Below are 43,438 nucleotides of genomic sequence, written 5' to 3'. Positions count from 1 at the left end.
CCCTCTAAGTATACAGATGAAATAGAAAACTCATCTTGTACTTAGAGGGTATTTTTATATGGGAAGAAGATCAAAATTTTCACTCCAGCAAAAATTAAGTATTATCAATGAAACTAAAGCAGTGTCTGCCGAAAAAGTAGCTAAGAAATTTGGTATGGACGCTCACACCATCAGAAGATGGCAACGAATCTTTCAATATCAAGGAATTGGTGGGCTTGAAAATACCCATCATAATAAGAATTATTCTATCGAATTCAAACGACAATTGGTTGTCGAATTTGAGCAATCAATGGACTCTTTAGAAAATTTTGCCTTAAAACACGGTTTAAAATCTGATTGGCAACTATCAAGTTGGATTATCCAGTATAATGAATCAAAACTGAAGGCTTATACGCCAAGAAAGCGAGATTCAATTATGCCAGGACGGAAAACTACTTTTGAAGAACGATTATCGATAATTGAGGAACTGATTAAACATGATATTAACTATAACTGGGCAGTGGATAAATATCATGTTAGTTACCAACAGGTCTATGGTTGGTATCAAAAATACCGTAAAAGTGGTAACGACCCGCAATCACTTCGTGATCGGCGGGGTAAAGCCAAGCCGAAGGAAGCATGGACGGAAGTTGATCGACTAAAAGCCGAAAATCGATTATTAAAGGCCCAACTTCTTCGTAAAGAAATGGAAGATGCCTATTCAAAAAAAGTAATGGAAATACGCAATCGGGAGGTGAACGGTTCCTCAAACAACAAGCCATCAAAGAACTAAATCAAGAACATGACTGGCCAATTAGTACCTTGTGTCAGATCGCTGGTATAACTAGAGATGCCTATTACAAGTGGCTTTACAGAAAACCAAGTAACTATAAAGCCGAGCAGTCAGAGCTACTTAGGGCCATTTTAGAACTAGAAGAGAAACACAAATGGACACTGGGCTACCTAGCGATGACAACACAGTTAGTTTTCGAAAATAAGCTAAGTTTCAAGGCGGGACTAAAGCGGGTAACTAATTGTATGAGAAACCATGGAATCAGAGCTAATGTCCGGAAGAAGAAACATAATCACGTTAAGCGCCATGAAGAATATATCAATGACAATTTACTCAATGAACAATTCGATCGTCAGAGTAAGAACGAAGTTTGGGTAACCGATACTACAGAGGTTCTGTACGGGATAGATCAGGTAAAGAAGGCTCGCGTGCATGTGGTTTTGGACCTGTATGGACGTTATGCTTTGAGCTACAATATCTCACCCACAGAAACAGCAATGTCAGCAATTGAAGTATTTGAGCGTGCCTTCAAAGTGGAACCAGATGCCCATCCACTGATCCATACGGATCGCGGATCAGCATATTGTTCAATGGCTTTCAATAACTATTTAGCCGATCAAAACTGTATTCACAGCATGTCACACCCAGGCCATCCTTGGGAGAACTCGCCGATGGAACGCTGGTGGAATGATTTTAAGCTTATTTGGTTAGCCAAACGTTCGCGGCCTAAAACATTGACGGAATTAGAACAATCAGTAAAGGAAGCTATTAAATATTTCAACACTCAACGAGCTTATACATCCAAAAACGGCTTGACCGCGGAAAAATTCCGCGCTCAAGCCGCATAAACTATTTTTCTATTTAAACTGTATACTTGACAGGCACTAGTGCCAGCGCAAATTGCGCGGTCGTTTCCGCATTTTTTATTTCTGCTTTTTGAACCCGGTTAGGTAACGCCGGTTCAACTCATCAATGTTGGCCTTGGCAACCTCATCGAAGGGGATGTCAGCCCATTCCGCAATCTGCGACAGGTACCACAGAACATCTCCCATCTCATGGATCAGTTCCTGTTGATCCAATTGCTTGCTACGAAAGGTATAATTCTTCACCAAGTCGACCACCTGGCCCGCCTCACCGGCCAGACCCAGCGCACAATTGGTTAAAACCTGTTCGTTCCCGTAAAGGGTTCGCTTCGCCGCCTTTTGATAATCATTAAACTCCACTTAATTCATCCCCGTCTGTTTCTCAATCCATTGCCATACCTGATCCTTACCATGCTTGGTAGTCGCCGAGAAGAGGATGAGCGGATCATCGGCCGTCATTCCCAGACGTTTGCGAATCTGGCTCTCCTGACGATTCCAAACATTGGACTTAACCTTGTCACACTTAGTTGCGACCACTAGAGTTGGGATCCGGTAATAAGCTAGCCATTCATACATCGAAACGTCATCAGCCGTCGGCACATGGCGGGCATCGACCAGCTGAATAACCCCGCGCAGCTGGTCACGTTGGGTGAGGTACTGCTCAATCATCTGCCCGAATCGTTCCCGCTCTTTCTTGGAGACCTTGGCATAGCCATAACCCGGCACATCGACAAAGTAGAGCTGATCTTCGACATCATAAAAGTTCAGAGTCTGGGTCTTGCCCGGCTGACTGGAGGTATGGGCAAAGTTTCGCCGGTTGATCAGAACATTGGTCAGTGAAGACTTGCCAACGTTGGATCGACCTACCAGAGCGATTTCTGGGTAATCGGTCTTCGGGTACTGGTCAGCGGCCACCGCACTGATAGTCAGGTTAACATTATGAACTTCCATCTGACAGCCCTCACTTTGCCATCTTGGCCGACTTCATGACGTAGCGCGGTTCCTTATGGTTAGTAACACAACGCTTATCAATGACTACTTCAGCTACGTCCTCACGGCTTGGCAGGTCGAACATAACATCGCGCATGACCCCTTCAATGATGGAGCGCAGACCACGAGCCCCGGTATTGCGAGCAATCGCTTGTTGGGCCATTGCCTGCAGTGCGCCATCAGTAAATGTCAATTTGCTACCATCCAGACGAATCAGCTCCTGATACTGCTTAACCAGGGCGTTCTTTGGCTCGGTCAAGATCCGGACCAGGTCATGCTCATCTAGCTTCTCTAGGGCAGTCATAACAGGTAACCGACCGATGAATTCAGGGATCAATCCAAACTTAAGTAGATCCTCAGGAATGACATGCTGCAGGATATTCTTCTCGGTGATGTCATTGGCCTCATTGGAATCAGTCCCGAAGCCAATCGTCTTCTCGCCAAGTCGCTCCTTGACAATCGTCTCAATCCCGTCAAAGGCCCCACCGACAATAAACAAGATATTGCTGGTATCCACCTGGATGAATTCCTGTTGCGGATGTTTCCGGCCGCCCTGTGGTGGTACGTTGGCAATTGTCCCCTCCAGGATCTTCAACAGAGCCTGTTGGACCCCTTCACCGGAGACATCTCGGGTGATTGAGACGTTCTCCGCCTTTTTGGCAATTTTATCGATTTCATCGATGTAGATAATCCCCTTTTCAGCCCGCTCAACATCGAAGTTGGCAGCCTGCAGGAGCTTCAGGATGATATTTTCCACGTCTTCACCGACGTAACCGGCCTCAGTAAGGGTTGTGGCGTCAGCAATTGCAAACGGCACGTTTAAAATCCGCGCCAGTGACTGGGCCAGGTAGGTCTTCCCAGATCCGGTTGGCCCAATCACCGCGATGTTACTCTTCTGCAGCTCAGTGTCATTGTTGTCACCATTCATCATGGCATTGACCCGTTTGTAATGATTGTAGACAGCTACCGCCAGCGTCTTCTTGGCGTCGCTCTGGCCGATGACATAGTCGTCCAGTTCCTTGACAATCTCCTCCGGGGTTGGGACCCGGAATTCCGCGTCGGCCTGATCATCGGCCAGTTCTTGGTCAATAATCTGTTTGCAGAGGTCGACACATTCATTACAGATGTACACGCCTGGGCCGGCAACGATCTTCTTCACTTCGTTTTGGGACTTGCCACAAAACGAGCAGTGAATTGAGTCCATTCCACTGGTATCTTCAAACATTAAGAAACCTCCTCTAAAGTTCTGAAACAATCATAACAAAATTAGTCATTAATTTCGAATAAAGTGGTTCCCAGCCAAATAAAAAGTGTCCAATCAATCACGATTGATTGGACACTTCAGCTGTGACGCAAACCAAGAATTTACTTATCAGACTTCTTATCGTCCTTCTTGACCTGCTTTGCTGAATCAGCAACTAAGTCAACGGCCTTCTTAATCTTGATGTCATGAGAAAGCATGTCCTTGGACAGTGCCTTTTCAACGGCATCTTCCTTCATACCGTATTGCTTTGCCAAGTCGGCGATTTCTTTCTTGATCTCGTCGTCAGTGGCCTCCAGCTTTGCATCGTCAACGATGGCTTCCAGAACCAGGTTAGTCTTAACCCGTTGCTCAGCATCGTTAGCGAATTGCTTCTTCAAATCGTCTTCCTTGGTACCAGTGATTTGGAAGTACATTTGTGGACTGATCCCCTGTTGTTGCATACCAGCAAGGTATTGTTGCATCTGACGATTAGTATCATCATCCAGCATTGCCTGTGGAATAGCCTGGATTTCAGCATTAGCAACTGCCTTTTCGATCGCAGCATCTTCAATAGCCGCCTTAGCTTGATTATCCTTATCCTCTTGCAGCTGCTTCTTAGTCTTGTCCTTCAATTCGTCAAGGGTATCAACGTCTTCGTCAACGTCCTTGGCAAAGTCATCATCCAATTCTGGCAGTTGCTTTTCCTTGATTTCATGAATCTTAACCTTGAAGTCGGCGTCCTTACCAGCCAGGTTCTTAGCATGGTAATCCTCTGGGAAGGTAACCTTAACATCAACATCATCACCAGAATTATGGCCGATTAGTTGGTCTTCAAACCCAGGAATGAATGAACCGGAGCCCAATTCAAGGGAGTAATTATCAGCGGAGCCACCGTCGAACTTCTTGCCATCAACGCTACCTTCGTAGTCGATAACAACCGTGTCACCCTTTTCAGCTGGCTTGTCTTCTTTAAGAACCAGTTCAGCTTGTTGTTGACGCTTCTTTTCCAATTCTGAATCAACGTCAGCATCAGAAACCGTGGTGTCCTGTTCAGGAACTTCCATACCCTTGTAGTCACCCAGCTTTACTTCTGGCATTACGTCAACCGTTGCGGTCAGCGTCCAAGGTTGACCCTTTTCCATGCTCTTAATTTCGATCTGTGGTTGAGCAACCGGTTGGATCTTCGTTTCCTTAACTGCAGCGCTATATGCATCGGGCAGAACCTTGTTCAAGGCGTCTTGGTAGAGAGATTCTTCACCGTACATTTGGTTGAAGATTTGGCGTGGAACACGGCCCTTACGGAAACCGGGTACCGTGATCTTCTTCCGGGTTTCAACGAAGGCTTCGTCGATTCCCTTCTTAATAGTGTCGACATCGATATCAAATGTCAATGTACCTTTGCTGGCGTCGCTATCGCGTTCCCATTTTGCTGACATTTTATTTCCTCCAATAACAAATCAATTTAGGCCAAACCCATGCTAAATAGGCTGGTCTTTACATACTTTATTAGTTTACCGTAGCTATCACGCAATTGCAACCAATTGCCTGGTATCGTGGACGGTTTATCATTAATTTTTAAAGCAAAAAAGGAATCCGGCAAGCCGAATTCCTTTTGCTAAAGCCTAATTGAAAATTAGTCCAGCACTTCTGATACCACACCGGCACCAACAGTGTGTCCACCTTCACGAATAGTGAACTTCAGACCCTTTTCAAGGGCAACTGGCTTTTGCAGGTTAACAGTGAACGTTACGTTATCACCTGGCATAACCATTTCTACACCATCTGGCAATTCAATAGTACCAGTAACATCAGTAGTGTGGAAGTAGAATTGTGGACGGTAGTTGGAGAAGAATGGCGTGTGACGGCCCCCTTCTTCCTTGGTCATAACATAAACTTCACCCTTGAAGTTCTTGTGAGTTTGGATGGAACCTGGTTCTGCAAGAACTTGACCACGTTGTACTTGGTCATGAGAAATACCACGAAGCAAGATACCAACGTTATCCCCGGCTTCACCAAGGTCAAGCGTCTTGTGGAACATTTCCAAACCAGTAACCGTTGACTTCAGAACATCTTCAGTCAAACCAACGATTTCAACTTCGTCACCGATCTTAACAGTACCACGGTCGATACGACCAGAAGCAACAGTACCACGACCAGTAATAGTGAAGACGTCTTCGACAGGCATCATGAATGGCTTGTCAGTAGGACGCTTTGGAGTTGGGATGTAGTCATCGATAACGTCCATCAGGTGAAGGATAACCTTTTCTTGTTCTGGGTCACCTTCAAGGGCCTTCAGAGCGGAACCACGGATAACTGGAACATCATCACCAGGGAAATCGTATTCGTTCAGAAGGTCACGAACTTCCATTTCAACCAAGTCAACCAATTCATCATCGTCAACCAAGTCGGTCTTGTTAAGGAATACAACGATGTACTTAACACCAACCTGACGAGCAAGAAGAATGTGTTCACGAGTTTGTGGCATAGGACCATCGGTAGCAGCAACAACCAGGATAGCACCATCCATTTGTGCAGCACCAGTGATCATGTTCTTAACGTAGTCGGCGTGACCTGGCGCATCGATGTGTGCGTAGTGACGCTTTTCAGTTTCGTATTCAACGTGGGCAGTGTTGATAGTGATACCACGTTCCTTTTCTTCTGGAGCGGCATCGATATCAGCGTAGTCTTCTTCCTTTGCCAGACCCTTAGCTGCCAGTACCTTGGTGATAGCAGCAGTCAAAGTAGTCTTCCCATGGTCAACGTGGCCAATAGTACCAATGTTTACATGGGGCTTTGTACGTTCATAATGTTCTTTTTCAGCCATTAATGAAAACCTCCTGTTAATTTACAAGTATAATGTCAGTTATTTCAGAAAAACAACTGACACACCCTTGGGAATATTGTACTACTTCTTTTCGCCAATTGAAAGCTTTATATCAAAGGCTTGAAGAAGAATTCTTAAATATAATATCAACTATCCCCTCGTTTGTAAATAAATTTACCGATGTTTTTCTTTTAAATTAGAAAAACTTTACCGCTCATTTTGTGTCAGGGTCGCAATCTGCGTCATCAGGCAACGCTGCCACTTTTCTGTGGGGGTTGAATCCCCTAGCTGCTGACCATCAAGGGTTGCCATCAGAACCCTTGCCCACTTGTCTGGATCGGTGATCACCTGCCCAGCCCGTGGGTATAGAAACATCAACTGCAGATCCAACTGCTGATTAGCCATCTGATAACGGATCGCGTCAGTGTCGCCCAGTTGTTCTGTAATTGCTTGTCGAACCGCTTTGATCGCCGTTAACTCATCCTGATCCACCAGTTTGGCCGGGTTAACCTGGTATTCCTGGTTATCGATCCAAAGGTAACTCAACTGGACGTCAGCCTCAATTCGGCGCAGACTTTCGATGATGTCAGCCTTAATCAGGTAATGAGCGAAAGGATCACGGAGAACAAAACGGGTCCCCAAAAGGAAGCTGGTCAATGGGAGGTCATATGCCTCCATCAGACGCTGCCGCTGTTCCATCAAACTGCCATCACCGAGATGGTAGAAATCCTTCAGTCGCTGGTGAATAGTCTGATGATACTTAATTTGCGCTGTGTGTTCACCATCCACAACAATTACCATCAGATCTGATTGCCATTCTGCTGAACAGTCGGCGATAAAGAGTCGGGCCAACATGAAGCGCTGGTTCTGAACCAACAACCGCACCGCCAGTTTGGCACTTTCCACGTCGTTGCCAAAACGGTCGGGTGCCTCCAGAACATTGCTCAGGGCCTGCACGTACTGATGATCCGCAGCAAGAGCCCGAACCAATTGACGGGCTACCGCCGGATCTGCGGTCTCCTCAGCTAGGGCATTTAAAACTTCAGCCGCCGCTCCCCACTTCTCCTGCCTTATCAGTTCCATAGCTTGGCGATAACGCTTGACTTGTTGTTCATTCATCATTCATGCCTCCTCGTAAACAAAAAAGCGCTCCTGACGAGCACTTCTGTGATTGTATTATTTCTTAGCCTTGGCAGCCTGCTTCTCATGCTTGCGACCACGACCCCGGCCACTACGATGGTGGCCCTGGTTCTTTTCCTTTTGGTTAGTCCCCTTCTTGGCTTCGCCATTGCCCTTGCTCTTTCGCTTGGCGTGCTGGTTGATCTCCATGATCACCGGTAAAATAACCGGATGACGCTTGGTTTGGTCAAATAGGAAACGGTTCAGCTTTTCACGGACGTCCTGCTTGAGGTGACTCCAGTCAAACTCCTTCTGGTCCAAATTCTCTTGAACAACTTTTTCAACCAGTTCGGCACTCTGCTTCATCAGCTGACGATTGGTCTTAACGAAAACAAAGCCCCGTGAGGTAATCTGTGGTTGGGCTACAATCTTCTTTTTCTTCCGATCAATGGTGGCAACCACCACGAAGATTCCATCCTCGGACAGAACCCGCCGGTCACGGAGAACAATGTTGCCAATGTCCCCAATTCCAGTTCCATCAATCATCGTGTTGCCAACGTCGATGTGTTCGCCGACATGGAACTCGCCATTCTTATAGGTAAGGACATCTCCCTTATTAGCAATAAAAATATGGTCTGCTGGAATACCAACCTCTTCAGCTAACTCAGCATGACGGTCAAGTAGGCGGTACTCCCCTTGAATTGGGATGAAGTACTGCGGTTTCATGAAGTTGAGCATTAACTGCTCGTCATTTTGATTGGCGTGACCAGATGGATTAAGATCATCTGAGATAAACTTAACTTCGGCACCGGTCCGGTAGATCATGTCCTTAGTCTTTTGAACCTCGGTCTCCTGAGCATAGGACGGGGTCGTAGTGACAAAGACCAAGTCACTATCGGTTAAATGCAGCTTTGGATTGTCACCACTAGCAATTTGCTGAAGGGACTTGATTGGTTCTCCCATCTTCCCGGTTTCAAGAATGATAACCTGGTTAGGATCCAGTTTATCAGCCTCCTTCATACTGATCAAGAGGCCCTTCGGCAGCTTTAATTTACCCAGGCTCATCGCCGTGTTAATAATCTGCTCAATATCTTTGCCAGACAAAACCAGCTTGCGGTCAACCGCCACAGCAGCATTGATAATCTGTTGAACCCGCATGATATTAGAGGCCACACTAGCCACAATAATCCGCCCGTCCTGGTACTTGAAAGTTTCCTTGATGTATTCACCAATATCCTTCTCACGGGCTGAGATCCCGGTAATACCAGCCCCTGCCGAGTCACTCAGCAAGGCAAGGACCCCCTGAGAGCCGATTTCGGCAAGCCGGGCCAGATCAGTCTGATAACCTTTCGTAGCTGTCTGATCAAACTTAAAGTCTCCAGTGTAGACAATGTTGCCGTCATCGGTTTCAATCACTACGCCCAGTGTCTCAGGAATCGTGTGGGTTGTCTGAAAGAAAGAAACTGTAACGTCATTGAAGTCAATGGCAGTAGCGCCGTCAACCACGTGGAAGTCGTTGAACTTTTTAACCTCCTTGTGTCCCTTCACAGCCAACTTAGCCAGGGCAATCGTCATTTCACTTCCGAAGACTGGCACATTAAAGTCCATCAAGAAATATGGAAGTGCCCCTATTGAATCGGCGTGTCCGTGGGTTAAGAAGACACCCACAATCCGGTCCTTGTGTTCGCGGAGGTATTCCCAATCTGGAATCACCACGTCGATCCCCATCAGTTCATTTTCTGGATATTTCAACCCACAATCCAGGATAAAGATCTGCTTGTCAACTTCAATTGCGTACATATTCTTACCGTTTTCGCGGACCCCGCCAAACGGAATAATCTTAATGCTGTTACTCATTGAGTAATCTCCTTTTATTTAGTTTTGAACTACCCATCATTCAAATTAAATGACGAGGTTTTTAATTTCGTTCATGATTAGCTATTCATATCTTACCACAATCAAAGTTGTCATTGGAACTAATCCGAATAGAATGATAATAAAAAACGCCCCGACACCATAATGGTGTCAGGACGCAGAATAACAATGAAATTAACGACGAAGGCCCAGTTCCTTAATTAATTCACGGTAAGCTGGAAGGTCGGTCCGCCGAAGGTAAGCCAGAAGGTTACGACGGTGACCAATCTTCTTCATCAGGCCACGTTGTGAGTGGTAGTCATGCTTGTGAGTCCGAAGGTGTTCATTCAGTTCATTGATGTCGGCAGTTAAGACAGCAACTTGAACCTGGGTAGAACCCGTGTCACCTTCGTGTGTTGCGAATTGCTTAATGATTTGATCCTTGCGTTCCTTTGAAATAGCCATGCTATTTTCCCACCTTTCAAATGTATTAATGCGCCTAGTTCTAAGTATAGCGTCGGTGAGGATCGCTAAACTGAGAAGAGGCAATGGTTTATTAACCTTTAATACTATAACCGATTCCACTATTACTTGCAAGTACTCAACAAAATCCCACCTGAATGCCGGCGAAACTATTGCATTGCCCGTCAGTCTTTTGTATAATGAAAAACGTTGAAAATTCTGGTCAACTGAATAACCGGGTAATGGAGGTGAAACTCATGCCAATTATCAAGTCAGCAATTAAGCGTGTTAAAACTAGTGCCAAGGCTGAAGCTAAGAACGCTTCACAATTAAGCCACATGCGGACTGCTATCAAGAAGTTCGACAAGGCAAAGCTTGCTGGTGAAGATGACCTTGAAAAGTTATACAAGGATGCTATCTCAGCAATTGACCGTGCACACTCCAAGGGCCTCATCAAGGCCAACAAGGCAGCACGTGACAAGTCACGTTTATCAGCTCGTTACAACAAGTAATGACGCTGATTAAAAAACAGGCAAACATAATGTTTGCCTGTTTTTTTGGTTTAAAATACAAATCGGCGTTATGGCACAACAGCCACAACGCCGATTTTTTAATTAGCCACCTTAGCTTGATGGGAATATTGAAGCATAAACAGCTGAAACAACAGAGAAGGATCACGCTGGGTCGTCTTAAGTGCCCGTTCAATCCGCACTAGACCAAGATAAGCATTCTCTAGGGCTAGTAAAGAGAAGCCACGGGTGGTCCGTAATCCTAGTTTGACCCGGTATGGATGTACATTCAACTGCTTCGCCAGGTTTCCCTGGCTGAGTCCCCGTCGACTCAATACTTTCAGCTGGATCAACAGGCGGAACTGCCCTACCAGGACCGCGTTGATCCGTAAAGGCTGCTGCTGGCCAGCTAGCAACTGATGGTAGAGTTTGAGGGCCCGAACTTGGTCATGCCGCAATACTGCCGTCACCAGGTCAAAGACATTCTCGTCAAGTGACTGGGGCACCAGGGCTGCTACCTGTTGCTGAGTGATGTGCTTATCCTGGTATGCCAGGATCTTCAGCTTATCCAGGTTAGCGATCATCAGGCCATAGTCAGCATTTGTCCGCCGCACCAGTTCATCAACTGCCGCTTGGTCGATTTGAAAGCCTGCGCTCATCAAGCTCCCGACCACCTGCTGGCGAGCCTGCTGTTCGTTTAACGGGGCCGCATTGACAGTGACCGCAGTCTTCTTAAGGGTTTTGACGATCCCCTTGCGCCCATCCAGTTTTTCATAGGGAGCCAGAATAACCATGGTAGTAGTCAGTTCGGGATTAGCCAGGTAGCGCTTGAATGAATCAAGATCGTGCTCAACCTTCCCCCTCTTTTTCTCCCCAGTGAGGAAGTAAGGCTTATTGATCACAACTAACCGACGTTCCCCAAAGAAGGGTGCCGACATTGCGTCGTCTAAGGCCGTAGCAACCGGGGTGGTCTCCATATCATAACGCCCAACGTTCATCACCTGCTCGGCATCCGGAATCAAAGCCAGAAATTGATCGAGTGCCTGTTGCTGCAAAGCTTGCTGCGTCCCTAGCACCAAATAGATCGGCGCTGGGCTCGCATTTTTTAGTTGTTGAGACAGTTCGGTAATGTCCACTTTAGTTCTCCTCCTTTAAGGGTGGTCTGCCAGAGACCACGTTGCTGTGTATATACGTACCTGATCATCCCATATTGCTGAGTAGATAGAACCTTAATTTGTCGTTGGTGAAGATTGGTCACCACCTCATCGTTAGGATGATGGTAACGATTAAACCGCCCTGCTGAAATGATCCCCCACTGCGGACGGAGTTGGTCAAGAAAACGATCATCGCTGGCCGTCCGACTACCGTGGTGCCCCAGCTTCAAGACATCGGCGTGCAACTGCGGATAGTGATCGAGAACCGCGCGCTCACCGGCCCGGTCTAGATCACCCGTAAAAACAAACTGACTACCGCCAAAACAACCTGTCAGCACCATCGAATCCTCATTTTTAGCTTCACCAGGCATAAACGGGTGAAGAACCTTAATGCCTGGATCAATACTCGGGGACTGATCCGTAACCGGGATAACGCGGGGCTGATCGACGCCCCTCACCTTCCGGATCAGGATGGGTTGCTTCTCCATCCCCGCTGGTACCACAACCCGTTTGACCCGCATGGTTTTTAGAACTGTTGGCAAATATCCAATATGGTCGGCATCACGATGACTGAGGTAGATAGTATCAATATGGTTAATTCCACGGCTCTTCAGGTAGTTAACACTGGTCCGGGTTGCAACATTGTGCTCCGGAACCGGTCGCCGGGAACCAAAATTCAGCTTGCCCCCGGTATCGATCATCATTACTCGTCGATTGAACGGTTCCCGAATAAGAATGCAGTCTCCCTGGCCAATATCAACGAAGGTCACCTCACCATTGAGTGGCAGGTGGATCACCAAAAAGCAGGCTAAGTAAGCCAAAATTAAAAGTCCCCACCGCTGAAGTTGTCGATGACTACTGATCACCCAAAGAGTCAATAAAAACAAGCCCACCGCCATCCAAAGCGGTGGCTTACCGAAAACAACCTCTCCCGGTAACGTAGCTGCTAAACCCACCAACCGCTGAAAAACTAAGAAAAGCTGGTTCACCAGATCAGTAAGTTCTGGCAATAACCAGTAAGTTCCCGCACTGATCAAAACCAATGGATAGAGGATAAAAGAAAACAGTGGAATCATTGGATAGCTGAGCACCAGACTGAGCCAATGAAATTCGAAAACATAACTCAGAATCGCCGGTAGACTAGCTACACTCAGCAAGAAGCTCTGTCGCAGGGCCGTCAGCTGGCGGTCCATCACCTGCAGTAAAAAGGACAAGAGATAGCTTAATTGCCCACCCAGGCTAAGCAATACAGCTGGCTGCCAGATAATACCAGCAAGCAGACTCACTGCCCAACCGTCGAGGCGGTCAAAGTGCAGAAGATTCCGTAGTAGTCCCGCTTCAGCCATGATTACCGCCCGAATCAGGCTCGGCGCGCCTCCAGCGATGATCAGATAAATCGGCAGAACCAGAAACAGCATCCCGTCGATTACTTCCCGATCTAGCCACAGGTATACTCCCAACCAGCGTAGGATCGCAACCAGCAGAACAACATGCATTCCTGAGATACAAAAGAGATGGATAATCCCCAGCCGCTTGACGCTAGCCATGGTATCCGCAGTAGCTGGATCGTTCTGACCGATAATCAGCTGCTGGCAATAACCAGCAAGTGGTTCCGGCATATGCCTAAAATAGTTACTCAATTGCCAGCGCCAGCAATGACACTGATCGCGTATGGTCCATCCCACCATCGGGGTAATCACTGGGGGCTGATCAATCTTCACTTGATTGAAAACCCGCCGCTGCTGGTAGTAGCGACGCAGGTCAAACTCATTCTCGTTAGTGGCTGGCATCACCGGCTGGATCATCCCAGTCACCCGCCAAACGGTCGGTCGATCAAGTCGTTTATACCGATTAAGTAAACGGGTATCGCGAGCACTAAAAATCAGGCATTCCCGGGTATGCGATTGGATATCGGTGCCTACAGCCGTAATAAGACCCTCCTGAACTCTAACATCGTCAGGTAACACTTTGACCAGTTGGGCAACCGGGTGCCGATCCGGAACGGTCCGTTGACTGGTCTGACATTGATTAACGTAACAAACTCCGCTGGCAACTATCAGACTCAAGCAGCAGGTTACAAGAACCACTGGTTGTCGTAAGCAACAGACCCGAAGCAGAAAATAGGCGGCAAACAGCCAAAATATTGGCTGGGGACCTAATATGGCGACGGTCACCGTCCCTGCAATCAGAGCCGGAAATATCCAGTAATGACGAATTGTTCCTATTGCTCGGGCTGAATGTACTGGCCCAGGCGAACCTCATCAAGAATATTGTCGTCGAGTTTAATTTGGTGGAGGTGGATGTTTTTAAGCTTAAGTAGCCTCATGGCATAATCATCATTATGGTAGTTGCGAATATAGTTGATCTCCTTTATTCCGGCCTGGAGAAGACTCTTCGTACACTGAAGACATGGAAAGTCAGTAACGTACAGACTAGCCCCGTCCATCGAGATACCAAACTTAGCGCACTGAAGGATAGCATTCATCTCGGCATGGATTGTCCGCATACAGTGACCATCCCGTAGGTAGCAGCCAGCGTCAATACAGTGCTCGTCACCAGCTACCGATCCATTGTAACCACCAGCAATAATCCGCTTGTCGCGAACCAGCACCGCCCCAACTGACAAGCGATTACAGGTACTACGTGAGGCTAACAGGGCCGCCTGGATCATGAAGTACTGATCCCAATCAATTCGCTTTTTTACCATTCTTTCATCACTCCCTTATCTGATATAGTATAGCAAAAATCCACCTGAACCAAAAACTAGACTGCTAACTGGTCCCTAATCTTATCAACCGACTTGTCTCCAAAACCGCTGACCTGCTTCAATTCATCAATCGACTTAAACTGCCCGTGCTGCTCCCGGTACTGCAGGATTAAGTCAGCCTTTTTGTCGCCAATCCCGGTAATTTGACAGAGCTGCTCCTTGGTTGCCGTGTTGAGGTTGACTGTTGCTGTCCCATCGTCACCGGTTGCAGTGGTGTCGCCTCCGCTGGCAATTCTAGCGGTACTAGTTCCTGGTATTGTTTCCCCGTTCACCGGCACATAGACGACCTCAGCATCAGCCACCTGCTTTGCCAGATTAACCTGTCGCATATCAGCATTATCGACGATCCCACCAGCCGCGGCCACCGCCTCATTCACCCGGGCACCACTCTTGAGCTTATAGATTCCGGGATGCTTAACGGCACCTTTCACGTCAACACAGACTTGGCTGCGAGTTACAGATGACGTATTTGCAATACTGCTGGTTGCGCTCATCGCCAGAGCCTGATCCGTTTGGGCGGGCACGGCTGCCGGACGTTTAACCAGCCATGCTCCCACTAGACTTAAAACAGCCGCCAGGATCATTAACTGATAACGATAGCTTTCCCAGATCTCCTTCAATCGTTCCATTAAGCTCCCCTCCTATATACTAAATACGGGAACTCACCACTTTGGTACGAAAAAATACCCCTGCAAATTTGCAAGAGTATTTTGAACTAAGTCAATTAGTAACGACGCTTATTAATGCCTGCCAAACCAAACATTACCAACAATGTTGCAAAGCCAAGCCCTGCTACTGCATGATTAGCTTGATTACCAGTTTGCGGTAACTCAGTCTTAGGCTTGTTTGGCGTATTCGGAACGTTCGGTGTGCTTGGAGTATTTGGCGTGTCCGGTGTATTTGGAACATTTGGTGTGTTCGGAATGTTCGGCGTATTCGGAACATTTGGTGTGCTTGGAGTATTTGGCGTGTTCGGTGTATTTGGAACATTTGGTATGTTCGGAATATCTGGAACGTTTGGTGTGTTCGGTGTATTTGGCGTATTTGGAACGTTTGGTGTATCTGGTTCAGCTGGTTCATGTGGACGCAGACCATAACCATTAATCAGGTTCCAGTTAATCCTCTTGCCCCACTCACCAGGCAGGGCAGCACTATTAGCAGCATTCCTGTCCAGGACTCCAGCCATATTATTGTTTTCACTGGTGTTGTCCCAGATCCAATCACCCTGGTTAGTCATCCGAGCCAAGACCATCGTGGTGTTATCAGGATTAATCTGCACCAAAAAGCTTGGTGCCCAGGTTGAGTATTCCCCTGGACCAGCTAAGAAGCCACGATTGGTCATATACGAGGTAACTAAGACTTGATCTGAATGTCCTTTTACAGGAACAGCGTAGTATGAATAAGTTGATGTCCGCCAGTTAGCTGGAACAGATGCCGTCAAAACAACACCCGATCCATTCAAAGGCTTATAGGTGCCCATAAGATTATCTGCGACATACCCAATCATTGCAACGTTATCTCCAACTGCTTGGTTATCCTTTGCTGTTAATCTTAAGTTAGTACCTCGGTTAATCCGCATAGCCGAGAAGAGATAGTACTTGTCACCAAGTTTAACAATATCCGGTCTTTCGAGCTCATCACTTACCATCAGAGACGTTACTAGTGGTGAATAGACGGTGTCTACCTTCGGATACTTTTGATCTTTAGTTAACTTCAAAATACCCAAGGCACCATTAGCAAGACTAGCTAACTTGTAGGAATCCTTATTATCAAGGAAGTTGAAGAAACTCTTGATATTAAAGGCATCATCGCCACCATAGTTGCTCCAATCATAGATTTGATCTGCGCTTTGGTAATTTTTACTACCCGTATTCCCTTCAAAGACAAGATAGCGATCACCATTGTCAAGTTGGACAACATGACCATCGCGTAGGCAATAATCATCATTTTTCATTCCACTGCCATTAATAAATTCTTGGTATGTCTGGTAGTTAGTCCCATCACCTTGGAAAAGGACATGGTTATTCTCTACATTCTTAATAGCGACACCATTATCATCAACATTTAAATTCAACGTTGCTGTTGCCAATTGTTGATCGTTGACTTTACCATTAGACGTATCATTTAGTGTGTAGAAAAGTTGAATGGAACCATCGTTATTAACAATCGCTGAGCCAGACCATTCTTGAATATCTGGAGTTTCATGATACCCAAAGATTGACCCCGCATTCCGCCAATGAGAAAAATCGTTATCGCCGTACTTATTATAGAGTAAGTAAATATGATTATCATTTTCGTTTGGAATCCCCATCATGGCAATAACCAATTGGTATCCCTTATAGTTAGAAACATAACCGGTTACCGCATCCTGAACAGGCCACGAATCCCAAATATCTAAATCAGCAATTTGACCTGTCTGAGCATCACGAGTATGAGCAGCTGGCATATTCTGAATCTGCTTAGCATTAAAATATGGAACTGCGTACCGCGCATCCTGCTTGATAAGTGCTTCACCAATTCCCTGAAGATCTTTATAGGTCATCTTTGCACCAGACTTAGCAGATTTAGAGAAATTAATTTTATTGAGTTCTTTTATTTGCTGAGAGGTTAAACTACTTGGATCAATACCTGCATTCTTAACAACCGCCGCGGCCTTAGCATTTAACTTAACCGACTGAGTGTTCTGCGCAGTAGCTGGTTGTTCACTTTTAGCCTTGTCATTCTTGGCATAAGTTTCATTATTAGTATTTTTACTAGTAGTTGACGTCTCAGTTGCCGCTGTTTCTGAATTTGATACAGTGGCATTTTGATCTTTTGTTAAATTATTTTCAGTCTGTCCGTTTGACTTTTTTACAGTTATATTTTTATTTTCTGTGGCTTTATTTGCCGTTTCAGGAGTTACATTAGTAGTAGATGACGTGTTCTCGGTACCAATAATTTTGCTATCACTACCAATTTGTCCAGCAGCCTGCCGCTCAGTATTGAGCGCCCATGAACCTTCTGAATTAGTATCTACAGGAGTCGTAGAACTATCAGCATTTGCTGTTATACCACCCCATGTCAGCATACTGACTGATACTAAGGCAGCTACTATCCATTTTTTACCAGCTTTGTACATTTTCTTATGTTCTTTATAATGCAAGGTGTTCCCCTCCTAAATCAATTGATAAACGATTATCAAACTTTCAAATAAAAAGTACCACGAATTTATTAAATTGTAAATCAAATTTTCAAGATTTCTTCAAGAATTATTCTCCATGATAATAATTAAAAAAGCAGCGAACGAGTCGCTGCCAAATTATTTAGTATTAATTTTGTTCAAGATAACGAACTGCCTGTTTAAACGAGGTTACAGGTACAACCTTCATTCCCGGCGCATACCGCTTGGCTGTCTTCTTAGCCAACTGGTAATTAGTCTGGTGACCATCCTCATACTTCAAGACCAGCTTAGTCGGCTTGATGTAAGGCGCCAGAAAGATGGTTGCACCGGCCCGGTGGGCGGCAATGACCTTCTTGTCAATTCCGCCAATCTCGCCAACGCTACCATTCGGAGCAATCGTTCCGGTCCCAGCAATCTTACGGCCTCGTTGGAGATCATGGCCACTGATCTGTTCATAAATCTGCAGAGTAAACATTAATCCACCAGATGGACCACCTAATTGTCCCGGATTTACCTTTACCGGCACCTTGGTTTTAACCTTCATATTATTAGTCAATAGAATACCAATGCCGGCCCGGTGAGCAGTTAGTCTAACTAAACGACGGGTTGCCTGGTGCTGGCGTCCGTTGCGTTCATAGGTTACAGTCAGCGGCGAGCCAACCTTCTGCTTACCGATATACTTCTGGAAACCTTGGGCGGTATTAAAGTGATGGCCATCTACCTTAGTGATAGTATCTCCTACCCTAATCGCTCGTTTGAACTTTGAATTGGGTTCAACCTGAAGAACATAGATACCGAGATATTTTCGAGTGACCGGCTGATTGGCTGCCCGAAAGGCAACTGCGATGGCTTCATTAATTGAACTCTGCATATAAAAGTGCTGGACTCGGTCGAAGGTAGCTCCACTCTGACCGCCTGTAACATCGTCAGCCTTCTCAATTGAAAGGTAGGGAACAGCTTTGGCAGCCAAATAGGTAACCGGATGAGCACGCTGCAGGGCCACCGAAGTAATCATGAAGCTCCCCTTTCCCGGATCCGGATGATCCTTGACCTGAACAAAGGAACGCAGGTTAGTGGCGTTTCCCGGTGCTTCAACATAAGAGTTTAGTGGCCAGAACAGAAACCAGCCCAGAAAAAGGGTCAGGGCGAGGATGGTTCCTATCCAACGAAGAACTTGTTTATCTTGTTTTTTCATTCTGTTCTTTTACCCGCATCAATTGACGTTCTTTCAATCGCTTCTTCAGGGCCACGTTAATGTTGGCCGGTAAGTAGGCGGAGATATCACCCCCATTGGAGGTAACCTCCTTCAGTAGACTGCTCGACAGATGCTGATATTCCGGCTTAGCCAGGAAGAAAATCGTCTCACATTGGTCATCTAGAAAGTTGTTCATAGCAGCAATATCACGCTCATACTGGAAGTCGGTGTTGTTTCGCAGTCCCCGCATCAGGTAATCGGCCCCAATCCGGTTCATTAAATCAACGGTCAATCCGGATGCCGTGATCACCGAGACGTTGTCTAATCCGGCAACTGCCTCCTTGATCTGGGCAATTCGCTCTTCAACCGTAAATAACGGCTGCTTACTGCTGTTGGTCATCACAGCAACGGCCAGCTGGTCAAAAAGAGCACTTCCCCGTTTGATCAGATCCAGGTGCCCCAGTGTCAAGGGGTCAAAAGTCCCGGGAAATACAGCAACTTTCATAAAAACTACTCCTTTCGAAAACGGTAAATGGTTAGTACTGTTATACCATATGTCTGCCGGCGAATAAACGCAAAGTTCGGCTGGTCTTCGGTTGGCAGGTCGGCTGCCTGATTGGTCTCAGCGACGATCACTGCTCCATCATTGAGCAGGTCATCAGTCACCATTCGGTCGAGGTCCCGCATGATCTGCTGCTTGGCATAAGGCGGGTCCAAATAGACCAGGTCAAACTTAGTCTGATGCTTACCGAGCATCCCCAGGGCCTTTCGAGCGTCCATTTTATAGACTGAGAACTGTTTGGGATTCTTAGTCACCTCAATATTGTGATGAATTGTCTTGATTGCCTGATATTGACGGTCAATCAAAACCGCATGGTCAATTCCACGGGAAACTCCCTCAATGCTAAGTCCCCCACTACCAGCAAATAGGTCTAAACTCTGCCCACCGTCGAAATACGGCCCAATGATGTTGAAGAGGGCCTCCTTCACCTTGTCGGTCGTTGGCCGGGTTGCCATGCCAGGTACGGCATTTAGTTTACGGCCACGAAACTTGCCAGATACTACTCTCATTACTTATCATCCTCATCATGTAGTTTATACAGTCCGGTCATCTCTAAGTCAGTCAGGGTCGGATCAAGGTCCGGACGCACCGACTCCTCCACCCTGCGGACCGCCCGCAGGTGACTGATCTTATTTTTTACCGTATCAATCTGATCTTGATCAACGTATAAAATCACGTAATGCATCCGTCGGGAAAAATAGCGTACAGTCCCGTAGTGGTGAAGGGTCCGGACAACCCGGTTACCGTTGATGTACACCACCAGGGCCCGACGAGCAGTTAACTTAAACATCCTATCATATCCTTACTAATCTGTTGGTAAAAATGGTTCGCCGACTGCCAGCTGATCCTTGTTCTGGCGAATACTAATGTTAATGACTATTCCCACCGTTGCCGAAAGAACCACCATACTGGAACCACCGTAGCTGATGAAGGGGAAGGTCACACCGGTAATCGGCAGCAAGCCTAAAACACCACCGATGTTGAAGAAAGTCTCAATCGTGAAAAAAGTGGCTGACCCGTAGCAGATCAAGCTCTGATAGAGGGACTGGCTCTTGACTCCCAACTGGATCATCCGACAGATCAGTACCAGCAGGAGAATCAAAATCGCCATTACCCCAACCAAGCCGAGCTCCTCGCTAGTGATCGCCATAATGAAGTCAGTATTGGGTTCGGGCAGATACCCCATCTTCTGGACACTGTTTCCCAAACCAACACCAAAGATACCACCATTACTAATGGCATAATAAGAGTTGACCAGCTGGCTCCCGGATCCGCTGGCATTGCCAAAGGGATTCATGAAGGCAATAAATCGCTGAATTCGGTAGCCACCATGCAGCCAACCATTAATGATCGCCAGCTGAAGGCCAAAGTAGATCACCAGTGGAAAGCCAATCACCGCAGTAATTGCCTTCCCCCAGCGAATATCACAGGCAAGGATCATCACGGCAATAATACAAGCGTTGATCGCGAAGCCCCCCGTGTCCGGCTGAATAAAAATCAAGCCAAGATACACCGCAGCTAGCACTAACGGGCCCCGTGACAACTTGGAAAGCAGGAAATGCTGTCCCTGCTGTCGTGCTCGAGCCATCCGGTCGGCCAGGTAAAGGATAAAGTAGAGCTTACAAAATTCTACCGGTTGAATGTTGATCGGCCCCAAATTTAACCAACCTTTGGCCCCGTTGACCGCTTTACCAAGTACTAAGACCACCACCAGCATGATCCCCATACCAATGGTTGAATACTCAAGGAAACGACGGTGACGGTAGTGAGCAAGCGGGTAATTGGCACAGAATAGGAGAACAGCAATTCCTAAAACGACGTAGATGCTCTGTTTGAGCAAGTAAGCCTGGGGAGTCCCACCGTTCTGCATCTGAATTGCCGCACTCGATGAATAGACCATCACGATCCCAAGCAAGCACAAAATGAGATACGGAACCATCAAGTAATAGTCCCAAAAATGGAAGTTTTGTTTAATTGTAGCTAGCCCACGACGGGGCCGAAACTTTATCTTTTTCACGAAGTTACACCTACTTCAATTAAAAGTATCTTTTTCATTATAGCATTATAATGACCAAAACCCGAAAGACATCACAGTGCCTTTCGGGTTTTCTTAAATATATTTACTTGCGTGAAGCGGCACGACGGCGCTTAGCTTCCTTTTCACGAGCGTTCGTGTTCAGGATCTTCTTACGCAGGCGGATATTCTCCGGCGTAACTTCACAGTATTCGTCTTCGTTCAGGAACTCAAGTGATTCTTCAAGAGAGAAGTGAGTTGGTGTCTTAATATGAGCCATTTCATCAGAACCGGCTGCCCGGACGTTGGTCAGGTTCTTACCCTTGGTGATGTTAACTGTGATGTCGTTCTCACGGCTGTTTTCACCAACGATCATCCCTTCGTAAACCTCCGTACCTGGGTCGATCAGGAGTTGACCACGACTTTCGATTCCCATCATGGCATAAGTCGTTGCCTTACCAGCATTCATAGATACTAAGGTTCCCTTTTGCCGACCAGGGTTCCAGTTCTTAATTACTGGAGCATACTTTTCAAAGGTGTGACTCATGATCCCATAGCCACGGGTCTGGGTCATGAACTCAGTAGAGTAACCGATCAAACCACGTGATGGTGCGAGGAAGATCAAACGGGTCTGGCCGTTTTCACCAGGCTCCATGTTCTTCATCTCACCCTTCCGCTTGGAAAGACTGTCGATAACGGCCCCGGTATATTCATCAGGAGTATCGATCTGAACCTCTTCAAACGGTTCACACATTGTCCCGTCAATTTCCCGGTAGATAACTTCTGGCCGAGATACAGACAGTTCGTAGCCCTCACGACGCAGGGTTTCGATCAGAATGGACAAGTGCAGTTCACCACGACCGGAAACGGTCCAGGCACCAGGGTCATCTGTGTCGTCAACCTTGAGAGATACATCGGTCTGCATTTCACGCTTCAAGCGATCTTCCAGCTGACGAGCCGTCACGAATTTACCTTCCCGACCAGCAAATGGTGAATCGTTGGTCCGGAAAGTCATCCGCAGTGTCGGCGGATCAATCCGCAGTGGGGTCAGGGCTTCCGGATGGTCAGGGTCGGTAACCGTTTCACCAACGTTGATGTCTTCCATCCCGGAAACGGCAATCAAGTCACCAGCTTTGGCTTCCTTGATTTCCAACCGCTTCAAACCGAAGAAACCGAACAGCTTAGTAACCCGGAAATTCTTCTTGGTCCCGTCAAGCTTCATCAGAGTAACATTGTCGCCGACCTTGATCTTCCCCCGGAAGACCCGGCCAATTCCAATTCGGCCAACAAAGTCATTGTAGTCCAGAATAGCAACTTGGAACTGAAGCGGTTCATCGGAGTTGTCAACCGGAGCCGGAATGGTCTTGATGATGGTATCGAACAGCGGCTTCATCGTGTGTTCCTGAGTCGAAATATCAGAATCATAACTGGAAGTCCCATTCATGGCTGAAGTGTAAACAACCGGGAAGTCCAGCTGGTCTTCGTCGGCACCCAGCTCGATAAAGAGGTCCAATACTTCGTCAACAACTTCTTCCGGACGGGCACCCTTCCGGTCAACCTTATTGATGACCACGATTGGGGTCAAGTGTTGTTCTAGTGCCTTCTTCAGCACAAAGCGGGTCTGCGGCATGGTCCCTTCAAAGGCATCAACAACCAGCAATACCCCGTCAACCATCTTCATAACCCGCTCAACTTCACCACCGAAGTCAGCGTGTCCTGGGGTATCCAGGATATTAATCTGGTACTTGCCGTACTTGACAGCCGTGTTCTTGGACAGGATAGTGATCCCACGTTCCCGTTCAATGGCGTTGGTATCCATGGCCCGGTCCTGGATGCTGAAGTGTTCCGGTAAAGTATCTGACTGCTTCAGCATTTCGTTAACCAGGGTCGTCTTACCATGGTCAACGTGGGCAATGATCGCAATGTTACGAATGTCCTCACGAGTTTTCAAAGCGTAATTCTTCCTTTCGTTTCAATCTGTTCATCCTAACTAGTATACACTGGTTAGCGACTGATTTCATAAAAAAACTGTGACAAACCGGTCACAGCTTCGACAACTAATCGGTGCGATCCAGGATATCCTGACCCGCGCGCTTCGTTGCTACTAATACAAGATTAGATGATAGCACACTTATTCCATTATCGTCAATTGATTTAACGGTCAATCCCAATTCTTCGGCCAGGACCCGTCCTGCGGCAAGGTCCCAGGGCTTTAAGTGCGAAACGTAAGCACCCAACTCACCATTCAGGACACCGATCATTTCCATCGCCGCGCTACCATACATTCGCAGGCCACTCGCTTGGCGGGCCACTTGAGCCAGGTTAGCCACGTCATCGAGGACTAGCGAACTACTAATAGCAATCAGGCTATCGTGCAGGTTAGCATTAATCGGACCTGCCAGCCGTTGATCATTCTTGAAGACACCCCAGCCATTACCTCCATGATAAAGGTCCTGGTTAACCGCATCCATAATGTAGGCCAGAGTTGGGTAGCCGTCAACGTAAAGGGCTAACATGATCCCAAAGTGATTATGCTGTTTGACAAAATTAAGGGTACCATCTAGGGGGTCGACAATCCAGACATGACCGGCTAAGTCATTAATCTGCTGGTCACCGAACCCCTCTTCACTCAAAATCCGGCAGCCGGGATCAATTTCTCGCAACTGACGGTCAATCGCCTGCTCGTTTTGGCGGTCGATTGTGGTCACCAAATCGTTGTAGCTGCTCTTGGTGGCCACCCGATAAGAAGAACCGTCCAGGTGGCGGAGAGTCTGTTGGTTAACCATCCGCATAAGCTTCTGTACTCTTAAATCAATTTCTTCTAACATTACTAATCGCCAACCATCTTAAGTCGCTGTGCATTACTATTCTGAGCCTGCTTGACTACCCGGTAGAGAACGTAACCGGACTCACGCGTAAAGTCGCGGCCAATTTGCTTCTCTTCAGCCTTAGAATTGACAATTTGTTTGAAGGCCTGGTAACGTTTCAGCAATTTTTCACGACTGATCCCAACCTCATAAGCATCCTCAACAGCCCGAAGCATTGCGATCACGGTTTCCATCTCAGCCGTTGACCAGTTAGGATTCAACGGGTAAGAATAATTCTGACTTTGCATTTAACCACTCCTCATCAATTGTTTATTCCTATTATACAATTCCCCTTAAGCAAGCGTTACCTTTAAAACCAAAAACACGTTGCCATGATCGACAACGTGTTTTTGGATTTGATTAAGATGTTAGTAACTTATTTAAATATGGGTTGGGAAGCCCATCGCAACGTCAGTAGCCTCTTGAATTGGCTCATTAAGGGTTGGGTGTGGGTGAATCGTTAAGGAAACATCCTCAACATTCATCCCGCAGTTGACGATCAATGATAATTCACCAGCCAACGTACTTGCTTCTGGTCCAACGACCTCAGCACCAACAACATTCTTCTTGTCCTTGGTGTAGGTGAACCGGACAAACCCATCAGGCTGATCGAGTGATACCGCACGAGCGTTCCCGGCAAATGGGAACTTAGCGGTAGCAACCTCAATCCCCTTCTCCTTAGCTTCGTCAGCGGTCATCCCTACTTGGGCCAGTTCAGGGTCAGCGAAGCAAACAGCAGGTACCCCTACCCAGTCATTAGCGGTGTTCTTACCGGCAATCGCTCCAGCAGCAGTCTTACCCTCAAAGAAGGCCTTGTGGGCTAAGGCAGGACCTGGAACAATATCACCAATTGCCCAGATACCTGGCACGTTAGTCCGACCCTGCTTGTCAACGATCACTTGATGGTGATCGTTGAGCTTAACACTCGTCATATCGAGGGCAAAGTTATCAGTATTTGGCTTCCGACCAACAGAAACCATGCAGTAGTCTGCCTTGATACTGTTTTCCTTGCCGTCAACTTCATAGGTAACCGTGACAGAAGAATCATCTTGAGTGGAGTTCTTGGCCATGGCTTTGGTAATAATGTCAATCCCCTTCTTCTTCAGGTTCTTAACAACTACACTTACCATGTCTTTGTCAAAGCCACCAAGGATGCTATCAGTTCCTTCAATGATCGTTACGTGTGAACCGAGATCAGCGTAAGCACCAGCCAATTCAGTCCCGATGTAACCACCACCGATGACAACTAGTTCCTTTGGGATTTCTGGCAGATTCAGGCCACCAGTTGAATCAATGACCCGTCCTTCAAACTTGAAGTTAGGAATTTCAACTGGACGTGAACCAGTTGCCAGGATCAGGTTCTTCCAAGTAATCTTCTTACCACCGTCAAAGTCCATAAACTGCTTTGGACCAGACTTGAGAACCCGAAGTTGGTGGTCGTTATCCATCATGGCAACACCATCGATAACTTCAACCTTGTGCTTCTTGAGCAACATCTTGACACCACGAGTCATCCGGTCAACAACTTTGTGCTGCTTCCAGTCTTGGGTCTTCTTGAAGTCGATCGTTGCATCGGTCTTGGAAATACCATAAGTTGAAGCATCACGGGCTTCACGAAGCCGGTGACCAGCCGCAATCAAAGCCTTAGAAGGCACACAACCAACGTTCAGGCAGACACCGCCTAAACCGGGATCACCCTTTTCAATCAGAGTAACCTTTTGTCCTAATTCAGAGGCACGGATAGCGGCAACGTAACCACCAGGGCCTCCTCCGACGATAACCGTATCTTTTTGTTCAACATCAGCCATATTTAATTAGCCCTCCATCATTAACAATTCAGGATCTTCGAGAAGCTTCTTCAGGTAATTCAAAGCTTCAGTAGCTAAGGCACCATCAATTAGACGGTGGTCAACAGTCAGTGACAACTTCATGTTGTGGCCAACGACAATCTCACCTTCAGCATTAACAACTGGTTCAGTAGCAATAGTCCCCATTCCAAGGATTGCAACTTCTGGTTGGTTGATAATTGGTGTGAACCAACCACCACGCATAGAACCAATATTGGAGATAGTCATGCAACCGTGAGCCATGCTTGCTGGACTAAGCTTGTTATCTTCAGCAGCTTGAGCATTATCGGAAATTTCCTTAGCAATTTCAAACATACTCTTGGCGTCAGCATTCTTGATGTTCGGGTTGTACAAACCGTGGTCAGTGCTGGTAGCAATACCAATGTTGTAGTAATGCTTTTGAACCAATTCCTGAGTACTGTCATCAATTGAACTGTTGAATTCTGGGTACTTCTTCATCATAGCAACGAGGGCCTTAACAACGTAAGGCAGGAAGGTCAGGTGAATACCTTGGTCAGCAGCAACTGGCTTGTATTTCTTCCGGTTAGCCATGATCTTGGAAACTTCGGCGTTAGCAAAAATCGTAACCATTGGACTAATGTCAGCAGATTCACGCATGTTCTTAGCAATGATCTTCCGCATATTGGACAGTGGTTCACGGGTTTCAGCATCTTCACCAGCACCGGTGTAAGGCTTAATTGTGTTACCAGCCTTTGGAGCAGCAGCTTCAGCAGTTGCAGGACTGGCAGCTGGTGCACTCGCGGCAGCACCGTTGAAGTTATCGATATCTTCCTTCAGTACTTGACCATGGTTACCACTTGGTTGTACCAAGGAGATGTCAACGCCCTTATCACGAGCGTATTGACGAACTGACGGCATTGCCATAACCAGCTTGTTTGGCTCAGCCAGTGGTGCAGCTCCTCCCTTGGCAGGAGCAGCTGACTTTGCCGGAGCAGCACTTTCAGCTGGAGCAGAGGACTCTTCCTCAGCTGGTGCTTCATCATCAGCGTCATCGTCATCTTCGGCTTCCACGTTGGTGCTTACACCGTCCTTGCCATCATCAATTTCAACTAGGTTATCACCCTTTTCGACATGATCGTCTTCCTTAGCATCCAGCTTAGTAACGGTCCCATCAACTGGTGATACCAATTGGGTAGTTGATTTATCGGTCTGAATTTCTACTAATGGATCATCGGCCTTAATTTGGTCGCCTTCCTTAACCAGGAATGAAGCGATGTCACCTTCGGTAAGGCCTTCACCCATTTCAGGCAGTCTGAATTTGTAAGCCATATTTATTTAACTTCCTTTCTAATTAATCGTAGCGATTGGCTGTGATTAATAGTTAACTACTTGACGAGCTGCGTCTTCAATTTCCTTAGCACGTGGAAGCCATACGTCTTCTGCCATTGGGAATGGGTAAACAGAGTTAGGTGCGGCAACACGGGTAATTGGAGCATCCAGGTACATGATGGCACCTTCGGAAATTGCGGAAGCAACTTGGGCCCCAACACCGGCCATCTTTTGTGATTCTTGAACAACAACGACGTGGTGCGTCTTCTTTACAGATTCAAAGATGGTGTCAGTGTCGAGTGGGTAAAGTGAACGAAGGTCGATAACTTCAGCAGAGATGTTGTCCTTAGCAAGCTTCTTAGCAGCCTTAACAGCTTCAGGAACCATCCCACCATAGGTAACAATCGTAACATCGTTCCCTTCTTGAACAACATTAGCCTTGTCCAACGGAACAGTGTACTTGTCGTCAGGAACTTCACCCTTAACTGAACGATAAAGACGGAGGTTTTCAAGGAAGAGAACTGGGTCATTATTTTCAATAGCGGAAATTACCAGGCCCTTGGCATCATAAGCGGAACTTGGGGTAACAACCCGAAGCCCTGGGATACCAACGAAGAAGTTTTCAAGATCGTCCCCGTGGAGCTCGGCAGTGTGGGTACCACCACCGTAAGGAGTCCGGATGGTGATTGGCATATTCTTGGTTCCATCATATTGGAAACGTACACGTGACATCTGTCCGGCAATCGAGTCCATCGCTTCAAATGTGAAGCCCATGAACTGAATTTCTGGAACTGGACGCCAGCCAGTAGCAGCTAAACCAATTGACATCCCTAAAATACCTGATTCAGCAAGCGGGGTACTGAATACACGATCTTTGCCGTACTTCGTCTGTAAACCATTAGTAGCACGGAAGACACCACCGTTTTTACCGACATCTTCACCGAAGACCAAGGTCTTGGGATCTTCAGCCAAAGCAATGTCAATACCTTCAGTAATAGCTTTGATATATGTCTTTTTAGCCATGATTACTTCGACTCCTTTGCTTCGTACTCTTTGATTTGTTCCTTAATATCTGGGGTTGGTACTTCGAAGGTCCGCTTTAGCATGTCAGAAACCTTTTCTGGTTCAACAGAGTCAGCTTCCTTGATAGCCTTCTTGAAGTCATCCTTGCATTCATCTGCGTACTTCTTTTCTTCGTCTTCAGACCAGAGGCCCTTCTTAGTTAAGTACTTACGAAGCCGAATCAGTGGGTCCTTATCGAACCAAGGCTTTTCTTCTTCCTTGGTACGGTACCGACTAGGGTCGTCACCAGCAGAACTGTGGGCGCCGAACCGGTAAGTCAAGGTTTCAATCAGAACCGGACCATTACCAGCGGCAGCAAATTCACGTGCTTCCTTGGCAACTTCGTAACATGCCAGTACATCCATCCCATCGACTTGAACGCCTGGGATACCAGCAGCAACACCTTTTTGTGCAATAGTTTGTGCTTCGGTTTGCAGCTTACGTGGGTAAGAAATTGCCCAACCGTTGTTTTGAATAATAAATACGGCAGGTGCTTGGAAGACACCGGCAAAGTTCATTCCTTCGTAGGTATCACCCTGTGAAGAGCCACCTTCACCAGTGTAGGCATAGGCAACGGTATCCTTTTCGCCGTTCTTCTTGATACCAAGAGCAGCACCAGCCATTTCAACCATCTGGGCACCAATGATAATTTGTGGACGAAGGGCACGTGCTTCGAACAGGTTACCCTTGAGGTGACCCTTGGACCACAGGTACATTTGAGCAACAGTTGCACCGTGTTGAATCAATTGTGGTAAGTCACGGTATGCAGGGCAAAGGAAGTCCTGCTTCTTGAATGCTGATGCTGTACCCATTTCAGAAGCTTCCTCACCCCAGGTTGGAGCGTAGAAGCCTAAACGACCTTGTTGGGAGAAACTCATGGTTTGTTCGTGCAGTGCACGTTCCCAAACCATTTTCTTCATTAAATCTACTAATTGGTCATCAGTGAAATTAGCCATTAATTCCTTGTTAACGACGTTCCCATCATTATCAAGAATTTGAACAGGCTTTGCGTATGCAGCGCCTTCATCGGCTTTAATCTTTGCAAAGTCAACAGCATTGGCCATTATAAAACATCCCTTTCCAAATCCAATTAACATCATGTAAGCGATTGCCTACTTACATTTTCTAGTATAACTGTTTTTCGATACAAAACAAGCGCTTTCATATACTTTTTACCGAAAAAATGACTAAAAAAGATTGTGAAAAGGTTATCTTTGCGATTAGCGTATTTTTTACGATTCTAGTTTATTTAATTAGCTATTCCTGGTGAATATGATATTATTAATAAGATAGAGCAAATTTTGGAGGCGAATATTTTTGTACCTAATGAAGGACATTACTCGTGACGGTAACCCCGTTTTACGGAAGCGAGCAGCAAAAGTTGAATTTCCACTATCAAAGGAAGATCAAGAATTAGCAAAAAAGATGATGGAATACTTAGAGGTCAGTCAGGACCCCGAACTGTGCGAAAAGTACCACCTGCGGGCTGGAGTTGGGCTGGCCGCACCACAGGTTGGGGTTTCCAAACAGATGGCCGCTGTCTTGGTCCCACCGCTTGAAAGTGACGACGAAGAGGCCAAGCCACTGTTTAAGGACGTCATCATTAACCCGGTGATTGTTAGCGAATCCGTACAGTATGGCGCCCTAACTGAAGGGGAAGGCTGCCTGTCCGTCGATAAAGACGTACCTGGCTACGTACCCCGTCACGACCGAATCACCCTACGCTATCAGGATGTCAAGGGCGAAAAACACCAGGTACGACTGAAGAACTACCCGGCTATTGTTTGCCAGCATGAGATCGACCACCTGCATGGGGTCCTCTTCTATGATCATATCAATAAGGATCACCCCTTTGAAGCTCCCGAAGGTACGATCATGATTAGCTAATGATACAAAAAAAGAAGCAGTTTTACCTGCTTCTTTTTTTAATGTTTATCATGATGGTCCAGTCGCTTCAGGTCTCTGACATACTCTACCGTTGACTCATTCAGCAGGTAGGCCACATCAATATGAAGAATTCCTTCATATTCCCACCAATCGGTCACCACGAAGACCGGGTTCCCTGGTCGAACCGCTGCCAGGTCATGCTGGTCAGCGTAATTTATCAGGGCCGTACTGAGCTGATTGCGATTCAACCGATCATTGGCATTCTTGCCGTCAAAGTGATATTCAAAGGCCAAAACGCCTTTGCCCCAAACATCGGCCACCAATTGAGAACTCAACGTCTGATTCCACCCCAGCAGCTGCTTTAAGCTTGTGTTGACCGCTGCATCAGTCGTTTGTTGTGCTCGATTGCGCAGCATAATCGTCGCCCGATTAATCAGGACCCGGTGAATAGTCACATACAAACCAATCACAATGATAATTGCAACCAAACATACCCAAAATAGTCGCATACTATCGCCTCATTTTAATTTTTTATTTGACTTAATAATACCATGTCGGTAAATTCTAAGACAGTATTGATTACTTGTGCTAAAATGGATAGAGTAATTACAGTAAACGATATCTTTAAATAAGGAGTTTTTACAGTATGACTTTTAAGGTATACTACCAACCGGATAAGAAAAAGCGGCCGGTCCGTGAGAATACTCAATCCCTGTACATTGAAGCCGACTCAGAAGCTGAAGCACTACTGATGGTGGAGCACAATACTGACTACAGCATCGAGTACGTTGAACAACTTGATGACAAGGCCCTCGCTTACGAAAAGCAAAATCCCAACTTTAAGATTACGACATTTGATTAATGACGTTGAGGAGGGTTGTGGCAAATAGTTTTGCCACAACCCTCTTTGTTTAATTCTATTTTCAACCAAAGGAAGAACAACAATGCATTATTCAATCATCATCAATCCCCGAGCCGGTAATGGCGACGCTAAACAAGTCTGGCAGACCATCAAGAGTCATCTCGATGGAGCAAACATTTGCTACGACTATCAGCTGACTAAAGAGAACGGCGACGCCGAGTACTTTTCCCGCCGGGTCAGTCAAAATCGGCAGGTACAAACACAGACAGTGATCGTAATCGGTGGCGATGGTACCCTACACGATGTCTTAAACGGTCTTATTAAAGCTGCCCCGAACAGCTCTGCCCAAGTTCCTCTAGCCTATATTCCTGTTGGGGTTAACAACGACTTTGCGAAAGGTTACGGCATCTCTTTAGATCCACTTAAGGCTCTTCAACAGATTCTCAACGCTAAACAGGCCCGCCGAATTAACATTGGTCACTACCATGATGCCATCAAGAACCAAGACCAATACTTTCTCAATAATCTTGGAATTGGTTTCGATGCTGCCATCATCAGCCGGGCAAATGGCCAATCTGGCCGACGCCGGCCCCTCAGCCGGTTCGGCTTCTTCCGTCACGCCCTCGGTGTCCTGTATAACCAGCAGCAGTCCTTCACCCTGATGGTTCAACGGCAGGGCAGCCGCGAGTTCTTTAAAAAAGCCTACATTGTTATTATCGCTAACCACCCATACATGAGTGGCCATCTCCAGATTACCCCGACCGCCAAGCTGACGGAATCATCTTTAGACCTGATCGTAGCTGAACGGAAAAACTGGCTGATCACCTTCTGGCAGATCTGGAAGTTTACCCATGGCAAACTGGCTGACTCGCGTTTTGCAACTCACTACCGCGGCCGGGACTTTCACTGTACGACCACCTCATTAGAATTTGCCCAGGTCGACGGCGAGGAAGTCGGCAACCAGTTTATGGACCTTCTGATCTCCACCAGCAGCTATCCCTTCTACCAACAATCACAAGACTAAAAAAAGCATTTGGAAAATCCAAATGCTTTTTTAGTCTTCAGAGGCTTCCATCGCTTCGAGAATGATCTGTAGATTACTGCACTCCTCGCGCAATGACTGCATCTCATCTCCATGAGTAGGCTGAACGATTACCGTTTGACCACTGTGATCATCGACGGTTCCTTCATTCTGACAAAGGGCATCAAGCCGTGCTTGAGCCTGATTCAATTCTTCTTCGATCTCATGTTTATTACTCACTTTAAACACTTCCAATCTAAATTAGTAAATATTTAAAGCAATCAACAAATTGCATATAGATAAAATATCATGCCTGATCAAAAAAGTTAACCCTTGCGACGTTACACTTCTGTTACTTTATGGTGAAAATTTTCTAATGTTACTTAACCGTTCCGGCAAAGCTCGGCTGGAAGTATGGACTGATCGTGTATGAGGCTACGTTGGTCCCCGGTTTAGCAGCCGCAACAAATTGGTTATTACCAGTGTAGATCGCACAGTGGTAAGTTGCACCATGCTGACCCCAGAATAGAATATCCCCAGCTTGAGCTTCACTGACAGAGTGCTGACTGACACAACTCTCCAAGGCTACCGTATTGTGCGGCAGCTGTTTGCCCTCGGCATTAGCATAAACGTATTTCACTAAACCGGAACAGTCCATTCCACTCAATGAGGAGCCACCCCAAACGTAAGGAACACTATTAGTATTAGCAATCTTAGTGGCCAGGCTAACCACAGATCCAGAGCTGAGATTCTGATTGGCGTTAGCCTGCGGCTGAGCCGAAGCTGGAGTTACCGGCTGACTAGACTGGGCAGGAGCCTGACTGGCTTGTGGTGCCGCTTGCTGACTGGCACTGACGGGTGCCTGGGAAGCCACCGGCTGTGGTGCCGACTGCTGGCTGGAATTAACCGTCTGTGAAGCTGTCGAGGTCGTAGCCGCCGTTGACGCGGCGTTAACAACGGCTGGCGTAGCCGCAGACTTAGTGACAGAAATTGGTTGGGAAGTCGATGCGGTAGTGCTACCCGTTACTTCTGAGCTAGCCTGACTTGTGGCCGTGCTAGCATCAGCATTATTGACTGCGGCTGCTAACGCCATCTGATCAGTTGCTGAAGCGCTTGTTGGTGCTGGAGAAGTGGCACTCGCCGATGACGTGTTTGGCACCGTACTATCAGCTGCACTAACCGGTTGCTGTTGAATTGCACTAGCGGACTGAACCGGCGCCGTGGTGCTCGTCGATGCAGTTGTCGTTTCCTGACTAACAACTGGTGTAGCGCTGGCCATTGGTGTTTCATTCGTTGTCACCGGCTGTGCATTGGCAGTCGGTACTGCAACAGTATTTGAAACCGCTCGACCATTAACGACCAGGTGCTGACCAATGTATAGTTGGTCACCAGACAAGCCGTTCAGGGCCATCAGGTTGGTAACGGAGGTGTGGAAGTGCTGAGCAATTTTACTCAGGGTATCACCGGGCTTCACAGTGTAGCGGCCGTATTCATCCGCCTGCATCGTCGCACCACTGTCAGGTAAAGTCAGCTGCTGACCGGCGTAAATCAGATCAACACTATCGCTGACCTTTTGGATGGTGTTGGCATTAGTGTTTTCCAAGGCAGAAACAGTCGTTTGATGCTGTTGGGCAATCTTCCAGATAGTATCCCCAGCCTTAACGATGACATGATTGGCACTAGCAGCTTGGGTAGATACTGCCAAAGCGCCTAAAGTACCAATTGTCCCGGCCAACACGCTACGGACCGCTGAACGATGGTGTGCTCGTTTTACCATAAGCAAAACTTCCTTCCTAGATTTAGATTGGTTTTATACAAAAATAAATAAATTAGTTAAGCATACAATGTTTACTGTAGCATTAATTAGCCCATTAGTATAGCGAACACCTGGTCTATTACCATTTTAGAGTCCATTTAAAAAGCGGCAAACACCTTTCCACAACTAACGTTTAAACACAATTGAGTTATAAATTCAGTATAGACAGCCAGCACATCATTGTGAGACGACCATAACCGCTGTTCCGCCTAAAATTTGTTATTCATTAAATCAAGTGATCCTTAACCAGGCACTCAGCGTTCTCCACTGTATTCCAGGCAGCCCCCTTCAGAAGATTATCGGCAACCACCCACATATTAAAGGAACCCGGATTCTCCGCATCTGCTCGCAGCCGACCGACAAAGGTATCACGCTTGCCAACGGCATTCAGGGGCTGGGGGTAGATCTGATGAGCCGGGTCATCCTGGAGTACGACACCCGGTGCCCCCTGCAACACTTCCCGAAGCTGATCAACGGTAATAGTTGGGTCATCAACTGTGAAGTAAACCGACTCACCATGGGCGATTGGCACCGGCACCCGAACACAAGTGGCGGTGACCTTGATATCCGTAGCGTTCATGTCATTGAGCATGATCTTCTTAGTCTCGTGAATCATCTTCCATTCCTCGTGAGAGTAACCGTCATCCTCAAAGACATCAATTTGCGGCAGGAGGTTAAAGGCCAGCGGATAGTGCTTCTTATCCCCCTTGGTTGGTAGGATCTGGGCATCCCCCCGAATATCTCTGCCATCCAGATAATCCTGAGTTTCCCGCTTTAATTCATTTAAGGCAGACTGACCGGCCCCAGACGCCGCCTGATAAGTAGAAACGATCACCTGCTTGAGGCCAAATGCCTGGCGGATTGGTTCCAAGGCAACGACCATCTGAATCGTTGAACAATTTGGATTGGCAACGATCCCATGATGATTCTTCAAGGCATCCTCGTTAACCTCGGGAACCACGAGTGGCACGTTCGGTTCCATCCGAAAGGCGCTGGTGTTGTCGACACAGACTGCTCCGCGCTTAACCGCCTCGGGCAGGAACTTCTTAGAGACGCTGCCCCCGGCCGAAGAAAGTACCAGGTCGACTCCGTCAAAAGATTCTGGAGTAGCCTCTTCAACTGTAATCGACCGACCCTTGAACTGGAGCTGCTTGCCAGCAGACCGGCTGGAGGCCAAAAGTTTTAGATTCTTGACCGGAATAGTTGATTGTTCAAGCTGTTGGATCATCCGGGTACCAACTGCGCCAGTAGCCCCTAAGATTGCGACATTGTATTTTCTATCCATAATAACGATTCTTCTTTCTGTCAATACTAAAGGATGTTCTCTAAACCGATTACGAGGTGATCCAATTGATCAATCTTTTCAAGGGCCACCCTGACTCCACTCATAAACGACTGACGGTCAAATGAATCCTGTCGGATAGTCAGTGCTTCACCGTCTCCCCCAAAGAGCACCTGCTCATGGGCGATATATCCGGGTAGGCGGACGGAATGGATCTTAATGCCGTGATAATCGCCGCCGCGGACCCCGGACAGGCTCTCTTGCTCAGTTGGATTGGTCTCGTGAGGATCACGAACCTGGTTAATCAGCTTAGCCGTGCTCAGTGCGGTCCCAGATGGAGCATCTCGCTTATCAGCGTGATGCATCTCAATGATCTCCACGTCCGGGAAGTAGGCCGCTGCCTCCTTGGCAAACTTCATTAAGAGAACCGCCGACATTCCAAAGTTTGGCGCGATCAGACCGCCAAGCTGCTCCTGCTGACTGAGCTGGACCAATTTAGCCTCCTGTTCCTCTGTTAAGCCAGTCGTACCGACAATTGGCCGCATCCCATGTTGAAGGGCGAACTTGACGTTTTCATAGACGGCAGCCGGCAGGGTAAAGTCGATCCAAATATCGGCGATCCCTTCTTCAATTTCACTCAACTGGTGGTAGACCTTGACCGACGAAGCCAGGTGATATTGAGCTATCTGATCGGTCGCTAAGTGGGGAGCTAGAACAGCAGTTAGCTGGCAATCTGCCAAGCTGTTAACCAGTTCAACCGCCTTCTGTCCCATCGCACCAGCAGCACCAGCAATTAAAACCTTCCTCATGCTTGTCACCACCTTTTATAAGTCTATCGACAGATCCTGAGTACTCAAAGAGTTAGCAGGCAGGCCCAAAGCAGTCTCCAGGGACCGCTTCTCCTTATCATTTAAGGAAAGAATCGGCAACCGGCAGCCACCAGCGGCTAGACCTTGAGCATTCAGGACTGCCTTGACAGGTGACGGTGATGGGTACATGAAGAGGGCTGCCATCTTTGGCGTCAGTAGACGCTGCAGCTGCCCAGCCTTTTGGTAATTACCAGCGTACAGCTGGTCATACATCTGCCGCATTTCCTTAACATAGCAGTGGGAGGCTACAGAAATAACCCCATTTGCCCCAAGAACACGAGCAGTCAGGGTTTGGGCGTCCTCACCAGTGAAAACAGCAAAGTCATCAGCGGCATGGTCGATGATGTACTGCATCTCTTCAAGCGAGGCACACTGCTTAACCCCGGCGATGTTCGGGTGCTGTGACAGCTCTACGACAGTCTGGGCGTCCATCTTAACCCCGGTCCGGCCCGGGATGTTATAGATAATGATTGGAATCTTGACTTGATCGGCTACGGCAGTAAAGTGGGCAAGCATCCCCCGCTGGTTCGGTTTATTGTACGGTGGGACCACCACCAGTGCATAGTCGATTCCATCAATAGCTGCAACCTCATTAGTGAAATCGATCGTCTCCTGAGTGTTGTTAGACCCGGTTCCAGCAATCACCGGTACCCGGCCAGCAATGATCTGACCAAATTCTTGATAAAGGGCAAGCTTCTCATCATGGGAAAGAGTTGGCGTCTCACCCGTGGTCCCCCCAATGACAAAACCGTTGCTACCCCCAGCGAGGAGATGTTCGGTCAAAGTCTTAAGGCTATCAATGTTAATGTGGTTATCACTGTCGAACGGGGTCACAATTGCAGTCAATAAATCAGCGTCTTGTAATGTTGTCATCCTTTTAACCTCCAATTAATATTCTTGCATCCGGTAGTTTAGGAAACCGGTAATGGCGTCAACACCCTTTTGAATGGCCTCCTCTTTGGGAGTCAGGGTGGCGGAGTGAAGCTGGGAGCTGTCATCAACCCCCAGCCAGAACATCGTACCCGGGAATTGGGCCAGCAGGTAGCCGAAATCTTCTCCAGTCATTGCCGGTGCAGTTTCAATAAAGTTAACGTCCGAAGCCCGTTGCATATAGTCAATAAAGCGCCGCGTCAGGGATGGATTGTTTTCAACCGGCCAATAGCCTCCCTGGTTGAGCTCAAGTTCAACGTCTAGACCAAAACTGGCAGCAATCCCATCACACACGTCTTGCAGCCGACGATCGATATGTTCAATCATCTGCTGAGTGAGACCGCGGATCGTTCCCTCAATGCGGGTATGTCCTGCGATGACATTGCGGATCGTTCCTCCTTGAATCTTGCCTAGGGTAATTACCCCACTAGCGATCGGGTCGATACTACGAGAAATGATTGTCTGAACCTGCATGATCAAATTAGCGGCAGCAACAACAGTATCATTAGCATTCTGGGGATAAGCCGCGTGACCGCCCTTCCCATTAATATCGATGTTAACCTCGGTTGTCCCGGCAAACAGGGTCCCCATCCGGCAGCCGATCGCCCCAGCTGGCAGATCTGGGTTGTCATGAAGGCCGTAAAATTCATCTGGTCGCCATTGACCAGTGAAAATCCCAGCCTCATAGGCTCGCTTGCCGCCATAGTCATTCTCCTCTGCCGGTTGAAAGAAGAAGAGCAGGTTATCCTTGGGCTGATGATCACTGAAATAGCTCAATACTCCCAGGGCTACCGTCATATGGATATCATGGCCACAGGCATGCATGACACCGGGATGGCGAGAGGCAAAGGCCAGGCCCGTCTGCTCCGTCACCGGCAATGCATCGATATCGGTCCGGTATCCGATTGTCCGAGTCGGCGAGCTACCGTGGACTAAAACCAGGATCGCTGTCGGTAATTCTTCCGGTACCCGGATTGTCAGGTTGGCCTGGTTGAATTTGTGAATCACCTTTAATAGGTAATCATGAGTTTGATATTCGTGTAGGGCCAGCTCCGGAATCTCGTGAAGGTGACGTCGCACTTGAATCAGTTGTTTTTCTGTTAGCATCTGCTCACCTACAGCTTTCTGAGATCATCTTCTAAGCCGGTCTTGCTTTCTGTCTGTTGGTCAACATTCTTAATGAACTTGGCTGGAACCCCGGCGACCATGGTATGGGGAGCCACGTCATGGGTGACGATTGCCCCGGCAGCAACCACGGCACCCTCACCGACATGGACCCCCTCAATTACCACGGCATTAGCTCCGATCAGAACATTATCATCAATTCGAACCGGTTGAGCGGAGGCAGGCTCCACCACCCCAGCCAGGACAGTCCCGGCGCCAATGTGGCAGTGTTTACCAACAATCGCCCGGCCACCAAGGATAGCGCCCATGTCGATCATTGAGTCTGCACCAATCTCAGCCCCGATGTTGATCGTAGCCCCCATCATGATGACAGCATTATCGCCAATCAGGACCTTGTCACGAATAATCGCGCCTGGTTCGATCCGGGCATTGATTCCTTTCAGATCCAACAACGGAACGGCAGAGTTGCGGGCATCGTTTTCAACGTGGAAATCAGCAATCCGATCTCCAGCCTGGTCAAGGAAGGGCTTGACTATCGACCAATCACCGAAGATTACCCCACTATGAGTCTCAGTAAAATGCTGAATCCCTTCTGGAAATTTCAAACTGGTCAGGTCCCCGCGCAGGTAAACCTTGACCGGAGTCTTCTTGGGGGCGTTGCCAATGTAGTTAATGATCGTCTGTGCGTCTAATTTTGCCATGTTGCTAACCTCTTTCTACATAATATGATAGGGAATCATTATTGCTGTTCATACGGGTGGTCTAGGTGCACCAGGTCCGCATAGCTCTCGCGTTCGATCACCAGCTGGTCGTGACCATCCTCGGCGAATACTACTGCTGGCCGTGGATTACGGTTATAGTTGGAGGCCATCGCGTAACCATACGCCCCGGTGTCCAGCATTGCTAACACGTCACCCGGCTCAGTAGCTGGCAGCCCTTGATCCTGGCTCAGGATGTCACCAGATTCGCAGTACTTGCCAGCCAGGCGAGCGTGTTCCTTAATTGGAGCGTGAGGATCATTAGCCAATACCGTCTCGTATTCGGCCTGGTAGAGAGCAGGACGAATGTTATCGCCCATTCCCCCGTCGACGGTCACGTAAGGTTTCAGACCCGGTACATCTTTGCGGGAACCAACCGTGTAGAGGTTATAACCCGCGGGACCGACAATCGATCGGCCCGGTTCGATCCAAATGGCCGGCAGGTCCAGCTTAGTCTTAGCGACTGCCGCCTTGATTGCCTTGATGATGGCATCAACGAACTCCTCTGGCATCAAGGGATGATCAGCGCTGACGTAGCGGATTCCAAAGCCGCCCCCGACGTTGATAACCCGGGCAGCGTAACCATATTTGGTCTGCCAATGGCTGGCAACTTCAACCAGCTTGTCGGCAACTCCCGCGAAACCAGCCAATTCAAAAATCTGTGAGCCGATATGGGCGTGTAGCCCCAACATTTCCATCCGCGGATTAGCTAGGACCTGCTCCAATGCCTTGTCCGCCTGGCCAGATGCCAAGTCAAAGCCAAATTTACTATCGACCTGGCCCGTCTGGATGTACTTATTGGTATGGGCAGAAATTCCCGGGGTGATCCGAAGCATGACCTTAATCTGGGCGTCATTCTCTTCCAAGAGCTGAGACAGAAGGGCAATCTCGTGGAAATTATCCAGCATAATCACTCCAACATGATGGCGAATCGCCATTTCTAACTCGGCGGCGGACTTATTGTTCCCATGGAAGCTAACCCGGTCCATCGGGAAGCCAGCCTGAATGGCCGTATAGAGTTCCCCACCAGAAACTACATCAATGTGGGCGCCTTCCACTGCAGCTACCTGGTACATAGCAATGGCAGCAAAGGCCTTGCTAGCGTAACTGACTGCGTAGTCCACCTGGTTGACCGCAAAGACCTTCTTAAAGCGACGGATCTGCTCGCGGATCCTGCTAACATCGTAGACCACCAGTGGTGTCCCATACTTATGAGCCAGTTCAACCGCGTCACAACCACCAATCGTCAGGTGGCCAGCGGCATTAATCTGTTGCTCAGTTAATTGCTCATTCATCTTGTTCCCTCCAGTTCTATTCATGGGTGGGGAGTCGACTGATAAAAAAATCCACTGTCTGCGCAAACAAACAGTGGATCCAATTTAGTTATCCATCTAATCTGTCGATAGCGCAACGCAGGCTCTTATTTGTCCCACGACAGTCCGTGACCTGTTCGACCACGCCCCAGCTAACTCAGTCGTGCCTAACTGAGCGCTTCGGCAGCCGCCCTGTTCACCGATCATCACTGCTTGGCATTGCTCCGATCGGCTACTAGTGTTGGCTGCGCCTCTTCGATTCATGTTTCTAGCTTATAACAAATCATTAGAAAGTCAATAGGCTAATTTAATTTTTATCAGTTTAATTTAATTCATTATATGAGGTAAAACGTTAATATAACGTCAAGCAAGAATAATTATGCTTGCTTATTTTAAGTTCCATGTTAGAATTCGATTAAAATGTGTCGGCGATAATGAGAATTGCCAATTATCGCCCGAAGGAGTTTGATAAAGATGAAAGTAGTTAAGTTTGGCGGCAGCTCCCTAGCCGACGGGAACGGTTTCGCCCAGGCAATTAAGATTATCACGTCCGATCCCGAGCGACGGGTGATTGTCACCTCTGCCCCCGGCAAGCGGCAGGCTGGTGATATCAAGGTGACCGACCTCCTGATCAAATATGCTAAACAAGTAATCAATGATCAACCAACCAATACCACCCTCCAGCAGATCCTTGATCGCTACCAGGCCATTGCCAACTATTTCCACCTGCCAGATAGCCAGCTAACACCAATTGTCGACCGCTTGCAAAACCTTCCCAACGGAAATTACCCAAACGATCATTACCTACTGGCCGCCTTCAAGGCCCACGGTGAACGTTCTAATGCTCAGCTGATGGCCCTGGTCCTTAATCATCTGGGGCATCCAGCCCGTTTTGTTACCCCGACAACCGCGGGAATCCGAGTTTCGGGAACACCGAACAATGCCAATGTGATCCCCGAGACCTATAGCCTACTCGAGCAATTCACGGCCAAGCAAGATGATGAGCTCCTAGTCTTTCCCGGTTTTTACGGTATCACCCTAGCCGGGCACATAGCCACCTTTTCCCGGGGTGGATCTGACATCACGGGAGCAATCCTGGCCCGGGGACTGCATGCCGACTTGTACGAAAACTTCACTGACGTCGATGCCATTTACGCAGCCAATCCCGGTGTAGTTGATACCCCACAACCGATCCGCAAGATGACTTACCGCGAGATGCGGGAACTCTCCTACGCCGGTTTTTCGGTCTTTCATGACGAGGCGCTGATTCCAGCGATTGAGGGTAACATCCCAATCAACGTTAAGAACACCCACCATCCCGAGAAACCCGGTACCCTGATCGTCCCCGACAAAGACTTCCAACCAAGTGATATCGTCACTGGAATCGTCAGTGGCAAGCACTTTGCGGCCCTCTACCTCCACAAGTACCTGCTCAACAAGCAGACCGGTTTTACCCTGCGAATTCTGGAGATCCTGGCTAAACATCACGTTTCATACGAACATATGCCGTCCGGGATCGACGACATCACTATCATCTTGGACCGTAACCTGGTCGATGACCAATTGATTGATACCATCTCCAACGAGATTCAGGAAGCAGTCAACCCTGACCGTCTTGAGTGGATCAATAACTACGCCATCACCATGGTCGTCGGTGAGGGGATGCGTAACCGGATTGGCGTAATCAACGATATCCTAGCACCCCTGGCCCACCAGCACATCGCCGTCCCAATGATCAACCAAGGGGCCTCCCGCATCTCAATCATGATCGGCACCAACGATCATGATGCCGATGACGCTGTTCGTGCCATCTATCACCGCTTCTTCGCCAACTAAGGAGGAATTCACATGCCAACCTTATTTAAAGTCCATGGTTCCCAGAACCAGTTCTTCATCCTTGACCAGACCACCCTCAGCCAGCCGCTGACAGATCCAGAGCTTCGCCAATTGACCCGCCAGCTTACTAACCTCCAAACCGGCCTACTGGACGGTGCCGACGGGGTACTGGTGGTCGATAAACCGTTTCGACCGGGGTCCCAGGCCCAAATGCGGGTGATTAACGCTGACGGTAGCGAGGCCACAATGTGCGGCAATGGTTTGCGAACAGTGGCCCGCTACGTTGCCAACCGGGACCACGTTGATCAGTTCAATGTCGACACCAAGGACACCAGTCTTCGAGTCCGCAAACAGGATAACTTGGCTCCTGGTGTCCCCGCTTTTGCCGTTGAAATCTCCCCCGTCCGCTTTGCCAAGGATGCTTTGCCCTTTGGTAACCTGGGCCATGACCGCCTGCTCGATACTCCGGCACCGGAATTATGGCCCCGCTTACGATTCAGTGCCATTGCGGTTCCTAACCCCCACCTGATCAGTTTTGTCGACCGACCAGCCCTCCAGGATAATGTCCTCGGCGTACTTGGTCACCGTCTGAACGAGAAGAACCCTTATTTTGGCGACGGGGTTAACGTTAACTTTGCCCACATCCTTGGTCATAACCGGCTTTTTGTCCGGACCTATGAGCGCGGGGTGGGCTTTACCAACGCCTGCGGAACCGGAATGTCGGCCACCAGTCTGGCCTTCGTTCTTCTTCATCCCGATGCTACCGACTTCGACCAACCAATCGACGTTTTCAACCCAGGAGGCAAGGTTCGTACTATCGTCCACTACCAAAATCAGGGATATTGGATCGAATTGATCGGCAACGCCACCTTTACTCACGAGATCACAGTAGATGAAGCGGCCCTCCACCAGGCAACGGTTCAGGCCGATAAGTGTCAAGTTACTGTCACTGGCGAGCAGGCCGCCTACCAGGCCTTTGTTGACCAGTTGCCACAACTGAACCTCATCGATTAAGAAGCAATACCAAAAGCCCCGTCGCGCACAAACGGGCTATAATGCCCTCTAAGTATACAGATGAAATAGAAAATTCATCTTATATACTTGGAGGGCATTTTTTGTGGATAGGAATTCAAAATATAGTACAGAAGAAAAGCTATCGATATTAAACGAATTAAGTCATTCTAG

At 47.8% G+C, this 43,438-nt stretch carries 42 protein-coding genes and 1 riboswitch; of the genes, 8 read left to right on the top strand and 34 right to left on the bottom strand.

Annotated features, from left to right (window positions below; all coding sequences use genetic code 11):
- The first annotated feature begins 58 nt into the window (after window positions 1-58).
- Both CK797_RS08075 and CK797_RS08070 read left to right on the top strand, forming a co-directional pair.
- Window positions 59-772, top strand: coding sequence for a helix-turn-helix domain-containing protein (locus CK797_RS08075; RefSeq protein ID WP_104689252.1), 714 nt, complete (start codon window positions 59-61; stop codon window positions 770-772).
- 29 nt (window positions 773-801) lie between these two features.
- Window positions 802-1,620, top strand: a complete 819-nt coding sequence (locus CK797_RS08070) for an IS3 family transposase (protein WP_263851311.1) — start codon at window positions 802-804, stop codon at window positions 1,618-1,620.
- A 75-nt stretch (window positions 1,621-1,695) separates the two neighbouring features.
- On the opposite strand, the gene CK797_RS08065 is transcribed toward CK797_RS08070, so the two are convergent.
- The 8 genes from CK797_RS08065 to rpsO all read right to left on the bottom strand — a co-directional run bounded on the left by CK797_RS08065 (window position 1,696) and on the right by rpsO (window position 10,130).
- Window positions 1,696-1,995 (bottom strand): nucleoside triphosphate pyrophosphohydrolase family protein, encoded by a 300-nt coding sequence (locus CK797_RS08065; protein ID WP_104689250.1) that lies wholly within the window; start codon window positions 1,993-1,995, stop codon window positions 1,696-1,698.
- Entirely contained in the window at window positions 1,996-2,586 is a 591-nt protein-coding gene (gene yihA / locus CK797_RS08060; RefSeq protein WP_104689249.1) for a ribosome biogenesis GTP-binding protein YihA/YsxC, read from the bottom strand.
- Between the two features lie 10 nt (window positions 2,587-2,596).
- The gene (gene clpX, locus CK797_RS08055) at window positions 2,597-3,850 is read right to left on the bottom strand and encodes an ATP-dependent Clp protease ATP-binding subunit ClpX (RefSeq protein WP_104689248.1); all 1,254 of its coding nucleotides are present in this window, start codon (window positions 3,848-3,850) and stop codon (window positions 2,597-2,599) included.
- Window positions 3,851-3,990: 140 nt separating this feature from the next.
- Window positions 3,991-5,304: a trigger factor gene (tig, locus tag CK797_RS08050; RefSeq protein ID WP_104689247.1), complete on the bottom strand. Its 1,314-nt coding sequence runs from the start codon at window positions 5,302-5,304 to the stop codon at window positions 3,991-3,993.
- Window positions 5,305-5,501: 197 nt separating this feature from the next.
- Window positions 5,502-6,692, bottom strand: coding sequence for an elongation factor Tu (gene tuf / locus CK797_RS08045; RefSeq protein WP_104689246.1), 1,191 nt, complete (start codon window positions 6,690-6,692; stop codon window positions 5,502-5,504).
- 207 nt (window positions 6,693-6,899) lie between these two features.
- Entirely contained in the window at window positions 6,900-7,811 is a 912-nt protein-coding gene (locus tag CK797_RS08040; protein ID WP_104689245.1) for a hypothetical protein, read from the bottom strand.
- A 57-nt stretch (window positions 7,812-7,868) separates the two neighbouring features.
- Window positions 7,869-9,668, bottom strand: a complete 1,800-nt coding sequence (locus tag CK797_RS08035) for a ribonuclease J (protein ID WP_104689244.1) — start codon at window positions 9,666-9,668, stop codon at window positions 7,869-7,871.
- 192 nt (window positions 9,669-9,860) lie between these two features.
- A complete protein-coding gene (gene rpsO / locus CK797_RS08030; RefSeq protein ID WP_104689243.1) occupies window positions 9,861-10,130 on the bottom strand; it encodes a 30S ribosomal protein S15 in 270 nt (89 codons plus the stop codon).
- 254 nt (window positions 10,131-10,384) lie between these two features.
- Between rpsO and rpsT the strand changes: the two genes are divergently transcribed.
- Window positions 10,385-10,639 (top strand): 30S ribosomal protein S20, encoded by a 255-nt coding sequence (gene rpsT, locus CK797_RS08025; RefSeq protein WP_104689242.1) that lies wholly within the window; start codon window positions 10,385-10,387, stop codon window positions 10,637-10,639.
- Window positions 10,640-10,737: 98 nt separating this feature from the next.
- Here the strand turns inward: rpsT and holA are convergent, their stop codons facing one another.
- The 17 genes from holA to pdhA all read right to left on the bottom strand — a co-directional run bounded on the left by holA (window position 10,738) and on the right by pdhA (window position 29,618).
- Window positions 10,738-11,772: a DNA polymerase III subunit delta gene (gene holA / locus CK797_RS08020; protein WP_104689241.1), complete on the bottom strand. Its 1,035-nt coding sequence runs from the start codon at window positions 11,770-11,772 to the stop codon at window positions 10,738-10,740.
- Window positions 11,742-13,964 (bottom strand): DNA internalization-related competence protein ComEC/Rec2, encoded by a 2,223-nt coding sequence (locus CK797_RS08015; protein ID WP_225365045.1) that lies wholly within the window; start codon window positions 13,962-13,964, stop codon window positions 11,742-11,744. The genes holA and CK797_RS08015 overlap by 31 nt, the downstream gene beginning before the upstream one ends.
- A 47-nt stretch (window positions 13,965-14,011) precedes the next feature.
- Entirely contained in the window at window positions 14,012-14,497 is a 486-nt protein-coding gene (locus tag CK797_RS08010; protein ID WP_104689239.1) for a ComE operon protein 2, read from the bottom strand.
- Between the two features lie 56 nt (window positions 14,498-14,553).
- A complete protein-coding gene (locus CK797_RS08005) occupies window positions 14,554-15,186 on the bottom strand; it encodes a helix-hairpin-helix domain-containing protein (RefSeq protein WP_104689238.1) in 633 nt (210 codons plus the stop codon).
- Window positions 15,187-15,281: 95 nt separating this feature from the next.
- On the bottom strand, window positions 15,282-17,699 hold the full coding sequence (locus CK797_RS08000; protein WP_263851310.1) for a glycoside hydrolase family 68 protein: 2,418 nt from the start codon (window positions 17,697-17,699) through the stop codon (window positions 15,282-15,284).
- A gap of 166 nt (window positions 17,700-17,865) precedes the next feature.
- Window positions 17,866-18,912, bottom strand: a complete 1,047-nt coding sequence (locus tag CK797_RS07995) for a SepM family pheromone-processing serine protease (RefSeq protein ID WP_104689237.1) — start codon at window positions 18,910-18,912, stop codon at window positions 17,866-17,868.
- Window positions 18,896-19,417, bottom strand: coding sequence for a pantetheine-phosphate adenylyltransferase (coaD, locus tag CK797_RS07990; RefSeq protein WP_104689236.1), 522 nt, complete (start codon window positions 19,415-19,417; stop codon window positions 18,896-18,898). Before coaD ends, CK797_RS07995 begins: the two co-directional genes overlap by 17 nt.
- Before the next feature lie 5 nt (window positions 19,418-19,422).
- On the bottom strand, window positions 19,423-19,983 hold the full coding sequence (rsmD, locus tag CK797_RS07985; protein WP_104689235.1) for a 16S rRNA (guanine(966)-N(2))-methyltransferase RsmD: 561 nt from the start codon (window positions 19,981-19,983) through the stop codon (window positions 19,423-19,425).
- Window positions 19,983-20,264, bottom strand: a complete 282-nt coding sequence (locus tag CK797_RS07980) for a YlbG family protein (RefSeq protein ID WP_104689234.1) — start codon at window positions 20,262-20,264, stop codon at window positions 19,983-19,985. The genes rsmD and CK797_RS07980 overlap by 1 nt, the downstream gene beginning before the upstream one ends.
- A 15-nt stretch (window positions 20,265-20,279) precedes the next feature.
- On the bottom strand, window positions 20,280-21,491 hold the full coding sequence (locus CK797_RS07975; RefSeq protein WP_104689233.1) for an FtsW/RodA/SpoVE family cell cycle protein: 1,212 nt from the start codon (window positions 21,489-21,491) through the stop codon (window positions 20,280-20,282).
- 103 nt (window positions 21,492-21,594) lie between these two features.
- A complete protein-coding gene (gene typA / locus CK797_RS07970; protein WP_104689232.1) occupies window positions 21,595-23,439 on the bottom strand; it encodes a translational GTPase TypA in 1,845 nt (614 codons plus the stop codon).
- 106 nt (window positions 23,440-23,545) lie between these two features.
- On the bottom strand, window positions 23,546-24,316 hold the full coding sequence (locus tag CK797_RS07965) for an inositol monophosphatase family protein (protein WP_104689231.1): 771 nt from the start codon (window positions 24,314-24,316) through the stop codon (window positions 23,546-23,548).
- 2 nt (window positions 24,317-24,318) lie between these two features.
- Complete coding sequence (locus CK797_RS07960) at window positions 24,319-24,603, bottom strand: UPF0223 family protein (protein ID WP_104689230.1); 285 nt, start codon at window positions 24,601-24,603, stop codon at window positions 24,319-24,321.
- Window positions 24,604-24,735: 132 nt separating this feature from the next.
- The gene (lpdA, locus tag CK797_RS07955; protein ID WP_104689229.1) at window positions 24,736-26,163 is read right to left on the bottom strand and encodes a dihydrolipoyl dehydrogenase; all 1,428 of its coding nucleotides are present in this window, start codon (window positions 26,161-26,163) and stop codon (window positions 24,736-24,738) included.
- Between the two features lie 6 nt (window positions 26,164-26,169).
- Entirely contained in the window at window positions 26,170-27,492 is a 1,323-nt protein-coding gene (locus CK797_RS07950; RefSeq protein ID WP_104689228.1) for a 2-oxo acid dehydrogenase subunit E2, read from the bottom strand.
- Between the two features lie 45 nt (window positions 27,493-27,537).
- A complete protein-coding gene (locus tag CK797_RS07945; RefSeq protein WP_104689227.1) occupies window positions 27,538-28,515 on the bottom strand; it encodes an alpha-ketoacid dehydrogenase subunit beta in 978 nt (325 codons plus the stop codon).
- 2 nt (window positions 28,516-28,517) lie between these two features.
- Window positions 28,518-29,618 (bottom strand): pyruvate dehydrogenase (acetyl-transferring) E1 component subunit alpha, encoded by a 1,101-nt coding sequence (gene pdhA / locus CK797_RS07940; protein ID WP_104689226.1) that lies wholly within the window; start codon window positions 29,616-29,618, stop codon window positions 28,518-28,520.
- A 253-nt stretch (window positions 29,619-29,871) separates the two neighbouring features.
- Here pdhA and def point away from each other — a divergent pair, with 253 nt between their 5' ends.
- On the top strand, window positions 29,872-30,441 hold the full coding sequence (def, locus tag CK797_RS07935) for a peptide deformylase (protein WP_104689225.1): 570 nt from the start codon (window positions 29,872-29,874) through the stop codon (window positions 30,439-30,441).
- 38 nt (window positions 30,442-30,479) lie between these two features.
- On the opposite strand, the gene CK797_RS07930 is transcribed toward def, so the two are convergent.
- On the bottom strand, window positions 30,480-30,950 hold the full coding sequence (locus tag CK797_RS07930; protein WP_104689224.1) for a hypothetical protein: 471 nt from the start codon (window positions 30,948-30,950) through the stop codon (window positions 30,480-30,482).
- Window positions 30,951-31,087: 137 nt separating this feature from the next.
- Between CK797_RS07930 and CK797_RS07925 the strand changes: the two genes are divergently transcribed.
- The gene (locus tag CK797_RS07925) at window positions 31,088-31,303 is read left to right on the top strand and encodes a DNA-directed RNA polymerase subunit epsilon (RefSeq protein ID WP_104689223.1); all 216 of its coding nucleotides are present in this window, start codon (window positions 31,088-31,090) and stop codon (window positions 31,301-31,303) included.
- Window positions 31,304-31,385: 82 nt separating this feature from the next.
- Window positions 31,386-32,327, top strand: a complete 942-nt coding sequence (locus tag CK797_RS07920; RefSeq protein ID WP_104689222.1) for a diacylglycerol/lipid kinase family protein — start codon at window positions 31,386-31,388, stop codon at window positions 32,325-32,327.
- A 30-nt stretch (window positions 32,328-32,357) separates the two neighbouring features.
- Here CK797_RS07920 and CK797_RS07915 read toward each other — a convergent pair whose 3' ends face one another.
- From CK797_RS07915 to lysA, 8 genes are all read right to left on the bottom strand, one after another.
- Window positions 32,358-32,564, bottom strand: coding sequence for a hypothetical protein (locus CK797_RS07915; protein WP_104689221.1), 207 nt, complete (start codon window positions 32,562-32,564; stop codon window positions 32,358-32,360).
- A 139-nt stretch (window positions 32,565-32,703) separates the two neighbouring features.
- Window positions 32,704-34,101, bottom strand: coding sequence for a C40 family peptidase (locus CK797_RS07910; RefSeq protein WP_104689220.1), 1,398 nt, complete (start codon window positions 34,099-34,101; stop codon window positions 32,704-32,706).
- A gap of 265 nt (window positions 34,102-34,366) precedes the next feature.
- Window positions 34,367-35,425 (bottom strand): aspartate-semialdehyde dehydrogenase, encoded by a 1,059-nt coding sequence (locus CK797_RS07905; protein ID WP_104689219.1) that lies wholly within the window; start codon window positions 35,423-35,425, stop codon window positions 34,367-34,369.
- A 26-nt stretch (window positions 35,426-35,451) separates the two neighbouring features.
- Window positions 35,452-36,231 (bottom strand): 4-hydroxy-tetrahydrodipicolinate reductase, encoded by a 780-nt coding sequence (gene dapB, locus CK797_RS07900; protein ID WP_104689218.1) that lies wholly within the window; start codon window positions 36,229-36,231, stop codon window positions 35,452-35,454.
- Window positions 36,232-36,246: 15 nt separating this feature from the next.
- Window positions 36,247-37,164: a 4-hydroxy-tetrahydrodipicolinate synthase gene (gene dapA / locus CK797_RS07895; RefSeq protein WP_104689217.1), complete on the bottom strand. Its 918-nt coding sequence runs from the start codon at window positions 37,162-37,164 to the stop codon at window positions 36,247-36,249.
- Window positions 37,165-37,179: 15 nt separating this feature from the next.
- The gene (locus CK797_RS07890; RefSeq protein WP_104689216.1) at window positions 37,180-38,328 is read right to left on the bottom strand and encodes an N-acetyldiaminopimelate deacetylase; all 1,149 of its coding nucleotides are present in this window, start codon (window positions 38,326-38,328) and stop codon (window positions 37,180-37,182) included.
- 8 nt (window positions 38,329-38,336) lie between these two features.
- Window positions 38,337-39,047, bottom strand: coding sequence for a 2,3,4,5-tetrahydropyridine-2,6-dicarboxylate N-acetyltransferase (gene dapD / locus CK797_RS07885; protein ID WP_104689215.1), 711 nt, complete (start codon window positions 39,045-39,047; stop codon window positions 38,337-38,339).
- Window positions 39,048-39,085: 38 nt separating this feature from the next.
- On the bottom strand, window positions 39,086-40,399 hold the full coding sequence (gene lysA, locus CK797_RS07880) for a diaminopimelate decarboxylase (RefSeq protein WP_104689214.1): 1,314 nt from the start codon (window positions 40,397-40,399) through the stop codon (window positions 39,086-39,088).
- 99 nt (window positions 40,400-40,498) lie between these two features.
- Window positions 40,499-40,681, bottom strand: a riboswitch (Lysine riboswitch).
- A gap of 210 nt (window positions 40,682-40,891) precedes the next feature.
- On the opposite strand from lysA, the gene CK797_RS07875 reads away from it, so the two are divergent.
- A complete protein-coding gene (locus tag CK797_RS07875; protein WP_104689213.1) occupies window positions 40,892-42,253 on the top strand; it encodes an aspartate kinase in 1,362 nt (453 codons plus the stop codon).
- A gap of 12 nt (window positions 42,254-42,265) precedes the next feature.
- The gene (gene dapF, locus CK797_RS07870; protein ID WP_104689212.1) at window positions 42,266-43,267 is read left to right on the top strand and encodes a diaminopimelate epimerase; all 1,002 of its coding nucleotides are present in this window, start codon (window positions 42,266-42,268) and stop codon (window positions 43,265-43,267) included.
- Window positions 43,268-43,438 lie beyond the last annotated feature (171 nt).

The sequence above is a fragment of the Limosilactobacillus pontis genome (assembly GCF_002940945.1).
In the GTDB taxonomy this organism is placed as follows: Bacteria; Bacillota; Bacilli; order Lactobacillales; family Lactobacillaceae; genus Limosilactobacillus; species Limosilactobacillus pontis_A.
Note: the sequence above shows the minus strand (reverse complement) of the source record. Positions and strands in the feature narration are given on the sequence as shown.

Bases quoted from the DNA above. Each gene is read 5' to 3' on its own strand.
- CK797_RS08075 (WP_104689252.1), top strand. From the start codon at position 59: ATGGGAAGAAGATCAAAATTTTCACTCCAGCAAAAATTAAGTATTATC.
- yihA (WP_104689249.1), bottom strand. From the start codon at position 2,586: ATGGAAGTTCATAATGTTAACCTGACTATCAGTGCGGTGGCCGCTGAC.
- clpX (WP_104689248.1), bottom strand. From the start codon at position 3,850: ATGTTTGAAGATACCAGTGGAATGGACTCAATTCACTGCTCGTTTTGT.
- tig (WP_104689247.1), bottom strand. From the start codon at position 5,304: ATGTCAGCAAAATGGGAACGCGATAGCGACGCCAGCAAAGGTACATTG.
- tuf (WP_104689246.1), bottom strand. From the start codon at position 6,692: ATGGCTGAAAAAGAACATTATGAACGTACAAAGCCCCATGTAAACATT.
- CK797_RS08040 (WP_104689245.1), bottom strand. From the start codon at position 7,811: ATGAATGAACAACAAGTCAAGCGTTATCGCCAAGCTATGGAACTGATA.
- CK797_RS08035 (WP_104689244.1), bottom strand. From the start codon at position 9,668: ATGAGTAACAGCATTAAGATTATTCCGTTTGGCGGGGTCCGCGAAAAC.
- rpsO (WP_104689243.1), bottom strand. From the start codon at position 10,130: ATGGCTATTTCAAAGGAACGCAAGGATCAAATCATTAAGCAATTCGCA.
- rpsT (WP_104689242.1), top strand. From the start codon at position 10,385: ATGCCAATTATCAAGTCAGCAATTAAGCGTGTTAAAACTAGTGCCAAG.
- CK797_RS08010 (WP_104689239.1), bottom strand. From the start codon at position 14,497: ATGGTAAAAAAGCGAATTGATTGGGATCAGTACTTCATGATCCAGGCG.
- CK797_RS08005 (WP_104689238.1), bottom strand. From the start codon at position 15,186: ATGGAACGATTGAAGGAGATCTGGGAAAGCTATCGTTATCAGTTAATG.
- CK797_RS07995 (WP_104689237.1), bottom strand. From the start codon at position 18,912: ATGAAAAAACAAGATAAACAAGTTCTTCGTTGGATAGGAACCATCCTC.
- coaD (WP_104689236.1), bottom strand. From the start codon at position 19,417: ATGAAAGTTGCTGTATTTCCCGGGACTTTTGACCCCTTGACACTGGGG.
- rsmD (WP_104689235.1), bottom strand. From the start codon at position 19,983: ATGAGAGTAGTATCTGGCAAGTTTCGTGGCCGTAAACTAAATGCCGTA.
- CK797_RS07980 (WP_104689234.1), bottom strand. From the start codon at position 20,264: ATGTTTAAGTTAACTGCTCGTCGGGCCCTGGTGGTGTACATCAACGGT.
- CK797_RS07965 (WP_104689231.1), bottom strand. From the start codon at position 24,316: ATGTTAGAAGAAATTGATTTAAGAGTACAGAAGCTTATGCGGATGGTT.
- CK797_RS07960 (WP_104689230.1), bottom strand. From the start codon at position 24,603: ATGCAAAGTCAGAATTATTCTTACCCGTTGAATCCTAACTGGTCAACG.
- lpdA (WP_104689229.1), bottom strand. From the start codon at position 26,163: ATGGCTGATGTTGAACAAAAAGATACGGTTATCGTCGGAGGAGGCCCT.
- CK797_RS07950 (WP_104689228.1), bottom strand. From the start codon at position 27,492: ATGGCTTACAAATTCAGACTGCCTGAAATGGGTGAAGGCCTTACCGAA.
- CK797_RS07945 (WP_104689227.1), bottom strand. From the start codon at position 28,515: ATGGCTAAAAAGACATATATCAAAGCTATTACTGAAGGTATTGACATT.
- pdhA (WP_104689226.1), bottom strand. From the start codon at position 29,618: ATGGCCAATGCTGTTGACTTTGCAAAGATTAAAGCCGATGAAGGCGCT.
- CK797_RS07930 (WP_104689224.1), bottom strand. From the start codon at position 30,950: ATGCGACTATTTTGGGTATGTTTGGTTGCAATTATCATTGTGATTGGT.
- CK797_RS07925 (WP_104689223.1), top strand. From the start codon at position 31,088: ATGACTTTTAAGGTATACTACCAACCGGATAAGAAAAAGCGGCCGGTC.
- CK797_RS07920 (WP_104689222.1), top strand. From the start codon at position 31,386: ATGCATTATTCAATCATCATCAATCCCCGAGCCGGTAATGGCGACGCT.
- CK797_RS07910 (WP_104689220.1), bottom strand. From the start codon at position 34,101: ATGGTAAAACGAGCACACCATCGTTCAGCGGTCCGTAGCGTGTTGGCC.
- CK797_RS07905 (WP_104689219.1), bottom strand. From the start codon at position 35,425: ATGGATAGAAAATACAATGTCGCAATCTTAGGGGCTACTGGCGCAGTT.
- dapB (WP_104689218.1), bottom strand. From the start codon at position 36,231: ATGAGGAAGGTTTTAATTGCTGGTGCTGCTGGTGCGATGGGACAGAAG.
- dapA (WP_104689217.1), bottom strand. From the start codon at position 37,164: ATGACAACATTACAAGACGCTGATTTATTGACTGCAATTGTGACCCCG.
- CK797_RS07890 (WP_104689216.1), bottom strand. From the start codon at position 38,328: ATGCTAACAGAAAAACAACTGATTCAAGTGCGACGTCACCTTCACGAG.
- dapD (WP_104689215.1), bottom strand. From the start codon at position 39,047: ATGGCAAAATTAGACGCACAGACGATCATTAACTACATTGGCAACGCC.
- lysA (WP_104689214.1), bottom strand. From the start codon at position 40,399: ATGAATGAGCAATTAACTGAGCAACAGATTAATGCCGCTGGCCACCTG.
- CK797_RS07875 (WP_104689213.1), top strand. From the start codon at position 40,892: ATGAAAGTAGTTAAGTTTGGCGGCAGCTCCCTAGCCGACGGGAACGGT.
- dapF (WP_104689212.1), top strand. From the start codon at position 42,266: ATGCCAACCTTATTTAAAGTCCATGGTTCCCAGAACCAGTTCTTCATC.